At 66.6% G+C, this 57,671-nt stretch carries 42 protein-coding genes and 1 pseudogene (2 of these 43 running past the window's edge); 21 read left to right on the forward strand and 22 right to left on the reverse strand.

The features are described 5' to 3' along the window. Both leuD and leuB read left to right on the forward strand, forming a co-directional pair. Positions 1 to 503: the 3' portion of a 3-isopropylmalate dehydratase small subunit gene (gene leuD / locus QOL57_RS09060; protein ID WP_089236740.1), read on the forward strand. It extends 76 nt beyond the left edge of the window; 503 of the gene's 579 nt are visible here — the last part of the coding sequence; the start codon falls outside the window, past its left edge; it ends in the stop codon at positions 501 to 503. Then, positions 493 to 1,554, forward strand: a complete 1,062-nt coding sequence (leuB, locus tag QOL57_RS09065; RefSeq protein WP_089236742.1) for a 3-isopropylmalate dehydrogenase — start codon at positions 493 to 495, stop codon at positions 1,552 to 1,554. Before leuD ends, leuB begins: the two co-directional genes overlap by 11 nt. A gap of 60 nt (positions 1,555 to 1,614) precedes the next feature. Here leuB and QOL57_RS09070 read toward each other — a convergent pair whose 3' ends face one another. Both QOL57_RS09070 and QOL57_RS09075 read right to left on the reverse strand, forming a co-directional pair. Beyond that, the gene (locus QOL57_RS09070; protein ID WP_089236744.1) at positions 1,615 to 2,691 is read right to left on the reverse strand and encodes a hypothetical protein; all 1,077 of its coding nucleotides are present in this window, start codon (positions 2,689 to 2,691) and stop codon (positions 1,615 to 1,617) included. A gap of 126 nt (positions 2,692 to 2,817) precedes the next feature. After that, positions 2,818 to 3,591: an SDR family oxidoreductase gene (locus QOL57_RS09075; RefSeq protein ID WP_089236746.1), complete on the reverse strand. Its 774-nt coding sequence runs from the start codon at positions 3,589 to 3,591 to the stop codon at positions 2,818 to 2,820. Positions 3,592 to 3,707: 116 nt separating this feature from the next. Here QOL57_RS09075 and QOL57_RS09080 point away from each other — a divergent pair, with 116 nt between their 5' ends. After that, complete coding sequence (locus tag QOL57_RS09080) at positions 3,708 to 4,613, forward strand: LysR family transcriptional regulator (protein WP_089236748.1); 906 nt, start codon at positions 3,708 to 3,710, stop codon at positions 4,611 to 4,613. Positions 4,614 to 4,841: 228 nt separating this feature from the next. Here QOL57_RS09080 and QOL57_RS09085 read toward each other — a convergent pair whose 3' ends face one another. Next, positions 4,842 to 8,003: an efflux RND transporter permease subunit gene (locus QOL57_RS09085; RefSeq protein ID WP_089236750.1), complete on the reverse strand. Its 3,162-nt coding sequence runs from the start codon at positions 8,001 to 8,003 to the stop codon at positions 4,842 to 4,844. 3 nt (positions 8,004 to 8,006) lie between these two features. Continuing rightward, positions 8,007 to 9,143 carry an efflux RND transporter periplasmic adaptor subunit gene (locus QOL57_RS09090; RefSeq protein ID WP_089236752.1) on the reverse strand — a complete coding sequence of 379 codons (1,137 nt, stop codon included), beginning with the start codon at positions 9,141 to 9,143 and terminating at the stop codon, positions 8,007 to 8,009. A 123-nt stretch (positions 9,144 to 9,266) separates the two neighbouring features. On the opposite strand from QOL57_RS09090, the gene QOL57_RS09095 reads away from it, so the two are divergent. The 3 genes from QOL57_RS09095 to QOL57_RS09105 all read left to right on the forward strand — a co-directional run bounded on the left by QOL57_RS09095 (position 9,267) and on the right by QOL57_RS09105 (position 12,106). After that, positions 9,267 to 9,947 carry a TetR/AcrR family transcriptional regulator gene (locus tag QOL57_RS09095; protein ID WP_089236754.1) on the forward strand — a complete coding sequence of 227 codons (681 nt, stop codon included), beginning with the start codon at positions 9,267 to 9,269 and terminating at the stop codon, positions 9,945 to 9,947. 136 nt (positions 9,948 to 10,083) lie between these two features. Beyond that, complete coding sequence (locus QOL57_RS09100) at positions 10,084 to 10,731, forward strand: protein-L-isoaspartate O-methyltransferase (protein WP_032975442.1); 648 nt, start codon at positions 10,084 to 10,086, stop codon at positions 10,729 to 10,731. A 16-nt stretch (positions 10,732 to 10,747) separates the two neighbouring features. Then, positions 10,748 to 12,106, forward strand: coding sequence for a TolC family outer membrane protein (locus QOL57_RS09105; protein ID WP_089236756.1), 1,359 nt, complete (start codon positions 10,748 to 10,750; stop codon positions 12,104 to 12,106). A 72-nt stretch (positions 12,107 to 12,178) separates the two neighbouring features. On the opposite strand, the gene QOL57_RS09110 is transcribed toward QOL57_RS09105, so the two are convergent. Continuing rightward, the gene (locus QOL57_RS09110) at positions 12,179 to 13,501 is read right to left on the reverse strand and encodes an amino acid transporter (protein WP_244900663.1); all 1,323 of its coding nucleotides are present in this window, start codon (positions 13,499 to 13,501) and stop codon (positions 12,179 to 12,181) included. Positions 13,502 to 13,737: 236 nt separating this feature from the next. Next, on the reverse strand, positions 13,738 to 15,036 hold the full coding sequence (waaA, locus tag QOL57_RS09115) for a lipid IV(A) 3-deoxy-D-manno-octulosonic acid transferase (RefSeq protein ID WP_089236758.1): 1,299 nt from the start codon (positions 15,034 to 15,036) through the stop codon (positions 13,738 to 13,740). Positions 15,037 to 15,096: 60 nt separating this feature from the next. Between waaA and QOL57_RS09120 the strand changes: the two genes are divergently transcribed. Beyond that, positions 15,097 to 16,014 (forward strand): LpxL/LpxP family Kdo(2)-lipid IV(A) lauroyl/palmitoleoyl acyltransferase, encoded by a 918-nt coding sequence (locus QOL57_RS09120; protein WP_089236760.1) that lies wholly within the window; start codon positions 15,097 to 15,099, stop codon positions 16,012 to 16,014. A 164-nt stretch (positions 16,015 to 16,178) separates the two neighbouring features. Here QOL57_RS09120 and QOL57_RS09125 read toward each other — a convergent pair. From QOL57_RS09125 to QOL57_RS09140, 4 genes and pseudogenes are all read right to left on the reverse strand, one after another. Next, a pseudogene (locus QOL57_RS09125) lies at positions 16,179 to 16,628 on the reverse strand (transposase). Positions 16,629 to 16,893: 265 nt separating this feature from the next. After that, positions 16,894 to 18,225, reverse strand: a complete 1,332-nt coding sequence (locus QOL57_RS09130; RefSeq protein ID WP_089236762.1) for an O-antigen ligase family protein — start codon at positions 18,223 to 18,225, stop codon at positions 16,894 to 16,896. Next, entirely contained in the window at positions 18,206 to 19,321 is a 1,116-nt protein-coding gene (locus QOL57_RS09135) for a glycosyltransferase (RefSeq protein WP_089236764.1), read from the reverse strand. Before QOL57_RS09135 ends, QOL57_RS09130 begins: the two co-directional genes overlap by 20 nt. Positions 19,322 to 19,336: 15 nt before the next feature. Then, positions 19,337 to 19,534, reverse strand: coding sequence for a zinc-finger domain-containing protein (locus QOL57_RS09140; RefSeq protein ID WP_025874129.1), 198 nt, complete (start codon positions 19,532 to 19,534; stop codon positions 19,337 to 19,339). Between the two features lie 437 nt (positions 19,535 to 19,971). On the opposite strand from QOL57_RS09140, the gene QOL57_RS09145 reads away from it, so the two are divergent. Next, positions 19,972 to 23,316, forward strand: coding sequence for a GH92 family glycosyl hydrolase (locus tag QOL57_RS09145; protein ID WP_089236766.1), 3,345 nt, complete (start codon positions 19,972 to 19,974; stop codon positions 23,314 to 23,316). Further along, positions 23,313 to 24,068, forward strand: coding sequence for a basic secretory protein-like protein (locus QOL57_RS09150; RefSeq protein ID WP_089236768.1), 756 nt, complete (start codon positions 23,313 to 23,315; stop codon positions 24,066 to 24,068). The genes QOL57_RS09145 and QOL57_RS09150 overlap by 4 nt, the downstream gene beginning before the upstream one ends. 400 nt (positions 24,069 to 24,468) lie before the next feature. Here QOL57_RS09150 and QOL57_RS09155 read toward each other — a convergent pair whose 3' ends face one another. Both QOL57_RS09155 and QOL57_RS09160 read right to left on the reverse strand, forming a co-directional pair. Beyond that, the gene (locus QOL57_RS09155; protein WP_089236770.1) at positions 24,469 to 26,760 is read right to left on the reverse strand and encodes an NADP-dependent malic enzyme; all 2,292 of its coding nucleotides are present in this window, start codon (positions 26,758 to 26,760) and stop codon (positions 24,469 to 24,471) included. A 229-nt stretch (positions 26,761 to 26,989) separates the two neighbouring features. Beyond that, a complete protein-coding gene (locus QOL57_RS09160; protein ID WP_089236772.1) occupies positions 26,990 to 28,345 on the reverse strand; it encodes a dicarboxylate/amino acid:cation symporter in 1,356 nt (451 codons plus the stop codon). 329 nt (positions 28,346 to 28,674) lie between these two features. Between QOL57_RS09160 and QOL57_RS09165 the strand changes: the two genes are divergently transcribed. From QOL57_RS09165 to QOL57_RS09175, 3 genes are all read left to right on the forward strand, one after another. Continuing rightward, positions 28,675 to 29,844, forward strand: a complete 1,170-nt coding sequence (locus tag QOL57_RS09165) for a porin (protein WP_089236774.1) — start codon at positions 28,675 to 28,677, stop codon at positions 29,842 to 29,844. Positions 29,845 to 29,912: 68 nt separating this feature from the next. Next, complete coding sequence (locus QOL57_RS09170; RefSeq protein ID WP_089236776.1) at positions 29,913 to 32,564, forward strand: PAS-domain containing protein; 2,652 nt, start codon at positions 29,913 to 29,915, stop codon at positions 32,562 to 32,564. 123 nt (positions 32,565 to 32,687) lie between these two features. Next, entirely contained in the window at positions 32,688 to 33,419 is a 732-nt protein-coding gene (locus QOL57_RS09175) for a hypothetical protein (RefSeq protein WP_141134218.1), read from the forward strand. A gap of 64 nt (positions 33,420 to 33,483) precedes the next feature. Here QOL57_RS09175 and QOL57_RS09180 read toward each other — a convergent pair whose 3' ends face one another. The 4 genes from QOL57_RS09180 to QOL57_RS09195 are packed head-to-tail and all read right to left on the reverse strand — an operon-like array spanning position 33,484 to position 37,326. After that, positions 33,484 to 34,140 carry a response regulator transcription factor gene (locus QOL57_RS09180; RefSeq protein WP_089236778.1) on the reverse strand — a complete coding sequence of 219 codons (657 nt, stop codon included), beginning with the start codon at positions 34,138 to 34,140 and terminating at the stop codon, positions 33,484 to 33,486. Between the two features lie 60 nt (positions 34,141 to 34,200). Further along, complete coding sequence (locus QOL57_RS09185; protein WP_089236780.1) at positions 34,201 to 35,256, reverse strand: ABC transporter substrate-binding protein; 1,056 nt, start codon at positions 35,254 to 35,256, stop codon at positions 34,201 to 34,203. Beyond that, entirely contained in the window at positions 35,253 to 36,644 is a 1,392-nt protein-coding gene (locus QOL57_RS09190) for a sensor histidine kinase (protein ID WP_089238096.1), read from the reverse strand. The genes QOL57_RS09185 and QOL57_RS09190 overlap by 4 nt, the downstream gene beginning before the upstream one ends. Then, entirely contained in the window at positions 36,637 to 37,326 is a 690-nt protein-coding gene (locus QOL57_RS09195; protein ID WP_089236782.1) for a response regulator transcription factor, read from the reverse strand. Before QOL57_RS09195 ends, QOL57_RS09190 begins: the two co-directional genes overlap by 8 nt. Before the next feature lie 276 nt (positions 37,327 to 37,602). On the opposite strand from QOL57_RS09195, the gene QOL57_RS09200 reads away from it, so the two are divergent. From QOL57_RS09200 to QOL57_RS09215, 4 genes are all read left to right on the forward strand, one after another. Next, positions 37,603 to 38,739, forward strand: a complete 1,137-nt coding sequence (locus QOL57_RS09200; RefSeq protein ID WP_089236784.1) for a porin — start codon at positions 37,603 to 37,605, stop codon at positions 38,737 to 38,739. A gap of 78 nt (positions 38,740 to 38,817) precedes the next feature. Beyond that, complete coding sequence (locus QOL57_RS09205; RefSeq protein ID WP_089238097.1) at positions 38,818 to 40,146, forward strand: CitMHS family transporter; 1,329 nt, start codon at positions 38,818 to 38,820, stop codon at positions 40,144 to 40,146. A 25-nt stretch (positions 40,147 to 40,171) separates the two neighbouring features. Next, complete coding sequence (gene phbB / locus QOL57_RS09210) at positions 40,172 to 40,912, forward strand: acetoacetyl-CoA reductase (protein ID WP_025874115.1); 741 nt, start codon at positions 40,172 to 40,174, stop codon at positions 40,910 to 40,912. 176 nt (positions 40,913 to 41,088) lie between these two features. Next, on the forward strand, positions 41,089 to 43,377 hold the full coding sequence (locus tag QOL57_RS09215; RefSeq protein ID WP_089238098.1) for a TonB-dependent receptor: 2,289 nt from the start codon (positions 41,089 to 41,091) through the stop codon (positions 43,375 to 43,377). Positions 43,378 to 43,822: 445 nt separating this feature from the next. Here the strand turns inward: QOL57_RS09215 and QOL57_RS09220 are convergent, their stop codons facing one another. Together QOL57_RS09220 and rsgA are read right to left on the reverse strand one after the other, a co-directional pair. Further along, a complete protein-coding gene (locus QOL57_RS09220) occupies positions 43,823 to 45,076 on the reverse strand; it encodes a flavohemoglobin expression-modulating QEGLA motif protein (RefSeq protein WP_089236786.1) in 1,254 nt (417 codons plus the stop codon). 185 nt (positions 45,077 to 45,261) lie between these two features. Next, positions 45,262 to 46,362: a ribosome small subunit-dependent GTPase A gene (gene rsgA / locus QOL57_RS09225; protein WP_244900665.1), complete on the reverse strand. Its 1,101-nt coding sequence runs from the start codon at positions 46,360 to 46,362 to the stop codon at positions 45,262 to 45,264. A 121-nt stretch (positions 46,363 to 46,483) separates the two neighbouring features. Between rsgA and QOL57_RS09230 the strand changes: the two genes are divergently transcribed. The 3 genes from QOL57_RS09230 to QOL57_RS09240 are packed head-to-tail and all read left to right on the forward strand — an operon-like array spanning position 46,484 to position 49,115. Continuing rightward, on the forward strand, positions 46,484 to 47,758 hold the full coding sequence (locus QOL57_RS09230) for a pyridoxal phosphate-dependent aminotransferase (RefSeq protein ID WP_089236790.1): 1,275 nt from the start codon (positions 46,484 to 46,486) through the stop codon (positions 47,756 to 47,758). A 3-nt stretch (positions 47,759 to 47,761) separates the two neighbouring features. Beyond that, positions 47,762 to 48,379, forward strand: coding sequence for an SGNH/GDSL hydrolase family protein (locus QOL57_RS09235; RefSeq protein ID WP_089236792.1), 618 nt, complete (start codon positions 47,762 to 47,764; stop codon positions 48,377 to 48,379). A 4-nt stretch (positions 48,380 to 48,383) separates the two neighbouring features. Beyond that, the gene (locus QOL57_RS09240) at positions 48,384 to 49,115 is read left to right on the forward strand and encodes a class I SAM-dependent methyltransferase (RefSeq protein ID WP_089236794.1); all 732 of its coding nucleotides are present in this window, start codon (positions 48,384 to 48,386) and stop codon (positions 49,113 to 49,115) included. A gap of 255 nt (positions 49,116 to 49,370) precedes the next feature. On the opposite strand, the gene QOL57_RS09245 is transcribed toward QOL57_RS09240, so the two are convergent. After that, positions 49,371 to 50,150: a polysaccharide deacetylase family protein gene (locus tag QOL57_RS09245; protein ID WP_089236796.1), complete on the reverse strand. Its 780-nt coding sequence runs from the start codon at positions 50,148 to 50,150 to the stop codon at positions 49,371 to 49,373. 59 nt (positions 50,151 to 50,209) lie between these two features. On the opposite strand from QOL57_RS09245, the gene grxD reads away from it, so the two are divergent. Next, positions 50,210 to 51,136, forward strand: a complete 927-nt coding sequence (grxD, locus tag QOL57_RS09250; protein ID WP_089238100.1) for a Grx4 family monothiol glutaredoxin — start codon at positions 50,210 to 50,212, stop codon at positions 51,134 to 51,136. Between the two features lie 93 nt (positions 51,137 to 51,229). Here grxD and QOL57_RS09255 read toward each other — a convergent pair whose 3' ends face one another. From QOL57_RS09255 to QOL57_RS09265, 3 genes are all read right to left on the reverse strand, one after another. Further along, the gene (locus QOL57_RS09255; protein ID WP_089236798.1) at positions 51,230 to 51,769 is read right to left on the reverse strand and encodes a DUF924 family protein; all 540 of its coding nucleotides are present in this window, start codon (positions 51,767 to 51,769) and stop codon (positions 51,230 to 51,232) included. 43 nt (positions 51,770 to 51,812) lie between these two features. Further along, positions 51,813 to 52,589, reverse strand: coding sequence for an AMP nucleosidase (locus QOL57_RS09260; RefSeq protein ID WP_089236800.1), 777 nt, complete (start codon positions 52,587 to 52,589; stop codon positions 51,813 to 51,815). Positions 52,590 to 52,715: 126 nt separating this feature from the next. Further along, positions 52,716 to 56,345, reverse strand: a complete 3,630-nt coding sequence (locus QOL57_RS09265; RefSeq protein WP_089236802.1) for an autotransporter serine protease — start codon at positions 56,343 to 56,345, stop codon at positions 52,716 to 52,718. A gap of 255 nt (positions 56,346 to 56,600) precedes the next feature. Between QOL57_RS09265 and QOL57_RS09270 the strand changes: the two genes are divergently transcribed. Next, a protein-coding gene (locus QOL57_RS09270) for an amidohydrolase (RefSeq protein ID WP_089236804.1) crosses the window boundary here: on the forward strand, positions 56,601 to 57,671 show its 5' portion. Its footprint extends 339 nt past the window's final position; only the first 1,071 of its 1,410 coding nucleotides appear in the window; its start codon is at positions 56,601 to 56,603; its stop codon lies off the right edge, out of view.

Consider the following 57,671-nt stretch of genomic DNA (forward strand, 5'->3'; position numbering starts at 1 on the left):
CGGCGCGGTTCCTGTCCACCACCGAGCGCGCCGGCCTGGGCCGCAATGCGTTCAACGACTGGCGCTGGCAGGCGGATGGTTCGCCGGTGGCCGACTTCGCTTTCAACCAGCCGCACAACGCCGGCCGCAGCATCCTGCTGGCCGGGCGCAACTTCGGCTGCGGTTCGTCGCGCGAACATGCGCCCTGGGCGCTGACCGACCTCGGCCTGCGCGCCATCGTCAGCAGCGAGATCGCCGACATCTTCCGTGGCAACTCGCTGAAGAACGGCCTGTTGCCGATCGTGCTGGACGAAGCCGACGTGCAGGTGCTGATGCAGCGCCCGGACGACGAGCTGACCATCGACGTGGCCGCGCGCGAGCTGCGCACACCCGATGGCCGCGTCTACTTCTTCCCGTTGGACGGCTTCTCGCAGACCTGTCTGCTGGAAGGTGTGGATCAATTGGGTTATCTGTTGGGCCGTGCCCCTGAAATCGAACGTTACGAGAGTGAGCATGCACGCTGAAATTGTTGTCCTGCCCGGTGATGGCATCGGCCCGGAAGTGGCCGCCGCTGCGGTCGCCGTCCTGAACGCCGTCGCCGAACGCTTCAACCACACCTTCACCTTCAGCGAGCACGACATCGGTGGCATCGCCATCGACCGTCACGGCGAACCGCTGCCGGCCTCGACCCTCGCCGCCTGCCAGGCCGCCAACGCGGTGCTGCTGGGCGCAGTGGGCGGCCCGAAGTGGTCCGACCCGAACGCCAAGGTGCGCCCGGAGCAGGGCCTGCTGGCGATCCGCAAGGCGCTGGGCCTGTACGCCAACCTGCGTCCGGTACGCACCCACGAAGCCGCACTGCACGCCTCGCCGATCAAGGCCGAGCTGCTGCAGGGCGTGGACTTCGTGGTGGTGCGCGAACTGACCGGCGGCATCTACTTCGGCGACAAGACCCGCGATGCCGACAGCGCCAGCGACCTGTGCCGCTACACCATGGCCGAGATCGAACGCGTGCTGCGCAGTGCCTTCCGCCTGGCGCAGCAGCGTCGCAGCAAGGTCACCTCGGTGGACAAGGCCAACGTGCTGGAAACCTCACGCCTGTGGCGTGACGTGGCCGCGCGCATCGGTCGCGAAGAGTTCCCGGACGTCGCGCTGGAACACCAGCTGGTCGATTCGATGGCGATGCACCTGCTGGCCAAGCCGCGCGAGTACGACGTGATCGTGACCGAGAACATGTTCGGCGACATCCTCACCGACGAAGCCTCCATGCTGGCTGGTTCGCTGGGCCTGCTGCCCTCAGCATCGCTGGGCGAGCCGGGAGCGGTCGGCATCTACGAACCGATCCACGGTTCGGCACCGGACATCGCTGGCAAGGGCATCGCCAACCCGTACGCGACGATCTTCAGTGCGGCGATGCTGCTGCGCCATTCGCTGGGGCTGGAAGCCGAAGCTGCAGCGGTGGAAGCGGCGGTGCATGCGGTGCTGGACGATGGCGTGTTCACCGCGGATCTGGCCGCCAAGGGGCAAGCAGTGAGTACTGCGGCGGCCACCGACGCGGTGCTGGCCAAGCTGGGATGAGTCGTCAGGGTGCCGGGCTGCGCCCGGCCCCCTTTCTCTGCATATCCCGCCCTGCTTCACTCAGTGCGGGATGTTCGCGTTCTCAGGATCGCTCTCCGCCTTGTGCATCTGCGAACTGCTGCATCCGGTCAGTACACTGCCGTCGTCAGCTCTGGCCACTACGCGTTCGTTGATGCGGATGCTGCCCGACGCCAGTCCGCTGCGCGAAGCTTCGCGTTGCCAGACCTGCACGCCGGCCTGCTGGTCGGCAGCGTTCAGGCCAGCGTCGAGCAACACACTTGCTACGCTGACCCTGCCGAGGTCCGCAGCAAACAGGCCAGCAGGTGCGACGAGCAGCCTGTCGGTGTCCACACCCTGGATCTGCAACGGCGTCTGCATTTCGATCTGGAAGACAGGAAGCACCGTGCCCTTGATCGCATGCGTGGGGGCCGACACTGCGCGCACCTCTGCCGGCCATTCGCTCTGCGGCTGTTCCATCACCTGCTGCAGCAAGCGCCCGGCGCGGCGCAGGGCCGCATCGTCGGCACGGCACTCGATGGCTGCTGTGAGGTCATTGGCATCGGCACGCTGCTGGCGATCCGGTGACAGCGCGACTTGCATCCCGACATGTGGCGCGGTGCATCCCAATCGATATTCATCGCCATCACTTCGCACCATGATCGACGGGGTCGACACGCTGCCATCGACGGATTGTGCGGACCACACCTTGAACGGCTCACGCAGTGTGCTCGACCGCAGCTGCAGACCATGGCTGGCAACGATCCGATCGCGCGCCTCAGCATCGATGGCGATGGAGAATCCCTGGTCATCTGCGAAAACACGCCGGGTCTGCACGCCCTGCACGGTCAACAGCACCGGCATATCGATGACGGTCACCGCAGCATCGTCGGCATCCCCGGTGCGCTCGAGATGCCAGTCACGCAGATGCAACGGACGCCTGTCCGGGTCGCCGTAGCGTGCGGCACGCAGGGTGTTGGCGACGATCTGCCGGGTGTCTGCACTGGCACGGCATTCGAGAACTGCAAGCAGATCCCGCTGGAAGCGGGCGGCCTCAGGATCACCGCTCGCTGCATTCGCATTGACAGTGCCGGCCAGCGCCAGCAGCAGGAACGAGGTGCGAAGGGACGCGGGGAACATCGCAGGTACTCCAGCCCGGGAACAGCCGCATATTGTGCCTGCGCAACCTGTGCAACGCCGGTTTACTGAGTCGCCAGAGCAGGACGAGCCGGGCATGGACCCGGCTCCATCCCGCGCCACCCTGCATTACTTTGTGGTGTAACCACCATTGACCAGGATGGTCTGCCCGGTCATCCACCAGCCGTCGGTCACCAGGAAGCGGATCCACGGCACGATGTCGGCGATGTCGGTCAAGCCGGTACGGGTGAATGCCGACAGCGCCGCGGCGGTCTTGTGATACGCCTGCGCATCGGCACTCTCGGCCGGATAGAAGAACGGCGTATCCATCGGCCCGGGACCGATCGCAGTCACCGAAATCCCACGCTCGCCAAATTCCTTCGATGCTGCACGGGTGAAGTGTTCCACCGGCGCCTTGGTACCGGCGTAGCTGGAATAGAACGGCGTGAACGCGCCGAGCAGCGAAGTGACCAGCGTGCAGATGCGGCCGCCGTCGTTGACATGGCGTCCGGCTTCCTTGAGGAAGAAGAACGCCGTCTTCGCGTTGACCGCGCTCATCTGGTCGTACTCCGCTTCGCTGATCTCCAGCATCGGCTTCTTCAGCACTTTGCCGACGGTGTTGATGGCGATGTCAGGGCGACCGACGGCGGCAACTGCGTCGGCGAACAGGCGCTCCATCGCCGCAGCCGAGGTCAGATCGGCCTGCAACGCCACGGCCTTTGCACCTGCGGCCTGCACGGCTGCGACGGTCGCCTCGGCATCGGCCTGGGTGGCGGCGCTGTTGTAGTGGATGACGATGGCCTTGGCGCCCTGCTCGGCGAAGTCGCGGGCGATCAGCCCGCCGAGGTTCTTGGCGCCGCCGGCGATCAGCACGGTCTTGCCCTGGATACGGTGGTCGGTCATGGCATCGGTCCCGGAAAGGGGCTGCCGGGCTGGCAACCCTGTGCCGACGACGATATCGTGCAGAAATTGCGGATAAAGCCCGCAACATTGACTTAACTTTCCAGAGTGGGCGAACAATGGACCGGATCGAGCGTTTCCGCATCTTTGCCCGGGTGGTGGAGTGCACCAGCTTCACCCGCGCCGCCGACCAGCTCGGCCTGCCCCGTTCCACCGTGTCTGCGGCCGTGGCGGAGCTGGAGCAGCGTCTGGGCACGCGCCTGCTGCAGCGCTCCACCCGCAGGGTCTCCACCACCCACGATGGCGACACCTTCTACGTGCGCTGCCTGCGCCTGATCGCCGAAATGGAAGATGCCGAGTCGCTGTTCCGGCAGGAAGATGCGCAGCCGAGGGGCCTGTTGAAGATCGATGTACCCAGCCGGATCGGTCGCCGCATCATCGCCCCGGCCCTGCCCGACTTCTTTGCACGGCACCCCGAGGTCGAGCTGGACCTGGGCATGACCGATCGCGCGGTGAATCTGATCGAGGACGGCTGCGATGCGGTGCTGAGGGTGGGCCAGCTGGGTGACTCCAGCCTGGTGGCCCGCACGCTGGGCCAGCTGGACTTCGTCAACGTTGCCGCGCCTGCGTACCTGGACGAGCACGGCGTACCGCAGCATCCTGCCGACCTGCAGCAGCACCGCGCGGTGAACTATGCGTCGCCGACCACGGCGCGGGTGGAGCCGTGGGAATGGCAGGAAGGCGCGCAGCTGCGCACGCTGCCGATGACCGGCTGGGTGCGGGTGAACAACGCCGAGGCATCGATTGCCTGCTGCGTCGCGGGGCTGGGACTGCTGCAGATTCCGCGCTACGACGTGCAGGCCGAACTGCACTCCGGTGCACTGGTGGAAGTGATGCCGCAGTACGTGGCGCAGCCGTTGCCAGTGACCCTTTTGCTGCCGCACCGGCAGCATCGCGCGCAACGTGTGCAGGTGTTCCTGGATTGGCTGGAGCCCTTGTTGCGGGGCGGTTTGCAGCTGCAGTAGATCCACGCCGTGCGTGGATGGACGGGCCAGGACATCCGTAGCCACCCATGGGGTGGCTCTACTGGTAGATCCACGCCATGCGTGGATGCATGCATCCGTGCCAACCAAGGTTGACAACCACCAGGGCAGTGGCCAACCGCAGTAGATCCACGCCATGCGTGGATGCGCGCATCCGTGCCAACCGAGGTTGGCACCTACCAGGGGCGGCGGCCCGGGAAACCCGGGGCATCACGCCCCGGACTCGTCCGGCTTGACCCGGAACCACGCCGCATACAACGCCGGCAGGAACACCAGCGTCAGCACCGTGCCCACGATCAACCCACCCATGATCGAAATCGCCATCGAGCCGTAGAACGCACTGCGCGACAGCGGAATCATCGCCAGCACCGCCGCCAGCGCGGTCAGCACGATCGGGCGGAAACGCCGCACCGTCGCATCGATGATCGAATGCCAGCGGTCATGCCCGGCATCGATGTCCTGCTGGATCTGGTCGATCAGGATCACCGAGTTGCGCATGATCATGCCCGCCAGCGCGATGGTGCCCAGCAGCGCCACGAAGCCGAACGGCGCGCGGAACAACAGCAGGAACAGCGTCGCACCGATGATGCCCAGCGGCGCAGTCACCAGCACCATCGCCGCACGCGAGAAGCTGCGCAGCTGCAGCATCAGCAGCGTGGCCACCACGATCAGGAACAGCGGCATGCCGGCCTTGATCGAGTTTTGCCCGCGAGCCGAATCCTCCACCGAGCCGCCGGTTTCCAGCAGGTAGCCGCTGGGCAGCTCGGCGCGAATGCCATCCAGCGTCGGCACGATCTGCTGCACCACGTCCAGCGGCTGCATGCCATCGCTGATGTCGGCACGCACGGTCACCGTCGGCAGACGGTTGCGGTGCCAGATGATGCCGTCCTCGAAGGCGTATTCCAGCCGCGCGACCTGCGACAGCGTCACCGCGGTGCCACTGCTGGTCGGAATCGCCAGGCTGCCGAGCAGGTCCAGCTGCGCGCGCTCGTTGTCCGGGCCACGCAGCAGCATCTCGATCTGGCGATTGCCTTCGCGATAGGTGCTCACGCTCATGCCCGACAACGAACTGCTGAGGAACTGGCTGACCTGGGCACTGCTGACACCCAGCGCGCGTGCGCGGTCCTGGTCGATCACCAGCCGCACCACCTTGCTCGGCTCGCTCCAGTCCAGGTTCACGTTCATCACGTGCGGGTTCTCGCGCACCTTGGCCTCGACCTTGCGCGCAATCGCCTGCACCTGTGCGATGTGCTCGCCGGACACGCGCATCTGCACCGGATAGCCGACCGGCGGCCCATTCTCCAGGCGCGTCACGCGCATCTGCACATCGGGGAACTGCTTTATCACTTCCTTCAGCATCCAGTCGCGGGTCGATTCGCGGGCCTTGGCGTCTTCGGTGAGCACCACGAACTGGGCGAAGTTGGTCGCCGGCAGCTGCTGGTCCAGCGGCAGGTAGAAGCGCGGCGAACCGGTGCCGACGTAGGCCACGTAGTTGCTGATGCCTTCGCGGCCCTTCAACAGCTTCTCCAGCTTGTCGGCCTGTGCCTGGGTCGCGGCCAGCGACGCACCTTCGGCCAGCTCGATGTCCACCATCAGTTCCGGGCGGGTCGAATCGGGGAAGAACTGCTGCGGCACGAAACGGAACAGCATCAGCGAACCGATGAACAGTGCGATGGTCGCACCGATCACCCACCAGCGATGGCGCAGGCAGGTATCCAGGAACGACCGGAAGCGGGTGTAGAACGGCCGCTGGTACGGATCATGATCGTGCGCATGCTCCTTCGGAGCGATCCAGCGCGCGAGCGACGGATGCCGGTCAGCCCACTGCAGGCGTTTTGCGCGCCAACGGCCCGCCAGACTGTCCGGCTTGGGCAGCTGCGGATTGAACAGGTCCGGCAGCATCTTGTCGCCCAGGTACGGAATGAACAGCACTGCAGCAATCCACGACACCACCAGCGCGATGGTCACCACCTGGAACAGTGAGCGGGTGTATTCACCGGTGCTCGATGCGGCAGTGGCGATGGGCAGGAAGCCAGCAGCAGTGATCAGGGTACCGGTCAACATCGGGAATGCGGTGGATTCCCAGGCGAAACTGGCCGCACGCAGGCGGTCATAGCCCTGCTCCATCTTGGTGGCCATCATCTCCACCGCGATGATCGCATCGTCCACCAGCAGACCCAGTGCCAGCACCAGCGCACCCAGCGAAATCTTGTGCAGGCCGATGTCGAAGTAGTGCATGACGAAGAAGGTCATCGCCAGCACCAGCGGAATGGTCACGCCCACCACCAGGCCGGTACGCAGGCCCAGCGAGAAGAAGCTGACCAGCAGCACGATCACCACCGCTTCGGTGAGCACCTGCACGAACTCGCCCACCGACTCTTCCACCGCATGCGGCTGGTCGGACACCTTGCGCAGCTGCATGCCGGCCGGCAGGGCCTTCTGCAGGCGTTCGAACTCGGCATCCAGGGTGGCGCCGAGCTTGAGGATGTCACCGCCGTCCTTCATCGCCACCGCCAGGCCGATTGCATCCTGGCCCATGAAGCGCATCTTCGGCGAAGAGGGGTCGGCAAAGCCGCGCTTGACCTCGGCGATGTCGCCCAGGTGCAGCGTGCGTTCGCCCGCCTGGATCGGGAATCTGCGGATGTCCTCGATCGAATCGAACTGCCCGGTCACGCGCAGCTGCACGCGGTCAGTCGGGGTTTCGAAGAAGCTGGTGGCGCTGACCGCATTCTGGTCGGCCAATGCCTGCTGCACCTGCTGCAGCGATACGCCCAGCGTGGCCAGCTTGGTGTTGGACAGCTCGATCCACACCTTCTCGTCCTGCAGGCCGACCAGGTCGATCTTGCCGACGTCGGGCACGCGCTGCAGCTCCAGCTGGATGCGGTCGGCATAGTCGCGCATCACCGCGTAATCGAAGCCTTCGCCGGTCAACGCATAGATGTTGCCGAACGTGTCGCCGAACTCATCGTTGTAGAAGGGCCCGACGATTTCCCTCGGCAGCGTCGCGCGGATATCGCCCACGCGCTTGCGCACCTGGTACCACAGGTCCGGGATCTGCTTGGAGCGCAGGCTGTCGCGCGCCATGAAGATCACCTGCGATTCGCCCGGCCGCGAGTACGAGCGGATGAACTCGTACTCGCCGGTGTTCATCAGTGCTTTTTCGATCGGCTCGGTCACCTGCCGCGAGACCTGCTCGGCGGTGGCGCCCGGCCACATCGTGCGTACCACCATCGCCTTGAAGGTGAACGGCGGATCTTCGGACTGGCCCAGGTGCTTATACGACCAGGCACCGATGACGGCGAACGCCAGCATCGCGAACAACACCAGCGCACGGTTGCCCAGCGCCCATTCGGAGAGATTGAAGCGGCGCACGGGTCAGTGCTCCTTGCCTGCGGACGGCGCCGGCTTGGCGGCCGACGGTGCCAGCACCGGGCGGTTCTGGCGATCGACCGGCGTCACCACCTGGCCTTCGCGCAGCAGATGGCCGCCGGCAGCGACCACCCAGTCCGCCGCGCCCACACCGGATACGACCGGCACGGCCTGCGCGCCATAGGCACCGACCTGCACCGGGGTTGCCTTCAACGCACCACTGGACGGATTGACCACCCACACGCTGGCCTTGCCGTCACTGCCGCGCAGCACGGCCGCCAGCGGCAGCTGCAACGCGCCGCTGCGACCGGCAGTGGCGAACACCCGCGCACTCTGGCCCAGCTCCACTTCGCTCAGTGCTTCCGGCGCCAGGCTGACCCGCGTGGCATAGGTACGGGCCTGTGCATCGGCGGCCGGCGCGATCTCGCGCAGGGTACCGGGCAAAAGCTGGCCCGGGCGGTTCCACAGTTCCACCTGTACCGACTGGCCGACCTTGTAGTCACGGATGTTGCTTTCCGGCAGCGCGATCAGCACCTCGCGGCCACCATCGGCGGCCAGGGTGAACACCGTCTGCCCCGCGCTCACGACCTGCCCGGCTTCGGCCTGGCGGCTGGCGATCACGCCATCGGCGGGCGCGCGCAGCTGCGCGTACTCGGCCTGGTTGCGGGCCACGGCAAGGTTGGCCCGGGCGGCATTGGCCTGGCCCTGCGCGGCCTTGAACGCCGCCGTCTGCTGGTCCAGTGCCGAGCGGCTCACCAGCTGGTCTTCAGCCAGCTTGGCATAGCGCTTCTGGTCATCGCGGGCGCGCACCAGGTCTGCTTCCGCCGCCGCCAGCTGCGCCTGCGATGCCGCTGCCTGCGAGGCGTAGTCGGCCGCATCCAGCTCAGCCAGCAGCTGTCCCTTCTTCACCCGCTCGCCTGCGTCGACGTGACGCTTGACCAGATTGCCGCCAACACGGAACGACAGCGGGCTTTCCTGGCGGGCACGCACCTCGCCGGGGTAGGCGGCCGCGGCTTGTCCATCCTGCGTGGTGGGATGCACCACCAGCACCGGGATGGCCGCCACCGGCTCGGCGGCCTGCTTGCCGCACGCTGCCAACACCACGACCAGTACGCCTACGCCCAACCAACGCATGTTTTTCATGAGGTACAGGACCTGAAAAGAAATCCGGGGGGAACGCGCCGGCAACATACTGTTGCAACGCGGACATTAGTGAACCAGCCGGTATAGTATAAATATCGAACCGCTTGGTCTAGTATTAGCGGGATGAGTTCTCCCACTTCCCGAAAGCCGTCGGCCAAGCCTGCTGCCAAGGCTGCCGGTCCTGGGCGCCCCAAGGATCTGGGCAAGCGCGCGGCGATACTCGAGGCAGCCAAGACACTGTTCATCGAACAGGGCTACAGCGGCGTGAGCATGGACAGCATCGCGGCCCAGGCCGGTGTCTCGAAGCTGACCGTATACAGCCATTTCGGCGACAAAGAGACCCTGTTCTCCGAAGCTGTGCAGTCCAAGTGCATCGAGATGCTGCCCGACGCGCTGTTCGTGGCCGACGTGGAAGGCCCCCTGCGCGACCAGTTGCTGGGTATCGGCATGGCGTTCTTCGAGATGATCACCTCCGACGCGGCACTGTCGATCCAGCGGGTGATGATGGCCCCGGAGACCGACGAGCGCCTGCGCGAACTGTTCTGGCAGGCCGGGCCCCAACGCACCTGCGAGGCGCTGGCCGACTTCATGCGCTTGCGTGCCGAGCGCGGTGAACTGGACATCCCCGACTGCTACATCGCCGGCCAGCAGTTCCTGACCCTGGTGAAGGGCGAAGTGCACATGCATATGATGTGCGGCATGCCACTGTCACCCGTCGAGACCGATGCTGCGATCCACGTGGCCGCGAGTGTGGATTTCTTCCTGCGCGCCTACGCCCCGCGAGAGGCCGGAACCGCTGGATAACCAAAACTGAACGAACCGGAGGTCGCGATGACTTCCGGCACTGCGACCCCGGCCACCCCGCAGCTGATGCTCTGGGCGCGCCGCCGGCCTCCGGCACCGGTAAAATGGCCGGCCCACTGCGCTGGATTTGAACCTCATGACGATTGATTACGCCCACGCCCGCGAACTGATGGTGGAACAGCAGATCCGTCCCTGGGACGTGCTGGACATCAAGGTGCTCGACGTCCTGGCCCGCCTGCCGCGCGAGGCCTTCGTCGCCGACGCACACCGGGCGCTGGCCTATGCCGATGTCGAACTGCCGATCGGCAACGGCCAGAAGATGATGAAGCCGGTCATCGAGGGTCGTACCCTGCAGGCACTGGATCTGCAGCCGGGTGACGAAGTGCTGGAAATCGGCACCGGCAGCGGCTTCCTGTCGGCCTGCATCGGCGCGCTGGCGCGCGACGTGCTGAGCCTGGAAATCGATCCGGAACTGGCCGCCGCCGCGCGCGCCCGCCTGGATGCCACCGGCCTGGGCACCAACGTGCGCGTGGAAGTGGCCGATGGCCTGGCCTGGCAGACCGAACGCCGCTTCGACGTGATCTGTGTCACTGGCGCCGTTGACGTGGTGCCGTCACAGTTCGCTTCGTGGTTGCGTCCGGGTGGTCGTCTGTATGTCATCCAGGGCCGTTCGCCGGCCATGGAAGCGCTGTTGGTGAAGGCCGATGGCAGCACCGAGTCGCTGTTCGAGACCGATATCGATTACCTGCGTGGTGCCGCCCCGGCCCCCCAGTTCCACCTCTGAGTCCAAGGAAGCCGCAATGATCCGCCGATCCCTCGCTGTTGCGCTGGCCACTGCCCTGCTGCCGTTGTCCGCCCATGCCGCCGACCTGCTGCAGGTCTATGAAATGGCGCGCAATGGCGACCCGCAGCTGTCCGCCGCCGAATCCACCCGGCTGTACGACAAGGAAGGCGCCGTGCAGGCGCGTGCTGCCCTGCTGCCGCAGATCAATGGTCAGGCCCAGCTGAGCCGCACCCGTACCGAAGCCAATGCCGATGCCAACTCCGGTTCGGTCACCAGCAAGCGCCGCAACTACACGATCGACGGCTCGCAGACGCTGTTCAACTGGACGCAGATCAACAACCTGCGTTCGCAGCGCGAGCTGAGCAAGGCGGCGGATTTCACCCTCGACTCGGCCAACGACAATCTGATCGTGCGCACCTCGGCAGCCTACTTCAACGTGCTGGTGGCGATCGAATCGCTGAACGCCGCGCAGACCAACGAAGCGGCCGCGAAGAAGCAGTTCGACTTCGCCGACAAGCGCCTGGAAGTGGGCCTGGCGCCGATCACCGACGTGCACGAAGCACGCGCCCAGTACGACCAGGCACGTGCCAACGCGATCGTTGCGCAGAACACCCTGGCCGACAATTACCAGGCCCTGACCGAACTGACCGGCCAGCCGGTGATGAACCTGAAGGGCCTGCCAGCCGATTTCCGTCCGGAAGTGCCGGCCAACCGCGGCAACCTGGACCAGCTGGTGCAGCAGGCGACCACGCAGAACCCGGCGCTGAAGGCGCAGGAGCTGAAGGTCGGTGCCGCCGAAGCCGGCGTGCAGGCGGCCCGTGGTGGCCACTACCCGACCCTGTCGCTGGGCGGCAGCTGGGGCAAGACCGCGACCTGGGGCGACAGCACCGGCGCCGGTTCGCTCTCGCCCGATGCACGCACCAACAGCATCGGCCTCACCCTGAGCGTGCCGATCTTCTCTGGCGGCGCCACCCAGTCCGGCGTGCGCCAGGCCTTGGCCCAGCGTGACATCGCCCAGGATGGTTTCGAGCAGCAGAAGCGCGCGCTGGACCGCAACACGCGCAATGCCTACCAGACCCTGGTACAGGGCATCAGCGAAGTGGAGGCCCGCCGTCTGGCCGTGGTTTCCGCACAGAGCGCCTACGACGCTTCGCAGGTCGGCCTGGAAGTGGGTACCCGCACGGTGCTGGACGTGATCCAGAACCAGCGCATCCTGTTCTCCGCCCAGCTGGATTACGCGCAGGCCCGCTACAACTTCCTGCAGAACCGCCTGCTGCTGAGCCAGGCCGTGGGTGGCCTGGATGTCGCCGAACTGCAGGACCTCAACCGCCTGCTGACCCAGGACGCGGGCAACCCGTCCACGACGACGAACTGAGTCGGCGTCACCGGTCTGATCGAAAAGCCACCCTCGCGGGTGGCTTTTTTTTGGCTCGCCACGCCGGCAGGTCTACCTGGAACACCAGACATATCGGTGGACGAGCCTGCCGCCCAGCAACACAAGCAGGACCATCAGCACCGGTACGAAAGTGCGGGCCATGACGGCCGGCAACAAGCACAGTGCGGTCGCCACAGGTGCGAGCACCATCGGGAGGAGCCTGCGCTCGTCGGTCGCCGCCCTTGCCTGGCATTGGCTGCGGGCAACGCCGGCGCACATGGCGGCCAGTACCAGCAGGCCTGCAGGCCCCGGCAGCTGTGGAAGCCAGCTCTCCGGCAGCAACAACGCCAATACCGCGCCCAGCACGGTCAGTGCAAGCGTCAGCAACAAGCGCGCGTTGGCGCCCGCATTGCCGCACGCCGGCGGGCAGACCTCCAACCCCAACCGCGCGGCCAGCAACAGCAACACGATCTGCAGGGCCGCCAGCCCCGCGCCGCCCGCCAACGGCAACAGTGGCAGCAACCATTGCAGCTGCGGCACACCCTGCAATGCCACCGACAGCGGTCGCGTGCTGGCCAGCGCGGCAAACTCGACCAGGCCCGACTGCAACGCAGCCAGTACCATCAGCCACACCATCGCCAACAGCACCGCTGCGCCGGCGGCTCTGGAAATCTGCGAACGAGCGCGCGGGACCGTGCCGCAGAATCCCGCCAGCAGGCCTGCACCGAGCAGCACACCGAGCAATGCCACGCTCGCTGCAAGCACGCCGCCCAACCCAAAGCGATAAGGCGCGATGGCCGAGGGCAGCCACGGAATCCAATGGGCGTAGTGCACATGGCGAGCCGCCAGCAACAACAGCAGCAAGCCAACGCCCAGCTTCACCGTCAGCAATGCACAGGCCAGCAACAGCGCGCGCGGGATCCGCAGCAAAGCGGTGGCCGCCCCCAGCAGCAACAGCATGATCGACGCCGCCATCGGCAACGGCATCCACTGTGCGGGCACGGCATCGATGACCTCCGCGGCTGCGTACAGATGGCGTGCCATCGATTGCGCCAGGCCTGCGATGGTCACCGTCAGTTCCAGCAGCAGGGCAATCACCAGTACATCCGCAGACAGCTTGCCCCAGGCGGCACGCAGCAGACCATGAAGACCGGAAGCATCCGGCGAGCGCCGCATCGCCATGCGCAGGCAGTACAGCATCGGCAGCGCGCCCAGCGCCGCCAGCAACAGGCTGAGGACAATGGCGGGCCCCGCCTGCGCCGCCGTGTGCTGGCCGACCAGGGCAACAACGCTGCCACCCATCAGCAGGGTCAGCGCCACCACCAGCAGATGGTCGGTGCCCAGTCCTCCGGGCTTCGCACTGGCCTGCAGCGCGTTTCCGTTGTCGCCGATCATTCAAAGCTCCCTTGATGTCGCCCAAGCGTGGTCGACAACAGGCTGGCAGCCTGATGCGGCAGGCGGAATCGAAATCTGCGCCATACGAACAATGATGTGACAGCTTGCACGCCGCGGACGGCGGGAGCGGTCCGGCTACGACAGAATCAATGCCATCAAGCAGGCTTGATACAGGCGATCGCGACAGAGCCAAGGCCGGGTCGGCCTTGAGACGCCTGACGGCGACAGGCAGGGTCTCAGGCCAGCGGGGGCGGCAGGTGCGGAGCCACCAGCTGCAGGGTCCGCTGCAGCGCGCCGCGCCCATTGCTGACCAGCGTGCAACCGGCACGGGCCATGTCCTCGCGCGCCTGCGCGTCATCGAGCAGGTGCAGCAGCAGATCGCCCACCGCCTGCACGTCCTCTCCGATCAGCAGTGCGCCGGCCTCACGCATGCGCCGCGAGATCTCGGCGAAGTTGTGCAGGTGCGGGCCGGTCACCGCTGCGGTGCCCATTGCCGCAGGCTCCAGCAGGTTGTGGCCGCCGATGGCCTGCAGACTGCCACCGACGAAGGCGACCTGGGCACAGCCGTAGAACGGCATCAGTTCGCCCAGCGTGTCGATGACGAAGACATCGCTGCTGGCCCCTGGCCACTGCTGTGCGCGCCGCGTCGCCACGCTCCAGCCCTGCTCGCGGGCCAGCGCCTCCACCTTGGGAAAGCGCTCGGGATGCCGCGGCGCCCACAGCAGCAGCAGGTCCGGGTGCTGCTGGCGCAGACGGCGGTGCAGGTCGATCACCGCCTGCTCTTCGCCATCATGCGTGCTGGCCGCGATCCACACCGGGCGCGTGGCCGATACATGGGCATGGAACTGTTCGATGAAGGGCTGCACGTCCGGCGTGGCGATGTCGAACTTCAGGTTGCCCAGCGCCTGCACCTGTTCCGGCGCCGCACCCAGCTGCACGAAGCGTGCGGCGTCATCCTGCGATTGTGCGGCCACGCAGGTGACCGTGCGCAGCGCACGCCGGATCAACGCCGCCAGTACGCGGTAGCCGCGCAGCGACCGTGCCGACAGGCGCGCATTGAGGATGTAGACCGGAATGCGGCGGTCGCGGCAGCCGAACAGCATGTTCGGCCACAGCTCGGTTTCCAGGATCAGCGCCAGGCTGGGCTGGAAGTGACCGAGGAAGCGGTTGACGCTGCCCGGCACGTCGTACGGCAGGTACACGTGGTCCAGCGCATCGCCCCACAGCGCGCGCACCCGTTCCGAGCCGGTCGGGGTGATGGTGGTGATGACCCAGCGGATGTCCGGCCGCTGCTCGCGCAGCGCATTGACCAGTGGTGCAGCGGCGTTGACCTCGCCCACCGAGACCGCATGCAGCCAGACCCGCGGCTGGCCGCTCGGCTGCGGATAGGACGCATAGCGTTCATCCCAGCGCCGGAAGTATTCACGGACCCGGAAGCCGCGCCAGACCAGGTGGTACACGGTGATCGGCAGCAGGAGGTACAGCACGGCCGAGTACAGGCCACGCAGGATCCATTCGACAGGGTCTTTACGCATGCGGCAAGGATACGGGAGCCCCTCGGGAAAGACACGCGGCGGGGTTGGTAGAATGGCGGCATGTCCGATGCCACCACCGCCGTCCGTCCGTCGCTGCGTGATCCACGCAACTGGCCGATGTTTGCCGTCATGTTCACTGCCTTCGGGATCGCCCGGCTGCCGTGGATGCTGCAGCGCGCGCTCGGCCGTGGGGTCGGCTCGATCGCCTGGCGCCTGGCCGGCAGCCGCCGCCATGCCGCCGAGGTCAACCTCAAGCTGTGCTTCCCCGAGAAGGACGAGGCCTGGCGCAAGCGCCTGGTGCGCGACAGCTTTGACGCCTTGGGTGTGGGCATCTTCGAATGCGCGCGCTCCTGGTGGGGCAGCATCGACAGCATCCGCCCGCAGGTGCACATCGAAGGGCTGGAACACCTCAAGCAGATGCAGGCCGAGGGCCGCGGCGTGCTGCTGGTCTCGGGCCACTTCATGACCCTGGAGATGTGCGGCCGCCTGCTGTGCGACCACGTCGACCTGTCCGGCATGTACCGCAAGCACAAGAACCCGGTGTACGAGTGGGCGGTGAAATTCGGCCGCCTGCGCTATGCCAAGGCGATGTACGCCAACGAGGACATCCGCGCGACGGTGCGCCACCTGAAGAAGGGCGGCTTCCTCTGGTACGCGCCCGACCAGGACATGCGCGGCAAGGACACCGTGTTCGTGCCGTTCTTCGGCCACACCGCATCCACCATCACCGCGACCCACCAGCTGGCGCGGATGACCGGTTGTGCGGTCATCCCCTACTTCCATCGCCGCGAAGGCGGGAAGTACTTCCTGAAGATTGGTGCGCCGCTGGAGAACTTCCCCAGCGAAGATGTCGAAGCCGATACCGCGCGGGTCAACCAGGCCATCGAACAGATGGTGCGCGAGGCACCGGACCAGTACCTGTGGATCCATCGCCGTTTCAAACGCCAGCCCGGTGGGCGGAGCGATTTCTACAAATGAGATGACGGGCGGTCGGAAACGCCCCATCCACGCATGGCGTGGATCTACTGACGGATGGCGCCATCCACGCATGGCGTGGATCTACTGAGCAGACACGACCATCGTCCCGCGCACTCCAGTAGATCCACGCCATGCGTGGATGCTCTCCGTTCCGACGCCGGAATCTACAACGGCCAGCGGCACCAGGCGTGCGGGTATTCCCCCAGCTCGCCGGCCAGTCCGGCCCGCACCGGATTGGCCAGGATGTACATCGCCTTTTCATGAAGGGATTCATCGGTGCGCACCGCATGGTCGTGATAGCCGTGCTGCCAGAGTGGTCCTTTCCGTCCCAGTTGCCGGTTCAGCAGCCGACTGCTGCGTGATTTGAGCACGGCCATGCACTGGGCCAGGGTTCCCTTCTACAGTTCCATCAACCAGTGCAGGTGGTCGGGCATCACCACCCAGGCGAGGCTGTGACTGAAGGCATTGCGTTCGATGAAACGCAGGGTATCGACCAGGACCGCCACGTTGGCGGCATCGGCGAACAAGGGGGCACGGCCAACGGTCGCCGTGGTCAGGGAATAGATGTTGCCTGTGCGGGAGTAGCGACCGTAACGGAGTCTGGGGCTGGCCATGGGCACAGACTGCGGGTTGCGCGACCCTGCGTGCATTGGCGGACCACCTCGCGGCAGGTCGGGAAAAGCCGCGACGACGGCCAATGTTCATGGGAAAGCCCATCCACGCATGGCGTGGATCTACTGATCGGCATCTCCGGTAGATCCACGCCATGCGTGGATACGACCACCCGCCCCGCGCAATCCAGTAGATCCACGCCATGCGTGGATACGACCACCCACCCCGCGCAATCCAGTAGATCCACGCCATGCGTGGATGCGGACATTACGCGGCGCGCGGCAGATCGTCCGGTTCGCGCGCCAGCAACGTGCCGACGAACAGCGCGGCCAGCAGCACGGTCAGGCCGCCCCAGAACGCGGAATAGAACGCCAGGTGGGTATTGAGCGGGAACACGGTAACCGCCAATGCCAGCATCGCTGGCCGTGCACGCTCGCGCGCCGCTGCCGGCGCGAAGCGCCATGCCCGCCATGCCTGCGCCACCGCTGCCAGCCACAGCAACAGACCCAGCACACCGGTCTCGGCAAGAATCTCCAGCACGATCTGGTGGGCGTGCAGCGCCGGCATCGTGCCCCACACCGCCGGCCCTTCATCCGCAACGCAATGGGGATAGGCATCGCGGAAGCCACGTGCACCGACACCATTGATCGGATGCGCTTCGATCATGCAGGCCGCCGCGTTCCAGATGCGGGTACGACCGGACAGTGCCTGTTCGACCCCGTCCTCGCCACCGCCCCAGGCCATTGCCGTGCGCGCCACACGCTCCCGCAGCTGCGGCACGCTGGCGGTCAGTACGCCCGCCGAGAGAACACCCACCAGCGCGAGCAGGCCCAACCGCTTCCATCCCAGTTGGCGCACGCCACTGTAGACAACCACCAGGCTGAAGGTGATCCATGAGGCACGGGAGCCGGCCAGCAACAGCACCACGCCCACCGCAGCAGCGGCCAGAAACCAGCCCGCATTGCCGAAACGGCGCGCCACCGGCAACAACAGGAACGGCGAAAGACTGGCCAGCACCTGGCCGAATTTCAGGTTGCACGGCCCAAGCGCTCCGCTGAGACGATCAGCCAGCGCGGCTTCTGCAGCCGGGCACAACGCGTGGCCGCTGATGGCCAGCTTGATCTGCTGCAGCGACCAGAACCAGGGGCTGGTACCTGCCAGTGCCTGCACCAGCGCATCGAGCGTCCACAGGCCGGTGATCACCGCCAGTCCGCCCAGGGTCAAGCGCCGCCGCTGCGGGGTGGCCACGGCGATCGCCACCAGCCACATGAAAGGCAGATAGCGCAGCCCGGCCGCCGCTTTGATCCACGACGCCGACGGGTCGACGGCATCGAAGGCCGAGAACGCCTGTGGCAACCAGTAGCCAAGGAAAAGAATCGATGTCAGCGCCCACGCTGCCGGGCTCAGCAGATGCGGTCGATGCTGCACCCGGCGGATGACCATGCGTGCCGCCGCGTACAACGCTCCCAGGCCCAGCACGGTTTCGGCGATGCCTGGTAGTGGCCACAACGCGACGTAAGCCAGCACCCACCAGGGTGCCCAGCGGCCAGCGCGCTCGTCGCGCAGGGGCGGCGTGGCGTCAGCCAGCGAGGTCGGCATATAGGCGGAGGGTATCGCGCTGCATGGTCTGCAGGGTAAACGGGATACGGCCCGGCAGCGATGGCGGCTGTGCCAGCAGGGCCAGCGCACGTTCACCCAGCAGCTGCGCACTGCCCAGCGGTACCGCACCACTGGGCTGCAGCTGCTGCAGCAGCTCGCCCACGCCGCCGTGGTCCCAGCCCAGCACCGGCCTGCCGACCGAAAGCGCTTCGACCACGGTGCGACCGAAGGCCTCCGGCTTGTCCGACAGCTGCAGCACCAGATCGCTGGCGGCGTACGCCTGGGCGATGCGCGCGGTCGGCGTGCTGATGTGCACGGCACCGGTCACGCCAAGCGCGTCTGCCTGCTTGCGCAGCTCTGCCACATAGGCCTCGCGGCCAGGCTCGTCGGTGCCCAGCATCCACAGCTGTGCCGGCACGCCTGCTGCACGGACATCGGCCAGCAACTGCAGCGCGTGGGTGTGGCCTTTCAGCCGGGTGCCACGACCGGGCAGCAGCAACAGCGGTCCATCGACCTGGGCCAGCCATGGATAGTCCGCCGCCAGCGCCAGCCGGGGCCGCCGATCGGCGCGCGCCACACGAGGGAACTGGCTGACATCCACGCCGCGCGGGATCACCTGCAGCCTGTCGTGGGCCACCGTCGGGTAATGCGTATGTACGTAGTCGCGCACGCTGTTGGATACACAGATCACGCGTTCGCCGCTGGTCATCACCGCGCTGTAGCGACCGGGCGAGTTCAGCCCATGCACGGTGGTTACCCAATGCGGGCGCTGCGCTGGCTGCATCGCACGGATCGCATACAGCCCCAGCCAGGCGGGCAGGCGCGAACGGGCGTGGACAATGTCGGCGCCCACTTCGGTGAACAAGCGGCGCAGGGTCGGCAGATGGCGCAGCGTCAGCAGCGACTTGCGGCCGATATCCAGGGTCAGGTGCTCGGCACCGCTGTCGAGCAGCGGCTGCACCAGGCGGCCACCGGCCGACACCACCAGCGCGCGATGGCCGGCAGCGACCAGGGCCGCGGCGATTTCAAGGGTCGAGCGCTCGACACCACCGGAGTGCAGCGCCGGCAGCAACTGCACCACGGTCAATCGGCGCATCGAGGGGGCGGCCGCTTAGTCGGCCAGCACGAACACGGCGCCGCAGTAAGCACACTGCGCTTGCCCGTTGGGTTCGTCTTCGATCGGCAGGTACACCCGCGGATGCGAGTTCCACAGCGCCATTTCCGGAGTCGGGCAGCTCAGCGGCAGGTCGCTGCGGTGCACGGTGTAGCGCTTTTCGGCGTTGGCGGGCGCGGTGGCGGTATGGCTCATGGCGGATGTCGATGAACGGATTGCGAGGCCTGCGATTCTAGCATCTGGGCCCGGCAAACACCGTGCGCTGCGTGGCCGCTGCGCGCGTTGGCCTGCTTCAGGCCAATGCCCTGGCCTCGCCATGCAACCGCCCTGCCCGCTCCCCGGCGGCGGCGCCGAGCCACGGCGGCAGGAAATCCCCATGCGCACCAGCCAGTTCCGTGCAGAACCGGTCTTCGTTCGAATTTCCCGCATTTGGATCGAACTAAATGGCACTTGTCAGGGCGCTGCCAGCTGTTGCAGCATCGGGTCCGATCCATTCCTGACCCGATCGCATGGCCCGCCCCCCACCGGACCTGCATCGCCTCCCGACTGCCCCGTGGCGGGCGGGGCGATGCTGTCCGTGGTGTTCGCCGATGCGGGTTCTGCCTGCCGCCTGCCCTACCGGGAGACCCTGCATGACCCTGTCCGATCCACGCCGCGCCCTGCTTCCGCTCGCCCTGGCCCTGGCCTGTGCGACCACTGCGACACCGGTGCTGGCGCAAGGGCTGCAGACCTCCTTCGAGCCGGGCGAGCCGGCACCGGCCAGATCCGCTGGCGCGCTGTCCGTCGACGTCGGCAGCGGCCCTGGCGCGCCGTACGCGGCCAAGCGCAACGTCGGCTACAGCGGCCTGCATGCGTTGCACTACAGCGCCAATGGCGGCCAGGCGCGCCGCGAACTGTTCAAGACCGATCTGCCCATCGACGCCGACACCACGCTGTCCTGGCTGGTACTGCCGGAGATCGTCGGCAAGGACACCGTGGCCTCCACCTATGTCTCGCTGGACCTGCTGCTGGACGATGGCAGCCGCGTATCCGCTAGCGGCGCGCGCGACCAGCACGGCGTGGCGCTTGGCGCACAGACGCAGGGCGACTCGAAAACGCTGTATCCGCAGCAGTGGGCGCGCAAGGCGGTACGCCTGGGCGATGTGCCCGCGTTGAAGGGCCGCCGCGTGATCGCCATCGAGCTCGAGGTGGCCAGCGCCGATGGCGCCCCCGTGTCGGGCTGGATCGACGACGTGCGCCTGGACGCGCAGCCACGGCAGACACCGCAGCGTGTCTCCGACTGGGTGCTGACCACGCGCGGCACCCAGGCCAACGGCACCTTCTCGCGCGGCAACAACTTCCCGGCCACCGCTGTACCGCACGGCTTCAACTTCTGGACGCCGGTGACCGATGCCGGCGCACTGAACTGGCTGTACCGCTGGAACGAGCAGAACGATGCGAAGAACCGGCCGCAGCTGCAGGCGCTCGCCCTGAGCCACCAGCCCAGCCCGTGGATGGGCGACCGCCAGACCTTCCAGGTGATGCCCTCCGCCACGCGCGGTGTGCCTGAAGCTGATCGCAGCAAGCGGGCACTGTCCTTCGACCGCGCACAGGAAAGCGCGCGCCCGTATCGCTACGACGTGCGCTTCGACAACGGCATCGCCGCATCCATCGCCCCCACCGACCATGCCGCGCTGTTCCGCTTCGATTTCCCCGCAGGTGGCGACGCCAACCTGCTGTTCGACAACGTCGATGCGCGCGGTGGGCTGACCCTCGACGCCGCCACGCAGACGTTGTCTGGCTACACCGATACCCGCAGCGGCCTGTCCAACGGCGCCACCCGCATGTATGTGGTGGCCAGCTTCGACAAGCCGTGGCGCAGCAGCGGCCGGATCGGCACCGGCCGCCCGACCGGCTACATCAAGTTCGACGCAGGCAGCGAGCGGCGGGTGACGATGCGCATCGCCACCTCGTTGATCTCCGTCGAGCAGGCGCGCCACAACCTGGCGCTGGAAATCGCCGCAGCCGATACGCTGGAAAGCGTGGCCGGGCGTGCACAGGATGCGTGGGATGCGCGCCTGGCCCGCTTCGACATCGGCAACGCCAGCGACGACCAGAAGACCACGCTGTACTCCAGCCTGTACCGGCTGTACCTGTACCCCAATTCCGGCCACGAAAATGCGGGCACCGCCGCCGCTCCCGAATGGCGCTATGCCAGCCAGGCCAGCGCCGCCGATGACAACACCGACGGCAGCGCGACGCGCAGCTTCGCGCCGGTGCGCGACGGCAAGGTCTTCGTCAACAACGGCTTCTGGGACACGTTCCGCACCACCTGGCCGGCGTATGCGTTGTTCACCCCGGATGATGCCGGGCAGCTGGTACAGGGTTTCATCGAGCAGTACCGCGCCGGTGGCTGGATCGCACGCTGGTCCTCGCCCGGCTACGCGGACCTGATGGTCGGTACCAGTTCGGATGTTGCCTTCGCCGATGCATGGCTGAAGGGCATCGGCGGCTTCGATCCCGAAGAGGCCTATGCCGCAGCGCTGAAGAACGCCACGGTGGTGCCGCCGGACCGCCACGTCGGCCGCAAGGGCATGGAGCGTTCGACGTTCCGCGGCTATGCCAGCGCCGATGTGCACGAGGGCATGTCGTGGACGATGGAAGGTGCGCTCAATGATTTCGGCATTGCCAACATGGCCGATGCGCTGGCCAAGCGCGCGACGACACCGTCCGTGCGCGAACGCTACGCCACCGAAGCCGACTACTTCCGCTACCGCGCCGCCAGCTACGCGACGCTGTTCGATCCGGCCGCCGGCTTCTTCCAGGGCCGCAAGCCCGATGGCAGCTGGCGCCTGGATGCCAAGGATTACGACCCGCGCGTGTGGGGCCACGACTACACCGAATCCAATGGCTGGACGTTCGCCTTCACCGCCGCGCACGACGGCGAAGGCCTGGCCGCGCTGTACGGTGGCCGCGACAAGCTGGCCGCCAAGCTCGACACCTTCTTCGCCACGCATGAAACCGCCGACGCCGCGTTCGCCGGCTCCTACGGCGGCACCATCCACGAAATGACCGAAGCGCGCGATGTGCGCATGGGCATGTACGCGCACAGCAACCAGCCGGCACACCACATCCCGTGGATGTACCTGTATGCAGGACAGCCATGGAAGACCCAGCAGAATGTGCGCGAGATCCTGTCGCGGCTGTATGTCGGCAGCGAGATCGGCCAGGGTTATCCGGGCGACGAGGACAACGGCGAGACCTCGGCGTGGTACGTGCTGGCCTCGCTGGGCCTGTATCCGCTGCGCATGGGGGCGCCGGAGTACGCGATTGGTTCGCCGGCGTTCCAGCATGCGCGCGTCGAGCTGCAGGGCGGCGCGGTGCTGACCGTCAATGCAGCACAGAATTCGCGTGAGAACGTGTACGTGCAGTCGTTGAAGATCAACGGCAAGCCGTGGACGAAGACCTGGGTGCCGCACGAGGTGATCGCCAAGGGTGCGACCCTGGACTTCGTGATGGGCCCGCAGCCGTCACGCTGGGGCAGCGGCATGGATGATGTGCCGCGCTCGCTGACCGCGCGTGGCCAGCGAGCGCAATTGCTGCACGATCTTCTGGGTGGCGGCGCGCAGGCAACGCTGGCCGACGGTCGCGCCCTGCCCGCGCTGGTGGACGACGATGCCACGACGGCGGTGCCGCTGGGTGGTGGCGCGACCATCGCGCTGAGCCACGTGGGCGATGGCGTACCGACGATGTACACGCTGACCAGCGGTGATGGCGCTATCCGCGGCGGCGAGTGGACGCTGGAAGCACGTGCCGGCAACGGGCGTTGGGTAACACTGGACCAGCGCCGCGGAGAAGATTTCACCTCGGCCCGGCAGACCCGTCCGTTCCGTATCGCTTCGCCCTCACGCTACGCCGAGTACCGTCTGCGCCTGGCTGCGCCGGGGCGCCTGCAGCTGGCCGAGATCGAACTGTTGGCGCCCTCCCCCCTACAATGACGTCCATGCGCCTACGTTTCCTCCCCCTCGCTCTTGCCGCCCTTGTATTTCCAAGCCTCAGCCACGCACAGCCGCAGACCCAGGCCTTCGATGGCCAGGTCAGCCGTGAAGGGGTGACCCTGTACTACCAGGATGCTGCCGGTGCGCTGGCCGCGCCGGTACGCAAGCGCATCATCGATACGTTCTACTTCGCTTACCTGCGCGAGCGTGCGGACTTCCGCCCGGCCGCACCGAACGAAGTGCGCATCGTGATCGATCCGGCGTACAACGGCGTCGCCTTCGTCGGTGACAAGGACAAGGCCAGCACCATCACCATCAATCCGGGCTGGCTGGCCCAGCACCCGGATGACATCGATCTGGTGACCCACGAAGCAATGCACATCGTGCAGGGCTACCCCAGCTACGGCGACAAGCGCGTGCCGGGCTGGCTGGTGGAGGGCATCGCCGACTACGCGCGCGATCGCTACGGCATGAACAACGCCGCTGCGGGCTGGGCGTTGCCGGACAAGCTGAGCCAGGGCCAGACGGTGGAAAGTGGCTATCGAGTAACCGCTGCATTCCTGAAGTGGGCCGAAGCGGCGCACCCGGGACTGGTGCTGGCACTGGACAAGGATCTGCGCGACGGGCGCTATGCACCCGCGCTGTGGCAGAAGCATACCGGCAAGACCCTGCCGGCGCTGTGGACGGAGTACGCCAAGCCGCGCTCCCCGGCCCCTGCGCCGCCGCCCGCGCGACGCGCGAAGCGGCGGTAAGTTCGACGCTGCCGGGGCGATGCCCCGGCGGCCTTCAACGCGATTGCACGAAGCCGGCGTACAGCGCGAACAACTGCTGGAAATACCGCTTGCTCACTCGACTGCGCATGACACTGCTCCGCCCATGGAAAGTTGGTCGGGCCCAGGGTGGGAAGGCCGGTCCGGTCCCTTCCCACGGCCAGGCCGCGTGGGCGTATTGGGCCGCAATGGCATTGCAGGGAAATGACCGCCGGGCTGCAATTCATCGGGTAGCGCCGGGCCATGCCCGGCGGCATGCGAGAAGCGCCGCGCTGCGCGCTCGCCGGGCATGGCCCGGCGCTACCCGATCCGGTTTCCGCTGGGCGGAAACAGAAACGCGCCCCGAAGGGCGCGTTTCTGCAGATCGCAGCGGAACGAAGGCTTACGCCTTCTTTTCCGCCTCGATCTGTTTGCGGATCTGTGCATCGACCGCGGCAATCGCGGTCATGTTCAGGATCCGGCGCGAGGTCGCGCTGGTGGTCAGGATGTGCACCGGCTTGTTGACGCCCATCAGGATCGGGCCGATCGCCACGCCATCGGTGAACACGCGCACCAGGTTGTAGGCGATGTTGGCCGCTTCCAGGTTCGGCAGCACAAACAGGTTGGCACGGCCCTGCAGGGTCGAGCCCGGCAGCAGCTTCTGGCGCAGGGCTTCATCCCATGCGGTGTCGCCCTGCATTTCGCCGTCCACGTTCAGACGCGGGTTGCGCTTGAGCAGCAGCTCGCGCACCTGGCGCATCTTCAGCGCATCCTTCGAGTCGTGGCTGCCGAAGTTGGAGTGCGACAGCAGTGCCACCTTCGGCTCGACACCGAACAGCTTCATGCGGTACGCCGCCTGCAGGGTCGCTTCGCACAGCTGCTCTGCGGTCGGGTCTTCCTGCACGTGGGTGTCAACGAAGAAGAACACGCCCTGCTGGTTGATCACGCCGGTCATCGCCGAGGTCGAGGTGACCTTCGATTCCAGCGGCAGCACGCTGCGCACGTAACCCAGCTTCTTGTGGAAGCGGCCGACGATGCCGGTCAGCATCGCATCGGCTTCGCCACGGGCCACCATCACGGCGGCGATCAGGGTCGGGCGCGAACGCATCAGGTTCTTGGCGGCGGCCACGGTGACGCCACGACGGCCAGTCAGGCCGTGGTAGTACTGCCAGTATTCGTTGAAGCGCGGGTCGTCATTGATGTTGGTGACTTCAATGTTCTCGCCGATCTTCAGGCGCAGGCCGAGGCGTTCGATGCGCGATTCGATCACTTCCGGGCGGCCGATCAGGATCGGATGTGCCAGGCCGTCATCGACCACGTTCTGCACCGCCTGCAGCACCACTTCCTCTTCGCCTTCGGCATACACCACGCGCTGCTTGTCGCTGCGCGCGCGGTCGTAGACCGGCTTCATCATCAGGCTGGTGCGGTAGACGAACTGCGACAGCTTCTGCCGGTAGGCTTCCATGTCGGCGATCGGACGGGCGGCCACGCCCGAATCCATCGCGGCCTGGGCCACGGCGGCCGACAGCTCCACCAGCAGGCGGCGGTCGAACGGACGCGGGATCAGGTACTCGCGGCCGAAGCTCGGGGTTTCACCGCCATAGGCCGAGCCCATGTCGGTGGCAGCACGACGGGCCAGCGCGGCGATCGCGCGCACGCAGGCGATCTTCATTTCCTCGTTGATCGCGGTCGCACCGACGTCCAGCGCACCGCGGAACAGGTACGGGAAGCACAGCACGTTGTTGACCTGGTTCGGGTAGTCCGAACGACCGGTACCGATGATCGCGTCCGGACGCGCAGCGCGCACCAGTTCCGGCATGATTTCCGGGGTCGGGTTGGCCAGCGCGAAGATCACCGGGTCCGGCGCCATCGTCGTGACCATCTCGGCGGTCAGGATGCCCGGTGCCGACAGGCCCAGGAAGATGTCCGCGCCGTCGACGATCTCGGCCAGGGTGCGCTTGTCGGTGTCGCGCGCATAGCGCTGCTTTTCCGGGTCCAGGTCGGTGCGACCGGTATGGATCACACCCTCGCGGTCGAAGGCCAGGATGTTCTCCGGCTTCAGGCCCAGCTGCACCAGCATGTTCACGCAGGAAATGCCGGCCGCGCCCATGCCCGTGGTCGCCAGCTTCACTTCTTCGATCTTCTTGCCGGTGATCGCCATGGCGTTCAGCACTGCCGCACCGACGATGATCGCCGTGCCGTGCTGGTCGTCATGGAACACCGGGATCTTCATGCGCTCGCGCAGCTTGCGCTCGACGATGAAGCACTCCGGTGCCTTGATGTCTTCCAGGTTGATGCCGCCAAAGGTCGGCTCCAGCGAGGCGATGATGTCGACCAGCTTGTCCGGGTCGTTCTCGTCCACTTCGATGTCGAACACATCGATGCCGGCGAACTTCTGGAACAGCACGCCCTTGCCTTCCATCACCGGCTTGCCGGCCAGTGCGCCGATGTTGCCCAGGCCCAGCACCGCGGTGCCGTTGGAGATCACCGCCACCAGGTTGCCGCGGGCAGTCAGCTCGCTGGCCTGCTGCGGATCGGCCTTGATCGCTTCACAGGCGTACGCCACGCCCGGCGAATACGCCAGCGACAGGTCGCGCTGGGTCAGCATGGGCTTGGTAGCGGAAACCTTGATCTTGCCGGGCGGAGACATCCGGTGGTAATCGAGGGCGGCCTGTTTGAAATCTTCGTTGGACATCGATGTGGGTTACATGAATGGGCAGAAGGGACAGGGGATCATACCCCCGTTGGAGCGGTCGGACCTGTCGCTATGCTGTCGCAGTGATGCTGCGACCGCACAATTCCATGGCGTATGCGACGTTATCAGAGCACAGCTTCGGCGCTGGCGATGACAGCCGTGGGACGCCTTGAAACGCTGCGGGGCCGTGCCACTGTCGTGACCGGCCCCGCAGTACCACACACCCGGGTCAGCCCTTGGCGGGCAGCGCCTCGGCCATCGCCAGCGGCACGGCATCGACCGGCGGCGGCAGTTCGCTTTCGCGACCATCCAGCGCCAGCTTCAGGCGGTCGCGGTCCAGCGCACCTTCCCAGCGCGAGACCACCACCGTGGCCACCGCGTTGCCGATGAAGTTGGTCAGCGAACGGCATTCGCTCATGAAGCGATCCACGCCCAGAATCAGCGCCATGCCGGCCACCGGCACTTCCGGCACCACCGCCAGGGTGGCGGCCAGGGTGATGAAGCCGGCACCGGTGACGCCGGCCGCGCCCTTGGAGCTGAGCATCGCCACCAGCAGCAGCGCGATCTGGTGGCCCAGGGTCAGTTCGGTGTTGGTGGCCTGGGCGATGAACAGCGCGGCCAGGGTCATGTAGATGTTGGTGCCGTCCAGGTTGAACGAGTAGCCGGTGGGGACCACCAGGCCGACCACCGACTTGCTGCAGCCGGCACGCTCCATCTTCTCCATCAGCGACGGCAGCGCCGACTCCGACGACGAGGTGCCCAGCACCAGCAGCAGCTCGGCCTTCAGGTAACGGGCCAGCTTGAACACCGAGAAGCCGCACAGGCGGCAGACCACGCCCAGGATCACCGCAACGAACAGGAAGGCGGTGAGGTAGAACGAGCCGACCAGCCAGGCCAGGTTGACCAGCGAGCCGACGCCGTACTTGCCGATGGTGAAGGCGATGGCACCGAAGGCACCGATCGGCGCGGCCTTCATCAGGATGTGCACCAGCTTGAACACCGGCGCGACCAGCGCTTCCAGGAAGTTCTGGATCGGCTTGCCCTTCTCGCCCACCGAGGCCAGCGCGATGCCGAACAGCACCGCCACGAACAGCACCTGCAGGATGTTGCCGTCAACGAAGGCACTGAGCAGCGTCTTCGGAATGATGTCCATCAGGAAGCCGACCAAGGTCAGGTCGTGCGACTTCTCGACATAGCTGTGCACCGCGGTCTGGTCCAGCTCGGCCGGGTTGATGTTCATGCCGGCGCCGGGCTGCACCACGTGCGCCACGATCATGCCGACGATCAGCGCCAGCGTGGAGAAGAACAGGAAGTACGCCATCGCCTTGGCGAACACCCGGCCCACCGTGCGCAGATGGGTCATGCCAGCGATGCCGGTGACGATGGTCAGGAAGATCACCGGCGCGATGATCATCTTCACCAGGTTGATGAAGGCATCGCCGAGCGGCTTCATCTTCTCGCCGATCAGCGGCTCGTAGTGGCCGAGGACAGCGCCCAGGACGATCGCCACGATCACCTGGAAATACAGCTGGCGGTAGAGCGGCAACGGCTTGCTGGGCACCGGTGCAGCGGTCGGGATGTGCATGGCGGACTCCGGAAGGGGCGTTTTCAGGCACGTACGGCCCCGGAAATGCACGGGAACCGTTACCGTGGAAACTGATCGCATGCCCTGGATTGCGGGATCAGGGGTGCGACCAATGGACGCCTTTGTACGCGCCACGCACCGCCACGCAGATAACCTATTGGTACTAGCCCCCCGGTTCAGGTGGCTGCGCTGCCTACACTGGCGCCGCACCGCTGATCGCGGGGATGCCGGTGGCCCGACCTGAACGGCCGGGCGCGTCATTGCGAAAGTTCCGGCCATTGCGGCCGTTGTTGTCCTGTCCACACGCAATCTGAGAGAGCCGCACCATCATGCGCCCGATTCCCACCTTGCTCGCCCTTTCCCTGGCGGCGCTTCCCGCCTTCGCTTCGGCTGCCGATTTCGACAACTGGCCGACCAAGTACACCTTCGGCGACGGCACCGAACTGGCCGCTACCGCCAACATCGCCTACGACTACAACGACTTCTCGTCCGCCAGCGGCATCGAGGATGACGACGCGGTGCGCCGCAAGGAATTCGGCGCGACCCTGAAAAAGAAGGGCGTGTACGACGCGATGGTCTACTACGACTTCCAGGCCGATACCTGGCTGGACGTGTTCGTGCGCTTCGAGAGCAAGGCGTTCTTCGGCCGCGATGTCGGCCGCTTCCGCTTCGGCTACATGAAGACCCCGGTCGGCCTGGATGCCAACACCTCTTCGCGCGCCGGCAGCTTGCTGGAAACCGCGCTGCCCGTGCAGGCGTTCTACGCAGGCCGCCGTACCGGCGTGGAATGGGTGCTGGAGCGTCCGCAGTACCTGCTGCAGGCCGGCGCCTATGGCGGCAAGGACCTGCAGGGCGACAACCCCGGCACCACCCAGGCGGTGCGTGCGGTGTGGACACCGGTGAAGGCACCGGGCGATGTGATCCACCTGGGCCTGGCCTATTCGCAGGAAAACCCGCGCGGTTACCACGATGGCCGCGACGTGCATCATGAAGCCAGCGCGCGACTGCGCGCCCGTCCGGAAGCCGGCCTGACCGACATCCGCCTGGTCGATTCGGGCGCCCTGGTCACCGCCGACCAGATCCGTCGCACCGGCCTGGAAGGTATCTGGATCCGCGGTCCGTTCTCGCTGCAGGCCGAAGCGCTGCAGGCCACCGTCACCCGCAATGATGGCAAGCCCGACTACACCGGCCACGGCCAGTACGCGATGGCCAGCTGGGTGCTGACCGGCGAATCGCGCCCGTACAACGCCGGCGCCGTTGCCAACATCAAGCCGGCGCACGACTACGGTGCAGTGGAACTGGTGGCCCGCTACAGCCGCCTGGACCTGGACGACGGCAGCATCCTCGGCGGCCGCCAGCACGACCTGACCCTGGGCGCGAACTGGTACCTGACCAGCCACTTCAAGTTCCAGGCCAACTACGTGAAGGTCGACGCCAGCCGTCGCGGTGTGCACAGCACCCCGGAGATCTTCGAACTTCGCGCGCAGATGCATTTCTGATCCCTTCCACGTGTCAGATCCCGGCGGGCGTGTACACCGCGCCCGCCGGCCCTGCGTAGACTGCCGCCATGTATTGGCTCAGCCGCCACCGCCTGCAGTTGCTGACCGTTCTGGTGATGGTGGCCGGCACCGTGCTGTGCGCGGTCGCCGCCGGCCACTACGCCTGGCGTCGCGCCCTGGGCACGGAAAGCGCACAGGTGCAGCGCCAGCTGCAGCTGTATGGCCAGGGGCTGCAACAGCGCATCGACCGGTTCGGCACCCTGCCGCAGGTGATGGCGCTGGATCCGGACCTGCAGCACGCACTGCGGGTACCGCCCTCGCCCGCCGAGCGGCAACGCCTGAACCTGAAACTGCAGCGCGCCAACCAGGTCACCCGCACCTCGACGCTGACCCTGGTCGGCCGCGATGGCGTGGCCGTAGCCGCCAGCAACTGGGACCAGCCGACCAGCAACGTCGGCGAGGATTACAGCTACCGCCCGTACTACCAGCAGGCGCTGGCCCATGGCCGTGGCCGTTTCTACGGCATCGGCATGACCACCGGCGTGCCCGGCTACTTCATGTCCGAGGCCATTCTGGATGCCGACAGCCAGCGCATCGGCGTGATCGTGATCAAGATCGAGCTGTCCGCGCTGGAACAGGAATGGTTGAACAGCCCGGACGTGGTGCTGACCAGCGACAACCACGACGTGGTGTTCCTGGCCAACCGCGATGCTTGGCGCTACCGCCTGCTGCGCCCGCTCGGCGCGGAGGAACGCAACGAGATGCGTGCGGCGCGGCAGTATGCCGATCGCTCGCTGCAACCGCTGCGCGTGCGCACCGAAGATGTGCTGGCCGATGGCGGCCGCATGGTCCGCCTGCTCGACCCGCCACTGCCGCAGGCAATGCTGTGGCAGACCCTGGCGCTGCCCGACGAAGACTGGAGCCTGCATCTGCTGCATGACGCGGGCGCGGCCACCAGCGCTGGCCGGGGCGCGGCCGTGGCCGGCGCCGCCGCATGGCTGGCGCTGGGATTCCTGGTGTTGTTCGTGCAGCAACGGCGTCGCCTGTCCAAGCATCGCCAGCGCAGCCGGCGCGAACTGGAAACCCTGCTCAAACAGCACGCCCAGGAGCTGCGCACCGCCCAGGACGGCCTGCTGGAAGCTGCCACCGACGCCGACGTTGGCTTGAGCCGCAGCCTCGAACATCTGCCCCAGGGCGTGGTGGTGATCGACAAGGAGCAGCGCCTGGTGGCGTGGAATTCTCGCTATCTGGAGCTGTTCCGCTTCCCGGCGGGGCTGGTGCGGGTGGGCCGCCCGATCGAAGAACTGTTCCGTTTCAACGCACGTCGTGGCCTGTTGGGCCCCGGTCCGATCGACGAAGCCATCGAACGCCGCCTGACCCACCTGCGCAGCGGTCGCCCGCACATGCGCGAGAGCGAGAAGGACGACGGCACGGTGCTGGAGATCCGCGGCAACCCGCTGCCCGATGGTGGCTTCGTCACCAGCTATGCCGACATCACCAGTTACAAGAACGCTGCGCGCGAACTGCGCTCGCTGGCCGATGCGCTGGAACACCGCGTGGCCGAGCGCACCCAGGATCTGGACGAAGCCCGCCGCGAGGCCGAACAGGCCAACCGCTACAAGACCCGCTTCGTCGCCTCGGCGGTGCACGACCTGCTGCAGCCGCTGAATGCCGCGCGCATGTTCGTGTCGGTGCTTCGCGGGAAACTCAGTGACCCAGCGCAGCAGCAGACCAGCGACCATATCGACGCCGCGCTGGCGGCGCAGGATGCGATCCTCAACAGTCTGTTGGATATCTCGCGACTGGAATCGGGATCGTTGCAGGTCCGCGTGCGCGCTTTTGCGCTTTCGCCTTTACTGGAAACCCTGGCGCGCGAGTTCGGCATCGCCGCACAGAGCCGTGGCCTGCAGCTTGACTGGGTTGACACTCACGCGGTTGTGGTCAGCGACGAAGCGCTGCTGCGGCGGATCCTGCAGAACTTCCTGTCCAATGCGCTGCGCTACACGCCACGTGGACGCGTGCTGATCGGCTGCCGGCGCGCAGGTGACCAGCTGCGCATCGAGGTGCATGACCAGGGCCCGGGCATTCCGGAAAGCCTGCAGGGCGAGATCTTCGAAGAATTCCGCCGCCTGAACGACGGCGTGGAGCAGGAACGTGGCGCCGGCCTGGGCCTGGCCATCGTCGAGCGCATCGGCCGCCTGCTCGGCCACCGCATCAGCCTGCGTTCCACGCTGGGCAAGGGCAGCGTATTCGCCGTCAGCGTGGCACTCGGGCGCGCCGACGAGGTGATTGCACCGCCGGCGGCGCCGGTCATCGCGACCGAGCCGTCTGATGACAGCCCACTGCGCCAATGTCGGGTATGGAGCATCGATGATGACCCGCATGTCTGTGCGGCGACCCGTGCCCTGCTGGAACGCTGGGGCTGCAATGTGGAACTTGCCGACGGCCCGCAGGGCGCGGTGGAAATCGCCAGCGCGTTGAACGTGCCGCAGCTGTTGCTGCTGGACGTGCGCATGGGGCAGTGGCACGGACCGGACCTGTATGAAGCGCTGTGCACGCTATGGCAAGCGCGGCCGCCGGTTATCCTGGTGACCGCCGAGCGCGATGATGCGCTGAAGGCGCATGCTGCCGAGAACGGTTGGGGCTTCCTGCTCAAGCCCGTGCGGCCACCGGCGCTGCGTGCATTGATGACGCAGTTGCTGTTGCGGCATCGGGGGTAAAGTTGTCGCACCACGCGCGGACCATCGGCCGCTCTTTGAGAGGAGGCTGAAAAGCGACCCACCCATGGATAGAGGATGGGCATAGTCTGAACAGCAGACGAGCCATTGCCCTACTTACCACCGTTGCTGAAGATCAGAAAATTGCATGACCGGGCCAATCGGCCAGCCAGACCAGAGGCATTGATCGTGCCCGTTTCTCCCGCACCTCCTGCATCTGCAAGATATTTCAGCCCGATCGTGGCGACGCTCCTCGGCCTTTGCTGCAGCGGATGCATCGATGGCAAACCACCGAAAGCAGACGGGAATCAACAGGGAATTACAGAAGAAAGCAGCATCGGCCAGCGTCATCCAGACACGCCCGACTCAGCCAACCCGCGTGGCCGCACATTGTCGAATCAGGGCATTTCGGCGTCGAGCGGGAATCGTACGGAACGCACATCCGAGTACCTTCAGGTCGAGTCTGGATTCATAGCAAACAGAGGCATCTCAAGCCAGACGGCTGACGACCTTCTGCGATCCAGCCGTAGTACCCATGATGCAATCGACCGCATGACCATCGACGCAGCATCCAGCCCTGATGCGCAGGACCTGACCAGGCACTATCGATCATCTTTAATCCGCGCAATGGGTCAGAACGCGGTTCTTGAGCGCCTCGCGTGCGGCCTGAGCATATGCGTTGGCATCGCTCGAGCCAGAAGCAATGCCGATCACCAGGCATGGGGCCAGAGGCTGGCGTCAGACCGATCGTCTCCCACATACGGCTACGTCGAAACATCCGAGGGTCTGGGCGCGGAATACGAGAACAGATTCATGTTCTCTACCGATCCGGAACTGAATTCGATCAGCGGAAACTGATCGAGGAAGCGGAACAGAATCAACAACGACCTGGTACACGAGTCAATTCAATGACCTGCCGCGATCAGCCATCCATCCCAGCGCGCGCATCACCTTCTGGCTCCAGCGCCTTCACCAACACTGCCGCCTGCGTGCGGCTGTGGCATTCGAGCTTCTTCAGGATCGCGGTGACATGTACCTTCACCGTGTTCTCGGCCAACCCCAGCTCATAGGCAATCTGCTTGTTGAGCAGCCCGTCGGCCAGGCACAGCAGCACCCGGAACTGCTGCGGCGTGAGCTGCGCCAGGCGGCTGGCCAGCAGCGCGTCGGCCTCGGAACGCTCGGCGGCCATCGCCGGGAACCACAGGCCACCATCGAGTACTGCCGCCACGGCTTCACCGATGGTTTCTGCAGGCGCGGACTTGGGAATGAAACCGGCTGCGCCGAACTGCTGCGCGCGGCGGATCACCCGCGGATGATCGTTGGAAGACAGGATCACCACCGGGATGTCCGGGTGCGAACCGCGCACGTGCAGCAACGCGGAAAACCCATGTGCGCCGGGCATGGTCAGGTCCAGCAGCACCAGATCCACATCGGGCTGTGCGTCCAGCGCCGCGGCCAGTGCTTCGGCGCTGGCGACCTCGCGCACCTGCGCCAGCGGCAGGCTCTGCCGCAATGACTGCACCACCGCCGAACGCAGCAGCGGGTGGTCATCGGCGATCAGGATGGTGTATTCGCTCATGCGGCCATTGTACGGGCAGCAAACGGCCTCCGCCGGGCATGGCCCGGCGCTGCCAGGGCATCAGCGCCCCGCAGGCTCCACGCTGCTGCGCCAGGCATCCAGGAACTGGCGGCGCTTGAGCACATCCAGGTAGACCAGCAGGCCGGGGCCGAGCTGGATCGGGCGGCGGCTGCGGCCGGGCGCATCGTCGCCGCGTGCATCGCCGCGCACGATCGGCATCAGCCGGGCCTCGCGCGCGAGCACCTGCTGGCCGCGTGGCGACAGCAGGTAGTCGAGAAAGCGTCGCGCTTCCTGCGGGTGCGCTCCAGTGCGCGGAATCACCGCGGTGCGCAGTACCACCAGCGTGTAGTCCTCCGGCTCGACGATGGCCAGCGGTGCGCCCGCATCGATGCGCGCCTGCGCATACGAGCCCAGCACGTTGTAGACCAACGACAACTGACCGCTGGCCACCTGGTCCAGCAACACGCCGGTGCGCTCCTCGCGCACCACCGCGTTGTCCCCCAGCGCACCAAGCAGGGCGCCGGCGATGCTGCCGCGCTGGGCATCCTGGGTCGCCAGCAGGTATCCCACGCTGCTGCGTTCGATATCGTAGGTGCCGACCTTGCCGCGCAATGGCGCGCCTTCCGCGCGCAGCAGGTCCAGCAGTTGTCGACGCGTGTGCGGCACCTTCGCGGCCGGCAGCCTGCGCGTGTTGTAGACCATCACCACCGGCTCGTAACTGATGCCGAACGCCTCGCCACGCCACTGCGCCCACGCAGGCAGCGCCTGGGTCTGCACCGAGCGGTGCGGCAACGCATGACCGTCGTTGACCAGCTTGGTCTGCAGGTCCATGCCGCTGGAGATCAGCAGATCTGGCGACGCAGGTCCGGCGCGGTCACGCAGGTAACGCGCGTACAGGTCCTGGGTGATGATGTCTTCGTACACCACCTCGCTGCCCGGATGCAGCCGCTGGTAGTCGGCAATGACCTCGGCGAAGACTTCGATATCGGTGGTGCCGTGGATGCGCAGCTGAGCAGTGGCGGTGCCCTGTGCGGGAAAGCGGCGTACATCGCCGGGCGCAGCGAGGGCCGGCACGGCCAACAGCAGTGCAACAGTGGCGGCGAACAGGCGGATCATGTGCTGCTCCGGGGCAGGCGGATGGTGGCGACCAGGCCGCCCTGCGGTCGATTGCTGAGATCGATCTGGCCACCATGGCTGTCGACCACCCGCTTGACGATGGCCAGGCCGAGGCCGGCACCGCCGGAGGGCGCGCCCTCGCCCCGTGCGAAACGCTCGAACACGCGTTCGGCATCCGCAGCGGCGATGCCCGTACCGTGGTCAGCGATGGTCAGCACGGCCTGCGCGCCCTCAGCGGTCAGCGCGATCTGCAACGGACCATCGCCGCCGTACTTCAGCGCGTTGTCGACCAGATTCTTGATGGCCTCACGCAGCAGCAGCGCGTCACCGCGCACCTGCACCGGCTCGGCCGTCATCGCCAGTTGCACGCGCGGGGCGGGCCCGGCCTGCGGCAGCGCTTCGTGCAGCGCCTGGTGCGCGGTCTCGGCCAGGTCCACGGTGGCGAAGCGCTGCAGATGTGATCGATGGATCACGCTGGCATCGCTGAGCAGCTGGTTGAGCAGGCGGCTCATGTGAGTGGCGTTGCGCTCGATCGCCAGCAGGCTGCGCCGCATGTCCTGCGGGTCGTCGTCATCCAGCGCCAGCTGCGCCTGCGCGCGCAGCGCTGCCAGCGGCGTGCGCATCTGGTGCGCGGCCTCGGCCATGAACGCACGCAGGGTTTCATTGCTGCTGGACAAGCGCTCCATGAAGCGGTTCAACGCTGCCACCATCTGGTCCATCTCGCGTGGCACGCGCGCGTCCAGCGGTTTCAGGTCGGACGGCTCGCGGCGTGACAGTTCGCGCTCGACCCGGACCAGTGGCCGGAACGCGCGGTGCACGCCGAAGGCCACCAGTGCCAGCAGCAACCCCGACAACACGCCGATCGCCAGCAGCGCGCGGTTGACCAGTTCCTGCGCCACCGCTTCGCGCGCACGCCGGGTCTGCCCCACCTGCACCTGCACCTCGCCCTGCGCGGAGGCGGCGGCAAAGCTGCGCCCGACCACGACGAAACGCACGGTCTCGCCACTGTAGGCTGCATCGAACAACTGCGGTTGCGTGCCCGGCCGACGCGGCGACGCTGGCAGGTCGCCGTAGCCGGTGATCAGGTTGCCACGGCTGTCGGTGACCCGGTAGAACACGCGGTCTTCCGGCGCCATCGCCAGCAGGTCCAGCGCCGCATACGGAAGGTCCACCTGCCACTGGCCGTCCACCAATGCCACCGAATCGGCGATGGACAGCGCCGAGGACACCAGCAGGTGATCGTACGAGCGGTTGGCGGCGCGCTGGCCGTAGTCGCGCGCGGCGAACAGCAGCGCTACCGCGAACACCGCCAGCAACGCGCCCAGGTACAGCAGCAGGGTGCGCCGCAGAGATCCCGGCGCGGCAGGCGCAGCGCGCGCATCAGCCATCGGTGTCGGTGCTGCCATCGCTGGCTTCCAGCAGGTAGCCGACACCCCGCACCGTGGTGATGCGCAGCGGTGCGCATGCCAGCTTCCTGCGCAGGCGGCCGATATACAGCTCGATGGCATTCGGCCCCGCTTCGTCATCGAAGCCGAACAGGCCATTGCCGATCTCATCCTTGCCCACAACCTGGCCGATGCGCCCGACCAGGATCTCCAGCAGGCGATATTCGCGGTTGGGCAGCTCGATCGGCTCGCCATCCAGGGTCACCCGGTGCGCAGCGTTGTCGAACTGGAAGCCGCCGATCTGCACCACTTCGCTGGCCTGCCCGCGTGCACGTCGCAGCAGCACACGGCAGCGCGCTTCGAATTCACGGAAGTCGAATGGCTTGCCCAGATAGTCGTCAGCGCCGACATCGAGTGCCTGCACGCGATCTTCGATGCCATCGCGTGCGGTCAGCATCAGCACCGGGGTGCTGTCGCCGCGCTCACGCATGCCGGCCAGCACCCGCAGCCCATCCAGCTTGGGCAGGCCGATATCCAGCACCACCAGATCGAAACTCTGGTAACGCAGCACGCTGGCGGCGGCCAGGCCGTCGGCCTGCCAGTCCACCGCGTGACCACTGCGGCGCATGCGACGGATGATCGCATCGGCCAGGTCCGGGTTGTCTTCGACCAGCAGCAGGCGCATGGGCGGGGGCGTGAGGGGGGAAACGAATGCTACCGCATGGCGCAGGGTGCGCCCGCCGGTCATGGACCGGCGCTACCGGGGTACACCGCATGGGTAGCGCCGGGCCATGCCCGGCGGTCTTTTACGCTGCACCGCACAAACCGCTGACAGGACGATGACAGCTTGCGCGACACAGACTGCGGCCGCGCACCGTCCGGTGCCCACGATTGCCGCGCGCCTGGCGTGCACCTGGGAGGGTTTGTGGAATTGAGCATTGCCTGGCGGCGTCCTGCCGCCATGATGGCCCTGGCTGCGCTGGCCGCGCCGGCCTTCGCGGAGGACGAGCGTCCGGTGACCGCCACGGTCGGCGGCCGCCTGCACCTGGACTTCGCTACCTTCGACAACGACAACCGGGGCACGCCGAACAAGGACGACACCGAGATCCGCCGCGCCTGGGTTGACGTTTCCGGCAAGTTCTTCGTGGTCGACTACAAGCTGGAAGCCGATTTCTCCGGCGACCGCGTCGAGGCCAAAGACGTCTACCTGAGCCGCAGCTTCGGCGATGCCGGCCGGCTCACCGTGGGCCAGTTCAAGCAGTATTTCTCGCTGGATGACCGCACCGGCTCCAACTACGGCAGCTTCCTGGAGCGCGGCAACGCCGGCACCACGCTGGCACCGCTGTACCGGCTGGGCGCGTCCTGGCAGGCCAATCCGGGCGATTTCACCTGGGCAGCCAGCGTGTACAGCCTGGAAAGCATCGATGCCTGGCAGGTGAAGGGCCGCGCCGCCGGTGGCCGCGTCACCTGGGCACCGGCCCCCAGCGACGGCGACGTGCTGCACCTGGGCCTGTCGCTGGCCCGCGAGGCCTACGACAACCCGGGCGGCAACGGCACGCCAGGCCTGAAGATCCGGCCGCGTCCGGCCGGCCATCTGTCCGACGAGAGCCGCCTGACCCTGGTCGACTTCTCCGCCGGCCGCGATACCGACGTCAACAAGTGGTCGCTGGAATACGCGCAGGTGCGCGGCCCGCTGTCATGGCAGGGCGAGTTCAGCGGCGCCACCTTCGATGACGGGGCCCAGCGCGGTGATGTGATGGCCGCCTACGGCATGCTCAGCTGGTTCGTCACCGGCGAGAGCCGCGCCTACGACCGCAAGACCGGCCGCTTCGCCCGGGTCAAGAACATCCGCCACAAGGCCGGTGCCTTCGAAGTGGCCCTGCGCTACGACCAGATGTGGGGCGCACAGCACCTCGATGGCCAACCCGATCTGCGTCGAGGCAGCACCGAAGGCTGGACGCTGGGCGGCAACTGGTACCTGCGCGACAACCTGCGCTTCATGCTCAACGTGATCGAAAGCCGCAACCGCGATCGCCTGGCCGGCACCACGCTGGACCGCACGCGTGCGGTCACCGGGCGCCTGCAGTTCGACTTCTAAACGCGTTTTTCCCGGGCGCGCACGCTCCCGGGCCCCTTCCACGTCCCACGTCCTGTTTCCTCTAGGAGTCCGCAGATGATGCTGAGCATCCTCGGCTTTGGCATGGTCATTACGTTCATGTACTTGATCATGAGCAAACGACTGTCGCCACTCGTTGCCCTGATCACCATTCCCATCATCTTCGCCCTGATCGGTGGCTTCGCCGCCGGCATCGACGAAATGATGCTGGAAGGCATCAAGAAGATCGCGCCGACCGGCGTGATGCTGATGTTCGCCATCCTGTACTTCGGCGTGATGATCGATGCGGGCCTGTTCGATCCGCTGGTGCGGATCATCCTGCGCTTCGTCAAGGGCGACCCGATGAAGATCGTGCTTGGCACCGCCGTGCTGGCGATGCTGATCTCGCTCGACGGCGATGGTTCGACCACCTACATGATCACCGTCTCGGCGATGCTGCCGCTGTACCAGCGGTTGGGCATGAACGCGCTGAACATGACCTGCGTGACCATCCTCGCCGGTGGTGTGATGAACCTGACGCCGTGGGGTGGGCCGACCGCACGCGCGGCCACCGCACTGCACGTGGATCCGGCCGATGTGTTCGTGCCGCTGATCCCGTCGATGGTGATCGCCTGCGCCGGCGTGCTGCTGCTGGCCTGGTACCTGGGCCTGAAGGAGCGCCGCCGCTTGGGCGTGGTGACCCTGCCCAAGGGTGGCAGCTGGATGGACAACAGCGTGTCCGACGACGGCAATACGCTGCCGACCGTGGAAGATGCCGAAGACACCAAGCGCCCCAGGCTGCTGTGGGTGAACCTGGCGCTGACCGTGGCCCTGATGAGCGCACTCATCATCGGTGTGCTGCCGATGCCGGTGCTGTTCATGATCGGCTTCGCCATCGCGCTGGTGATCAACTATCCGAACCTGGCCGAGCAGCGCCGCCGCGTGGTCAGCCATGCCGGCAGCGTGCTGTCGGTGGTGGCGCTGATCTTCGCCGCGGGCATCTTCACCGGCATCCTCAACAACACCGGCATGGTCGAAGCGATGTCGCACAGCTTCCTGGCGATCATCCCCGACAGCTGGGGCCCCTACCTGGCAGTGATCACCGCTGTAGCGTCGATGCCGTTCACCTTCTTCATGTCCAACGACGCGTTCTACTTCGGCGTGCTGCCGATCCTGTCCGAAGCGGCCGGCAACTACGGCATCACGCCGGTGGAAATGGCCCGCGCCTCGCTGGCCGGGCAACCGGTGCACCTGCTCAGCCCGCTGGTGCCCTCCACCTATCTGCTGGTGGGGCTGGCCAAGGTCGAATTCGCCGACCACCAGAAGTTCACCCTGAAGTGGGCGATCGCCATTTCGTTGTTGCTGATGATCGGCGGCCTGTTGTTCGGGCTCTACCCCTTCACGACCTGATTCCCTTGCCAAGGAGCGTTCTGCAATGACTCTTCGCATCGCCTACGTCACCAGCGGGATGGGCAGTGTCGGCACTGCCATCTGCCAGAGCCTGGCCCGTTCCGGCCATACCGTGGTCGCCGGCTGCGCACCCAACTCGCCGCGCAAGGCCAACTGGCTGCGCGAGCAGCGCGAACAGGGCTTTGATTTCATCGCCTCCGAAGGCAACGCGACCGATTGGGCGTCGACCACGGCGGCCTTCGCCAAGGTGCGTGCCGAAGTCGGCGAGGTGGACGTGCTGGTCAACAACTCCGGCGGCAGCCGCGACCTGCTGTTCCGGCAGATGACGGTGGAGGACTGGAATGCGGTGATCGCCTCCAACCTCAACTCGCTGTTCAACCTGACCAAGCAGGTGGTCGATGGCATGGCCACGCGTGGCTGGGGCCGCATCATCAACATCGGTTCGGTCAGCGCCCACAAGGGCCAGATCGGCCAGGTGAACTACGCCACGGCAAAAGCCGCGATGCATGGTTTCAGCCGTGCGCTGGCGGCTGAAGTCGCCTCGCGCGGGGTCACCGTGAATACCCTGTCGCCAGGCTATATCGCCAGCCAGGCGATCAGCAGCTTCCCGCCGGACGTGCTGGATCGACTGGCCGCGTCGGTGCCGGTGCGACGTCTGGGTCGCCCGGAAGAAGTGGCCGGCCTGTGTGCCTGGCTGGCCTCGGATGAGGCCTCCTACGTGACCGGTGCGGACTATCCGGTCAACGGTGGCCTGTACATGGGCTAGCTCTTTCCACGCAGGGCGTGGGTCTACTCCCCTCCCCCGGTAGATTCACGCCCTGCGCGGCTTCCCCCACGACGCCATTCGTTGGTTTTTCGTAAACAAGGTTTCATGTTCCGTTCGCATAGTGGCCATGCGCCGCGCCCCCGGGCCGGTGACCATCCCCCATGCAATGGACCATCATGCAGACCCGATACCTGACGATCGCTGTGGCGATCGCGCTTTCCGCCGCCAGCGCCCACGCCGCTGAAGCCACCGACGCCACCGCCGATACCGCGCTGAGCGCGCAGACGCTGGATACCGTCTCGGTCATCGGCCAGGGCGAGACCCGCCAGGTGCAGCGCATCACCACCGTCGACAAGCAGGTGTTGCCGCCAGGTACCAGCGGCCAGAAGATCCTCGACCGCCTGCCCGGCGTGTCGGTGCAGTCCAACGACGCGTTCGGTGCGAATGAAGAATCGCAGACCATCAGCCTGCGCGGCTTCGACAAGAGCCGCCTGGGCTATACGCTGGACGGCATTCCGCTGGGCGACAACAGCTACGGCAACTACAACGGCCTGAGCATCGCCCGTGCACTGATCGCCGAAAACCTGGCAGGCGCCGAGCTGTCGCAGGGCATCGGTTCGCTGGGCGTGGCCTCGACCAGCAACCTGGGCGGCACCATCCAGTACTTCTCGATGGATCCGTCCACCGAGTTCGGCGGCCGCGCCAGCATCACCGCGGGTGATGACAACCAGCGCCGCGGCTACCTGCGCGTGGACACCGGCGACATCAACGGTTTCTCGGCCTATGTCTCCGGCGTGCACCAGGACCAGGACATGTGGGCCGCGCCGTACCAGAACCAGACCACCCGCCAGTTCAACGCCAAGGCGGTGTGGAACGTGGGCGACAACCGCTTCGGCGCCTTCGTCGCCACCTCGCGTGCCAGCCAGGCCAACTACGCCTACCTGTCCAAGGACATGCTGGCGCGCGGCCTGGGTTACGACTGGAACATCTATGCACCGGACTGGGATCGCGCCGTCGCGGCTGCGTACTGTGCACCGGGCACCTACAACAAGGCGCGCTGCGCGTTCAGCGGCGGCGTCAACAGCATCGACGATGCGTACTACCAGAGCCGTGCGCTGCGCGACGACAACCTGTACTCGATCGACGCCGACATCCGCCTGGGTGAGCAGGGCCGCCTGAAGCTGCTGGGCTACCACCATGAGAACCGTGGCCAGGGCCACTGGTGGGCACCGGGCCAACCGTCCTACCCGGGCACCGACAAGATGCTGCCGATCTCGATCCGCAGCACCAACTACACCATCAACCGCGACGGCGTGACCGCCGCGCTGTCGTGGACGGTGGGCATCCATGAGCTGGAAGCCGGTGTGTGGTACGAACAGAACGACCATAACGTCTCGCGCAATTTCTACTACATCAGCGGCCCGTTCCTGGACGACCTGTACCTGCAGAACCCGGACCGCCGCCTGTTCAACCAGGACTTCGACATCCGTACCCGCCAGTTCTACGTGCAGGACAGGATGCGCTTCCTCGACCAGCGCCTGACCGTGGACGTCGGCATCAAGAGCCCCAACACGCGCATGACCGCCAAGGCCCAGCCGGGCGTGGAAACCAGCATTGCCTCGGGCACGCTGACCGCCAAGGAATCGGTGCTGCCGCAGCTGGGCGTGGGCTTCAAGCTCAACGCCAACAACGAAGTATTCGCCTCGTACGCCGAGAACATTGCTGCCTTCGTCGGCGGCGGCAGCGGTGGCCCGCTGCAGGTGTCGCCGGAATCGTTCGCGGCCAGCGCCGGCCTGGAGCCGGAGAAGTCCAAGAGCCTGGAAGCGGGTTTCCGTACCTTCGGCGAGAAATACCAGGCCTCGATCGCGGCTTACAACGTGAAGTTCGACAACCGCCTGCTGTCGCTGAACCCGTGCTCGAGCATCGAAGTCGGCACGCGTCCGGAGTGCGTGACGCGCTTCATCAACGTCGGTTCGGTGAAGAGCCACGGTGCCGAGCTGACCTTCATCCTCAAGCCGGTCGATGGCCTGCAGTGGTACAACGCGTTGTCCTGGAACAAGACCACCTACGAGGATGACTACACCTCGGGCGGTGCGATCGTGCCGGTGGCCGGCAAGATCACCGTGGATACGCCGCAGCGCATGGCGTCCAGCGAGATCAGCTGGAACCGCGACGGCTTCTTCGCCAGCCTGCGCGCCAAGTACACCGGCAAGCGCTACTACACCTACACCAACGACCAGTCGGTGCCGGGCGTGACCACCTTCGATGCGGGTGCCGGTTACGACTTCGGCCCGGGCATGGGCCTGCGCAACGTGCGGGTGTCGTTGAACGCGACCAACCTGACCAACAAGCGCTATGCGGGCCAGCTGAGTTCGTTCGCACCGACCGATCCGAAGGGCACGCGGTATGCGATCCATGCGAGTGCACCGCGGCAGGTGTTCATGACGGTGGCGGCGGAGTTCTAAGTCGAAAGCGGGCGCTGCGGCGCGGGGATGCCGCAGCGGGGCGAGGTGGGACGGGCCGAGGCAGGACACGCCGCAAGTACGTCCCTGTAGGCTCGGTCGGCGCATCCATGCGCCTCACGGTCCTGCCTCGGCCCGTCCCACCTCGCTCGACAGTTTCCCGCCCCGGCGCGGAGGCAATGGAAAGCAAAAGCAAAAGCAAAAGCAAAGAGCCGGGCAGTGCCCGGCTCTTTGCTTTTCAAGCGCAATCCCTTCGGCGCGGTGATGTGCTGCCGCCCGCGCGGGAAACTGTCTGGCGGCGGTGGGGCACCCTGGCCAGGACCGTGAGGCGCATGGATGCGCCGATCGAGCCCCCATGGATGGGTTTACGGCGTGTCCTGGCCAGGGTGCCCCACCGCCGCCAACCGATATCAATCAAGGCGCCAGCGCATCATCCCGCCAACGCATTTCATTCCGGCGCCAGCTGGTCCATCCGGATGCGGTTGGCGAACAGCGAGAACGCCAGCATGCCGGCCAGGCCATTCGCCCGGCTCATCCAATGCGGCAGCCAACGCGGTGGCTTCAGCACGCCCGATTCGAACAGCGGCGCGAACGCGATCGCATCGGTCAGGCTCATCTTGCCGGCAAACAACCAGCGACAGACCTGCAGGCGATCCTCGGCCAACATGTGGCGGAAGAACGTGTGCACCGACACCAGCCCGCGCAGGTACACCGTGTCCTTGGTGAAGGCCAGGCCACCAGTCGGCGGCACACCGCGGAAGACCCGCTGCGCCGAGGCGAAGCTCTCTTCCGGGTTCTGCCCGGCATCGCAGAAGTAGCGGAATACCTCGATGAAGTCCGCACCTTCGCGCGCCATCGCGATCGCCTCGGTACGCAGGCTGATGCGCTTCAGACGCTCGATGTCGATGCTGCCGGTGATCTGCTCGGCGAATGTCGCCAGCCCTTCCTGTGTGGCCGTCACCCGTGGCGAGGACAGCGCCAGGCTCGGCAGCACCGGCTGCGCGCGACCGTTCAACGCTGTCAGCGAATGTACCAGCGCTTCGTGGTGGAACAGCTGCGCGCGGTCGTAGGCGCTGAAACGCGCGCTGGTGCGCAGGCGGATGCGGGTCGCTCCGGCCGCCGCCTTGGAGACCAGATCCGGGTCCAGCTGCACCTGGATGATGCGTGATTCAAAGAACGCATCGAGGTCATTCTGCAGCTGCAACTGCAACGCGATCGCCGAAACCGGCACCTGTTCTTCCGGTGCCAGCAGTTCGTGATCCAGTTCGGCGGCGATCTGGATGAAGTGGCGTGCTGCATCGCGCGTGCTCGGTCCGTTGCCCGGCAATGGTTGCTCGGGTGAACCGAACAACTGCACCGAGCAGGCATCCACGGCCGCGGTACCGAGGCCTTCCAGCAGCTGCGCAGCCAGATCCCAACTCTGCGCGGACTGCCGCACGTAATGGCCCAGCGGATGGCTTTCATCGCATTCGGCAGCAAGCGCCGCCAGCGCGCGACGCTCGTCGCTGAAGTCCAGCTTCGGGTAGTCGACCACCGGCAGCTTCGGCTGGCCGCGGGCCACGCTGTCCAGGAAGGGTGCTTGCAGGGTTGCCGGCCAACTGGTCAGGCCCAGCAGGCGGATGCCTCCTACGGCCTCGACCAGGCGCGCATCGAGCGCTGCATGGTGGGCCACGTCACGGTCAAGCGTCGCGGTCGGTTCCATGGGCGGACTATAGCGCCCTGCCCTTGCTTTGGTAGGTGCCAAACTTGGTTGGCAGCCGCCGACGGCGGGCTTCGGACGCGTTCGTGCCAACCAAGGTTGGCACGTACCAGAAGCAGGCAGTAGCGGGATCATTGCCGGGGTCAGAGCCCATTGCGGCGCAATGGGATCCGACCCCGCGATCCGGGTCAGCGCCTACGCGGCTTGCCCGCGGGGCGGAACTGCTGGCCCTTGCCCTTCCTGCCGCCACGCTCCTGCGCGGTCTCGGCCTGGCGCACGGCCAGCTTCGCGGCGGCGGCGGCCACTTCTTCCTTCAACTTGAAGTAGTTCTGCAGCCGGCTCTCTTCAATCTCACCGGCGTCGATCGCCGCACGCACGGCACAGCCGGGTTCCTGCTGGTGCATGCAGTCGCGGAAGCGGCACTGCGCGGCCAGCGCTTCGATATCGGCGAAACCGCCCTCGGCCAACGTCTCTTCGCCGGTCGGCTTCAGTTCGCGCATGCCGGGAGTGTCGATGAGGCACGCGCCCATCGGAAGCGGCATCAGCGCGCGGTGGGTGGTGGTATGGCGGCCGCGCGAATCGTTGGCGCGCACCGTGTTGGTCTTCATCCGCTGCTCGCCCAGCAGCGTGTTGGTCAGCGTCGACTTGCCCGCACCGGAAGACCCCACCAGCACCACCGTGTGGCCGGGGCCCAGCCACGGCTCCAGCACTGCAACACTGTCCGCATCCAGGCCGTTGATCGCGTGCAGGGCAATGCCCTGCATCTCCAGCTCTTCCAGTACCGCCAGCGCGTCTTCGCTGTACTCGGTCTGGTCGGCCTTGGTCAGCACCACCACCGGTTCGGCACCGCCACCGCCCACCAGCAGCAGGTAGCGTTCAATACGGCGCGGATTGAAGTCCGCATCCAGCCCACAGACGATGAAGACGGTATCGATGTTGGCCGCGATCACCTGCTGATGGTAATGCTCACCGGCGGCACCACGCTTGATCGCGGTACGTCGCGGCAACAGGGCGACGATGCGGATGCCGTCCAGCAGCACCCAGTCGCCAACCGCTGGCCGTTCGTGGCTGGGGAAACGCGGGCGCTGCCATTCCGGCAACGATTCGGCCTTGATCGACGCCTCCGGGCCATCCGCCACCACGTAGTGGGTGCGGTGCTGTTCGATCACCCGCGCCGGGCGGGCCTGCGGGTGCGCAGCCATCACAGCCTGCCAGTCGGCCTGCTGCGGCGGGCCCGGCCAGGGCCAGCCGATGGTCTGCAGGGCGGTGAAATCGGGGGTCTGGGTCATCGCCGCCATTCTACCTGTGCGATGCCGCCCAGCCCAATGTTGGCGGGCCCTGCAGCCCTTGCCATGCGCTGCAGCAATTCCGCTACCATGGAACCCCCATGCCTTCTGCGGCCCACCGCCCATGTCAACTCCCTCGCCCAAACCCCTGGTCATCCGCGAGCGCCTTTCCGAAGTGCGCTACGAAATCCGCGGAGAACTGGCGCGGCGAGCCCGGGAGCTGGAAGCGCAGGGCCACAAGCTGATCAAGCTCAACATCGGCAATCCCGGCGCTTTCGGCTTCCGTGCACCGGAACACCTGCAGCGCGCCATCGCCGATGACATGGGCCGCACCGATCCCTACACCCACCAGCAGGGCCTGCCGGTCGCCCGCGAAGCCATCGCCGCCGCGTATGCGCGCCGTGCTGCACCAGATGCCCACCCCGACCGGGTGTTCGTCGGCAACGGCGTCAGCGAGCTGATCGACCTGTCGCTGCGTGCGCTGCTCAACCCGGGCGACGAAGTGCTGGTGCCCTCGCCGGACTACCCGCTGTGGTCGGCCTCGACCATCCTCAACGACGGCCGCCCGGTGTACTACCGCTGCGCCGCCGAGAACGGCTTCCAGCCGGACCCGAGCGAGATCGAGACGCTGGTGTCCTCGCGCACCCGCGCCATCGTGCTGATCAATCCGAACAACCCCAGCGGCGCCAGCTACCCGCGCGAACTGCTGGAGCGCGTGGTCGAGATCGCGCGACGCCACAACCTGCTGCTGCTGGTCGATGAGATCTACGACCAGATCCTGTACGACGACGCGGTGTTCCAGCCGGTCGCACCGCTGGCCGGTGACCATCCCTGCCTGACCTTCAGCGGCCTGAGCAAGGTGCACCGTGCCTGCGGCTGGCGCGTGGGCTGGGCCCACCTCAGCGGCGACGACGCGCGCCTGGGCGACTTCCGCGCCGCGCTGGATCTGCTGGGCGCACTGCGCCTGTGCGCCAACGTGCCGGGCCAGTACGCCATCGACGCGGCAGTGAATGGGCCGGACACCATTTCCGAGCTGTGCGCACCGGGCGGCCGTCTGTATGAAACCCGCCGTGCGGTGATCGAAGCCTGCGAGGCCAGCGAGCACCTGTCGCTGGTCGCCCCCGCCGGTGCGCTGTACGCGTTCCCGGCCGTGGTCGGTGCCGCCGCCAAGGGCTTCGACGACCACAATTTCGCGCTGGACCTGATGAACAACGATGGCGTGCTGGTGGTGCCGGGCTCGAGCTTCAACGTGCCTTACCGCCATCACTTCCGCGTGACCCTGCTGCCGGAGGCGTCGGTGATGCGCGACGTGTTCGCCCGTATCGACCGTGCCCTCGCCCGCCGTGCCGAAGACGCCACCAAGGTGGTGCCGCTGAAGCCCCGCCGGTCGGTGGCTTGATCGATGGGATTGTCGTATCTGGCCTTGGGCGATTCCTACACCATCGGTGAAGCGGTCGCGGCCGAAGGCCGCTGGCCGCATCAGCTCGCCGCCGCCCTGCGCGCGCAGGGCATCGATCTGACCGACCCGCAGACCATCGCCACCACCGGTTGGACCACCGACGAGCTCGACGCCGGCATCGACGAGGTGGCGCCGCAAGGACCGTTCGACTTCGTCAGCCTGTTGATCGGCGTCAATAACCAGTACCGCGGGCGCCCGCTGGACGAGTACCAGGTGCAGTTCCAGGCCTTGCTGCAACGTGCGATCGGTTTTGCGGGTGGCCACGCGGACCACGTGCTGGTGCTGTCCTTCCCGGACTGGGGCACCACGCCGTACGGCGCAGGCAGCGGTCGCGATCTGGCCCGCGTCGAACTGGAGACCGACGAGTTCAACGCGGCCGCCGAGGTGATCAGCACCCAGCAGGGTGTGGCCTTCGTCGACATCACCGATATCAGCCGCGACAACGGCGCAGACCCGGCGATGATCGCCGAGGATGGCCTGCACCCGTCCGCACGGATGTATGCGCTGTGGAGCGCGCGTGCGCTGCCGGTGGCAGCGCACCTGCTGGGCAGAACGGACTGACACGATGGACGGCACGCCACGGAACGGCACGCCCCTGCCCTGTTCGCCGCTTGATGCCGGACAGGCACGCCTGATCGCCGAGTCCTTCCGGCCGATGCATGCCTGGGGCAGCCGCCGCGATTACTACTACACCCGCGGCAAGCTGGGCAGCGACCCGCTGTATGACGGCGTACTGCAGCACCTTCCCGACGACGGCCAGCCGGTGCTCGACCTGGGCTGCGGACTGGGGCTGTTCGCGCACGTGCTGCGCCAGCGCGGCCGCCAGCAGGTGTACCTCGGGGTCGACGTGGACAGCGACAAGATCGCGCGTGCGCAGCGCGCCGGCACCGACCTGGCCGATGCACGTTTCGACTGTCTGGATGTGCAGGCACCCTTGCCAGCGCATGCAGGGCATGTGCTGCTGCTGGATGTGCTGCAGTACCTGGACGAAGCGCCGCAGCTGGAGCTGCTGCGCGTGGTGAGCGCGCGGATCGCGCCCGGTGGCCGCCTGCTGCTGCGTACGCCGTTGGCGACCGGCGACCGCCGCGACCGCACCACGCGGGTGGCCGATCGCCTGGCGTGGCTGGTCGGCTGGATGGGCACGCGACCGCGTCACTACCCGGATCCGCAGCGGCTGCAGGCCACGCTGGCCGAGGCGGGGCTGCAGGTGGCTCCGTTGCGTCCCCTGCATGGGCGCACACCGTTCAACAGCTGGCTGTTGGTTGCCGAGCGTCCGGGAACTGCGGCCAACGGCTGAGCTCCTCGTGGTGGGCAGCGGTCTACGAGGGCTGCCCGGGCGGGATGGGCTGCGCGGGGACGCCGTGAACCCATCCTTGGGGGCTTAGCCGCGCCATCCATGGCGCGGATACCCCGCACAGCCCATCCCACCCGGCCACGGACAGTTTACGGGGGCGTCCACCACGGAAGACAAGGGAGAAAAGCGAAGAGCAAAAGCGGGTCGCTTCGCTCTTGCTGCGCCTGGCGCTCGCCGGGCGTGGCCCGGCGCTACCGGTCAGCCGGCCGGCAGTTCGGCCTTCAGGCCGCGCTCGTCCAGCGCCTGCAGCACGCGTTCGATGATGGCCAGGTTGTGGCCGTGGGCGGCACCTTCATGCAACAGCACGATCGCGCCCGGGCGCAGGTCGGGCAGCAGACGCGCCAGCACGCCGTCCGGTGTGCAGCCGACGCCATCGTAGCCCCGGGCGCTCCAGCCCACGCGCACCAGGCCCAGCTTGCGCAGTACCGGTGCCACGAACGGGTTGGTCATGCCCACCACCGAGCGGTACCAGCGTACCGGTCGCCCGCTGACCGTCTGCAGCGCATGCTGGCAACCCTCGATCTCCGCCGCCATCGTGCCCGGACCCAGCCGCCAGAAGCGCGCCTGCGGGTGGCTGTGGCTGTGGTTGCCGAGGTCGTGTCCGCGACGCAGGATCTCCTCCACCAGGGCCGGATGCGCCAATGCGCGCTCGCCGACCAGGAAGAAGGTCGCCCTTGCCTGGTGCCGGTCCAGCAGATCCAGCACTGCAGGGGTCTGCTCACTGGGGCCGTCGTCGATGGTCAGCCAGACACGGTTGCCGGCATCGGGCAACCGGCTCAGCACCGGCGCGTAGAAGCGGCTGTTGGGCAGGAACACCGGCACCATGAACAACGCGTGGCTTGCCACCATCATCGCAAGGCCCCAGTGCCAGCCAGCCAGCACCCAGGCCAGGATCACAGCCAACTGCGACAGCACCAGCCAGGGCACCCAGCGCCAGGGCCGGGTCGGGATGCGATGCAATGTTCCTGCGCTGGTCATTCCCCATGATGCCATGGGGGGTAGAATTGATGATTCGAATTTTCGGACCCATGACTGCCATGTCCCTCGATCCCGCCCTGCGTTCGCGCATCGAAACCATCCTCAACGACGACCGCGTCGTGCTGTTCATGAAGGGCCAGCCTTCGATGCCGCAGTGCGGTTTCTCGGCCAAGGCCGTGGGTGCCCTGCAGGACCTGGGCGTGGAGTTCGCCCACGTCAACGTGCTGGCCGACGCGGAGATCCGCGAAGGCATCAAGGCCTATGGCGACTGGCCGACCATCCCGCAGCTGTACATCGACGGCGAACTGGTCGGCGGCAGCGACATCGTGCTGCAGATGGCCGCCAGCGGTGAGCTGAGCAGCGTGCTGGGCCTGGCCGCACCGGACCGCACCCCGCCGCGCATCACCGTCACCCCGGCCGCAGTGGAAATGCTGAAGGGCGCGCTGGCCGATTCGCCGGGTGCGTCGCTGCAGCTGGGCATCGATGCGCGCTTCCAGCCGAACTTCCAGCTGGCTCCGTACGACGAAGGCGCGATCGCCGCCGAGTCCAACGGTCTGCGCGTGCAGTTCGACCTGGCCAGTGCCCGCCGCGCCGACGGCATCACCATCGACTGGGTCGACGACATCCGTGGCAAGGGCCTGGCGATCGACAACCCGAACGCGCCCAAGCCGGTGCAGGAAATCAGCGTGCGCGATGCCGACGACCTGGTGCGTGCCGGCAACGTGATGCTGGTGGACGTGCGCCCGGCCGAAGAACGTGCCATCGCTGCGGTCGGCGTGCCGTTCAAGAGCTTCGATGGCAACGGCCGCGCCGAGCTGGAAGCCCTGCCGAAGGACACCGCCCTGGCCTTCCTGTGCCACCACGGTGGCCGCAGCGCGCAGGCAGCAGAGCAGTTCCGTGCGCTGGGCTTCAGCAAGGTGTTCAACGTCACCGGCGGCATCGACGCCTGGTCGGACGAAGTGGACAACGGCGTGCCGAAGTACTGATCGGCCGCAGTTGATACACAGGAAAAACGCCGGCGAAAGCCGGCGTTTTTTGTTGAGCCCATCCACGCATGGCGTGGATCTACTCCTTCCGGGTTACCCGGCAAACCCGCCTTCGGCCAGGTAGTCCAGTTCTTCCGGCGACGGCATGCGGCCGAGCACCGCATTGCGGTGCGGGAACCGGCCGAAGCGGCGGATGATGTCGCGGTGCAGTTCGGCGTACTGCAGGTATTCCTTGTCACCCAGCACGTCGAACATCGCGACCGAGCGATCCTGGTCCAGCGGATCTTCGGAATGCTCGAACGGCAGGTAGATGAAGGCGCGCAGCTTGGGTACCAGCTGCAGGTCCAGCCCCTCTTCGATCGCGCGCATGGCGTAGTGCCGGGCCAGGCCGTCGGTGGCATAGGAATGGGCCGTGCCGCGGAAGCAGTTGCGCGGGAACTGGTCCAGCAGCAGCATCAGCGCCAGCGCACCCTCGGCGCTGCCCAGCCAGTGCTCGCGCGCGCGCGATGCGGCGGCATGGTGTTCGTCCGCGAACAGCGTGCGGAACCGTGCATCGAACGCATCATCGCGGGCGAACCACTTTTCAGGGCCCGCGTCTTTCCAGAATTCCACCACTTGCGCGGCAACGTCCATCACCTACTCCCCAGGGCCGGCGCACCGCGCCAGGCCATCATCATCATTCGTCGAAGCGCAGGTGGCGGACCGACTTGCCGTTGCGCCGGATAAGCTTAAGCGCCTCGATGCCGATCTGGATATGGTTTTCCACGAACTGCGAGCTGACCTTGGCGTCGGACGCCTCGGTCTTCACCCCGTCCGGGATCATCGGCTGGTCTGAAACCAGCAGCAGGGCGCCACTGGGAATGTGGTTGGCGAAGCCGGCGGCGAAGATCGTAGCGGTTTCCATGTCGATGGCCATGCAGCGCATCGCCCGCAGCCGCTCCTTGAAGGCCTCGTCGTGCTCCCAGACCCGGCGGTTGGTGGTGTAGACGGTGCCGGTCCAGTAGTCGTGGCCAAGGTCGCGGATCATGGTCGAGACCGCACGCTGCAGGGCAAAGGCGGGCAAGGCCGGCACTTCCGGCGGCAGGTAGTCGCCCGAGGTGCCTTCACCGCGGATGGCCGCGATCGGCAGCACCAGGTCACCCAGCTCGTTCTTGCGCTTCAGCCCCCCGCACTTGCCCAGGAACAGCACGGCCTTGGGCATCACGGCCGACAGCAGATCCATGATGATCGCGGCATTGGGGCTGCCCATGCCGAAGTTGATCATGGTGATGCCGTCGACGGTGGCACTGGCCATGGGCCGGTCCAGACCGATCACCGGCGCACCGGTCAGCGCGGAGAACGTATGCAGGTAGCCTCCGAAGTTGGTCAGCAGGATGTGCTGGCCGAACTGGTCCAGGGGCACGCCGGTATAGCGCGGCAGCCAGTTGTCGACGATGTCCTGCTTGCTCTTCATGGGCGGTCCGGTGCGGCGTGGGGCCGATATTGTAGGCCCCCGCCTGCCCCACCACACCCGCTGCGACAACGAAGAAGGGCGACCCTGCGGCCGCCCTCCTGGGGGTTCCCTTGGGAACCGGATGGCTTAGAAGCGCACCGACCAACGCAGGTTGGCGCCATGGTCGCGGCTTTCATCGCCAAACTGGCCGGTGTAGCCCAGTTCCAGCTGCTGGTTGGCCGTCAACCAGGCCGACAGGCCCAGCTCCGCCACCACCGCGCTGTCGGCGATAGGAGCGCCGCTGACTGCGAAGGTATCGCCGCCGCTGGCAAAGCCCAGCCTGGCCACCGGGTTGCGGTCGCCCGATGCGTGGCGGTAACCCACTCCGCCGCGCACGTGCAGCCAGCTGTCCTGCTGGAACGAAGCCTTCAGGCCCTTGTCGAAGCGCACACCGGCAGTCGCCAGGGTGGTGCGGGTATCGTCGACGTTGCCCTGCAGGGCCGCCGCACCACCGCGCTCATTGATCGACTTCATGTCCACTTCAACACGTGCCACCTGCAGGTACGGCTCCAGGCCTGCCTCGCGGCCGCCGAAGCGGTAGCCCGCCTCGATGAAGGCCTGGCGGGTACGCCCGTCGTAGCGCGCGCTCAGCGTATCGCTGTAGCCGGCAAACGCCAGCTCACGGGTGCTGTCGACCTCGTGCTCGCTCCACGCCAGGCCGCCACGCAGGCCGAAACCGCCCCAGTTGTGGCTGGCGTATGCACCGAAGTGGGTGTTGTCGATCTTCGACTTCGCCCGACGGCCATCCTGCTGCTTGACGTCGGTACGGCCGGTGCCGGCCAGCAGGCCCACCTGCCAGCCGCCGAACTGACGGTCCACGCCCACCAGCAGGCCGTTGCTGTTGGCCTCGGTACGGGCAGTGTTGGTATTGCCATCCAGCGTGCCGTTGCCACCGATTGCCTGTACCCACACACCGGTCGCGGCGGCTTCGTCACCGCCCGGCGAGATCGCGCCTACGCGGCGCGACAGTGCCGCATCGCGCACATGGCGGCTGCTCTCGACCAATGCGATCGACGCAGCTGCATGCAGTTCGCCGCTGAGGCTGTCCAACGCTGCGCCCACCTGCTGCGGGAACAGCGTGGTCAACGGCTTGGGCAGGCCCTGGTTGATCGCCAGGGTATCGGCCACGGCAGCGACCGCGCGCTGGTTGTCGGTGGTGGCCGAGCTGGCCAGCGAGTTGCCGCGGGTCACTTCGATGCGTGCGCCACTGGCACCATAGGCCAGGCTGAACTGCATGAAGGGCGAGAATGCGCTGAAGTCGGTCGTGGCGAACTGCCCGTTCACGCCGCCATCGGCGCGGATGAAGTTGAACTGCTCACCCAGGTAGTAAATGCCCGGTTCCGGCAGTGCCACCAGGGTGCCGCCGAGGGTGGCGGTACCGGTGACATGCAGCTGGTCACTTCGGCTGCCTGGTGCCACCTCGGCCTGGTACACGCCGGTCTCGGTCTGCACGTAGTCACCGTTGATGGTCAGCGTGCCGATCGAATTGCCCGGTGCGATGGTGCCCTTGACGATCGTGTAGCCGAGCGTGCCGGTGCCCTTCAACGTGGCGCCTGCTTCCACCGCGGTCATACCACCGACCTGGGTACCGTTGAACGACACCACACCGCCGACGATATCCAGGATGGTGTGGTCCAGTACGCCCGTGGTGCCCACCCGGGCAGTGCCGCCATACATGTAGAAGATGGTGCTGCTCAGCGTGCCGTCCACCTGCAGCGTGCCGGCGCGCATATCGATGTTGTCCATGCGCACCTTGCCGGTCTCGGTGATGCTGGCGGTGCCATCGGTCATGTGGAACAGGCGACCATCGACGGTACCGGCAACCACCAGCTTGCCGCCGGCGAGATCGATATCCGTGCTGCTTGCCACCGATCCGACGTTGAGCCAGGCCTCGCCACCTGCAACACCCAGAGAGGTCGATACCAGCGAACCGTTCAGCACGAAGCGGCCGCCCGGCACCCACACGCTGCCCAGCGTATTGGCGCCATCAAGCTCCAGCACGCCCTCGCGCACCACCGCGCCGTTGAAGCTGTTGTCGCCGCTCAGGCGCAGCCAGCCGATGCCGCTCTTGGTCAGCTTGCCCGGGCCGCCGATGTCATTGGTCCAGTCGTCCCACGCGTCGCCTTCCCACACCTTCAGGCCGCCGGCCTTCTGGTTCATCACCACGTTGGTGTCCACGCGCAGCGAGCCGTAACCTTCAATGGCCTTGGCCAGGTTCATCATGCCCCAGCCGTAGACGTCGTCAACGCCGGCCGCACCGAGATCGGTGGCGGTGGTCAGCAGCACGTCACGCACCTGCGCGTTGTCCAGATACGGGAAGCGTTCGAACAGCAGGCCCAGCGCGCCGGTGACGTGCGGTGCCGCCATCGAGGTACCGGTCATGTCCTCGTAGGCATAGGTCGGCATGCGCTGCTGGATGTCCAGACCGATATCGTTGCCGGTCTGGAACGGCGTACCGATGATCTGCGAATCGGCACCGTAGGCCGTGGAGGTGATGTCGCTACCCGGCGCAGCCAGGCACCAGTTGGCGCTCAGGCCACAACGCATGGAGCTTTCTGCCAGCACCAGGTTGCGGTCGACGTTGACCACGCTCAGCCAGTACGGCTCCAGGTCCGCCTGGACGCGCGGCAGCGTAGCGTGCACGCCCGCAATCGGTGCGTTTTCCGGCGAGGTGTTGTACGGATAGGTATTGCCGGCTGCCCACACCTGGATCATGCCGTTGGCGCGCGAACCATCACCGATGATCTGGAAGTAGTCGTCGTAGGCCGGATTGTTGAAGAACTGCGCAGCCTGCTGGTCAGCGGTGGTCGGCTCGTTGGTGAAGCCCCAGCTGTGATTGACCGCCCGCACCTGCTGCGCGTTCAACTGCTCGTACAGGTCGGCAAACACCTCATCGGACGCACCAATGCCAACCGAGCCATTGCGGTACTGGTTGGTCGACGGATCGACGTCCCATACGGTGAGGCTGTTGAAGAACAGGCGTGCCACGGAAAGATCGGCACCAAAGGCAACGCCGTGGGTACCGGAGCCATCGCGGTTCGCAGCGATGGTACCCGACACGTGCGTGCCATGGGTGTTGTAGGCCAGACCCTCGAACAAGCCCTGGCGATTGACGTTGTCGATGTTCGCCTGGTCCATGTCGAGCAGGGTCATGTCGATCGCCACGTCATTGCCATCGCTGCTGAAGCAGGCATCCGGCCCGCTCAGCATGGTGGTGTTGGTGCACGATGATCCGTCAGCCAGGCGATCAGCGAGGTGGATGCTGCGGTGGTTCTTGCCGGCGAATTCGGAGTGATCCAGCCCGGTGCCGCTGTCGAACACACCCAGGCGGATACCTGCACCGGTCAACCCACGCGCGTACGCGGCGTCAGCATTGACGGCCTGCAGGCCCCAGTCGCGGTTGAACTCACTGGTACGCCAACTGGCGCGATCAGCGGGGGTGCCCATCACCGGCTGCGGCTCGCCACTGGCCATCGGCGCGATGCTGATCGATGCCGGCAGCGATGCAGAGGCAGGCGCTGCGGTCAGAACCGGACGCGCGAATGCAGCCTGCAGGCTGCGCTGGTACTGGTAACGGGACAGATCGTCGGTATTGCCCTGGGCCAGTGCCGGCAGGGTGGCTGCCATCAGCAGCGAGCCAACGATGGCCGATGCGAGCGGGGAAGGCAGGATCGAACGACGGAGAGAGGTGGAGCGATACGACGTTGCAACAGTCATCGGGGATTACGTCCTTGATTCCATGGATTGTTTCAGGTGCTGCTCCCTCATGGAGCACGGTGGGAACACCTTCGCGGCGAGTCAGCGCGCGCTCACCCGCATGTCGCTATCGACCGGGTGCCATGCAACTTAATATATTTTTCACATGCGCACTGTCGGGAAAATCCCTACTTCGCCCCTGCCCAAGGTCACTTGGCAAGCAGGCCAGTCTGCAGCTAGCGTCGATGGGTTGAACACGCTGCCAAGGGGATCTGCATGACATCGACGTTGTTGCGCGCCGGGTTGGGTCTGGCGCTGCTATCACTGAGCACGGCGCCGGCCGTGGGCGCTTCGCGCTTCGTGGCCGATCCCTACCCGAGCACCTACCAGGCGCATCCCGATGGGCCGTTGCTGATCCAGAACGCCACCGTGCTGACCGGCACCGGCCAGCGCCTGGACAACGCCGATGTGTTGCTGCGCGATGGTCGCATCGTCGCCGTCGGCGATGCGCTGCAGGTCGATGCCAGCGTCACCCGCATCAATGCCGACGGCAAATGGGTGACCCCGGGCCTGATCGACGTGCATTCGCACCTGGGCGTCTATCCCAGCCCCGGCGTAAGTGCGCACAGCGATGGCAACGAGATGACCGCGCCGGTCACCGCCAATGTCTGGGCCGAGCATTCGGTATGGCCGCAGGACCCCGGTTTCCAGGCGGCACTGGCCGGCGGGGTGACCAGCATGCAGGTGCTGCCCGGCTCAGCCAACCTGGTCGGTGGCCGCGGTGTAACGCTGAAGAACGTGCCTGCCACCACCTACCAGGCGATGAAGTTCCCCGGCGCGCCGTGGGGCCTGAAGATGGCCTGCGGCGAGAATCCCAAGCGCGTCTACGGTGGCGGCAAGGGCGTGGCACCCGCCACGCGGATGGGCAACGTCGCCGGTTACCGCGCAGCCTTCATCGACGCGGCCGACTACATCGCCAAGAGCACGCCGAAGCCGGCCAAGCGCAAGGGCTGGTTCGGCAGCGACAAGGGCGACAGCGCCGGTGACGCCGGCGGCAAGCGCGACCTCAAGCTGGATACGCTGGCCGGTGCGATCCAGGGCGACATCCGCGTGCACATCCACTGCTACCGCGCCGATGAAATGGCCACCATGCTCGACCTGTCCAAGGAATTCGGCTTCAAGGTGGCCGCCTTCCACCACGGCGTGGAGGCCTACAAGCTGGCCGACCGGTTGGCTGCCGAAGGCGTCTGCGGTGCACTGTGGGCCGACTGGTGGGGCTTCAAGATGGAGGCCTTCGACGGCATCGCCGAGAACATCGCGCTGGTCGACCGGCCGAAGAACAGCTGC

The sequence above is a fragment of the Stenotrophomonas sp. yr243 genome, from assembly GCF_900184195.1.
Classification (GTDB): Bacteria; Pseudomonadota; Gammaproteobacteria; order Xanthomonadales; family Xanthomonadaceae; genus Stenotrophomonas; species Stenotrophomonas lactitubi.

Excerpts from the sequence above, each read along its gene's own strand:
- QOL57_RS09100 (WP_032975442.1), top strand. The coding sequence starts at position 10,084 with ATGACGATTGATTACGCCCACGCCCGCGAACTGATGGTGGAACAGCAG.
- QOL57_RS09220 (WP_089236786.1), bottom strand. The coding sequence starts at position 45,076 with ATGGAACCGACCGCGACGCTTGACCGTGACGTGGCCCACCATGCAGCG.
- QOL57_RS09075 (WP_089236746.1), bottom strand. The coding sequence starts at position 3,591 with ATGACCGACCACCGTATCCAGGGCAAGACCGTGCTGATCGCCGGCGGC.
- QOL57_RS09195 (WP_089236782.1), bottom strand. The coding sequence starts at position 37,326 with ATGCGCCTGCTGCTGGTCGAAGACAACCCGGACCTGGCCGATGCGATC.
- QOL57_RS09130 (WP_089236762.1), bottom strand. The coding sequence starts at position 18,225 with ATGCCGACCTCGCTGGCTGACGCCACGCCGCCCCTGCGCGACGAGCGC.
- leuB (WP_089236742.1), top strand. The coding sequence starts at position 493 with ATGCACGCTGAAATTGTTGTCCTGCCCGGTGATGGCATCGGCCCGGAA.
- QOL57_RS09260 (WP_089236800.1), bottom strand. The coding sequence starts at position 52,589 with ATGAAGAGCAAGCAGGACATCGTCGACAACTGGCTGCCGCGCTATACC.
- QOL57_RS09070 (WP_089236744.1), bottom strand. The coding sequence starts at position 2,691 with ATGTTCCCCGCGTCCCTTCGCACCTCGTTCCTGCTGCTGGCGCTGGCC.
- QOL57_RS09230 (WP_089236790.1), top strand. The coding sequence starts at position 46,484 with ATGTCAACTCCCTCGCCCAAACCCCTGGTCATCCGCGAGCGCCTTTCC.
- QOL57_RS09110 (WP_244900663.1), bottom strand. The coding sequence starts at position 13,501 with ATGATCGGCGACAACGGAAACGCGCTGCAGGCCAGTGCGAAGCCCGGA.
- QOL57_RS09080 (WP_089236748.1), top strand. The coding sequence starts at position 3,708 with ATGGACCGGATCGAGCGTTTCCGCATCTTTGCCCGGGTGGTGGAGTGC.
- QOL57_RS09095 (WP_089236754.1), top strand. The coding sequence starts at position 9,267 with ATGAGTTCTCCCACTTCCCGAAAGCCGTCGGCCAAGCCTGCTGCCAAG.
- QOL57_RS09255 (WP_089236798.1), bottom strand. The coding sequence starts at position 51,769 with ATGGACGTTGCCGCGCAAGTGGTGGAATTCTGGAAAGACGCGGGCCCT.
- QOL57_RS09090 (WP_089236752.1), bottom strand. The coding sequence starts at position 9,143 with ATGAAAAACATGCGTTGGTTGGGCGTAGGCGTACTGGTCGTGGTGTTG.
- QOL57_RS09240 (WP_089236794.1), top strand. The coding sequence starts at position 48,384 with ATGGACGGCACGCCACGGAACGGCACGCCCCTGCCCTGTTCGCCGCTT.
- QOL57_RS09120 (WP_089236760.1), top strand. The coding sequence starts at position 15,097 with ATGTCCGATGCCACCACCGCCGTCCGTCCGTCGCTGCGTGATCCACGC.
- QOL57_RS09140 (WP_025874129.1), bottom strand. The coding sequence starts at position 19,534 with ATGAGCCATACCGCCACCGCGCCCGCCAACGCCGAAAAGCGCTACACC.
- QOL57_RS09200 (WP_089236784.1), top strand. The coding sequence starts at position 37,603 with ATGATGGCCCTGGCTGCGCTGGCCGCGCCGGCCTTCGCGGAGGACGAG.
- QOL57_RS09180 (WP_089236778.1), bottom strand. The coding sequence starts at position 34,140 with ATGAGCGAATACACCATCCTGATCGCCGATGACCACCCGCTGCTGCGT.
- grxD (WP_089238100.1), top strand. The coding sequence starts at position 50,210 with ATGTCCCTCGATCCCGCCCTGCGTTCGCGCATCGAAACCATCCTCAAC.
- rsgA (WP_244900665.1), bottom strand. The coding sequence starts at position 46,362 with ATGACCCAGACCCCCGATTTCACCGCCCTGCAGACCATCGGCTGGCCC.
- QOL57_RS09150 (WP_089236768.1), top strand. The coding sequence starts at position 23,313 with ATGACGTCCATGCGCCTACGTTTCCTCCCCCTCGCTCTTGCCGCCCTT.
- QOL57_RS09155 (WP_089236770.1), bottom strand. The coding sequence starts at position 26,760 with ATGTCCAACGAAGATTTCAAACAGGCCGCCCTCGATTACCACCGGATG.
- QOL57_RS09105 (WP_089236756.1), top strand. The coding sequence starts at position 10,748 with ATGATCCGCCGATCCCTCGCTGTTGCGCTGGCCACTGCCCTGCTGCCG.
- QOL57_RS09145 (WP_089236766.1), top strand. The coding sequence starts at position 19,972 with ATGACCCTGTCCGATCCACGCCGCGCCCTGCTTCCGCTCGCCCTGGCC.
- QOL57_RS09265 (WP_089236802.1), bottom strand. The coding sequence starts at position 56,345 with ATGACTGTTGCAACGTCGTATCGCTCCACCTCTCTCCGTCGTTCGATC.
- QOL57_RS09215 (WP_089238098.1), top strand. The coding sequence starts at position 41,089 with ATGCAGACCCGATACCTGACGATCGCTGTGGCGATCGCGCTTTCCGCC.
- waaA (WP_089236758.1), bottom strand. The coding sequence starts at position 15,036 with ATGCGTAAAGACCCTGTCGAATGGATCCTGCGTGGCCTGTACTCGGCC.
- QOL57_RS09205 (WP_089238097.1), top strand. The coding sequence starts at position 38,818 with ATGCTGAGCATCCTCGGCTTTGGCATGGTCATTACGTTCATGTACTTG.
- QOL57_RS09170 (WP_089236776.1), top strand. The coding sequence starts at position 29,913 with ATGTATTGGCTCAGCCGCCACCGCCTGCAGTTGCTGACCGTTCTGGTG.
- QOL57_RS09235 (WP_089236792.1), top strand. The coding sequence starts at position 47,762 with ATGGGATTGTCGTATCTGGCCTTGGGCGATTCCTACACCATCGGTGAA.
- QOL57_RS09135 (WP_089236764.1), bottom strand. The coding sequence starts at position 19,321 with ATGCGCCGATTGACCGTGGTGCAGTTGCTGCCGGCGCTGCACTCCGGT.
- QOL57_RS09245 (WP_089236796.1), bottom strand. The coding sequence starts at position 50,150 with ATGACCAGCGCAGGAACATTGCATCGCATCCCGACCCGGCCCTGGCGC.
- QOL57_RS09165 (WP_089236774.1), top strand. The coding sequence starts at position 28,675 with ATGCGCCCGATTCCCACCTTGCTCGCCCTTTCCCTGGCGGCGCTTCCC.
- phbB (WP_025874115.1), top strand. The coding sequence starts at position 40,172 with ATGACTCTTCGCATCGCCTACGTCACCAGCGGGATGGGCAGTGTCGGC.
- QOL57_RS09190 (WP_089238096.1), bottom strand. The coding sequence starts at position 36,644 with ATGGCTGATGCGCGCGCTGCGCCTGCCGCGCCGGGATCTCTGCGGCGC.
- QOL57_RS09185 (WP_089236780.1), bottom strand. The coding sequence starts at position 35,256 with ATGATCCGCCTGTTCGCCGCCACTGTTGCACTGCTGTTGGCCGTGCCG.
- QOL57_RS09160 (WP_089236772.1), bottom strand. The coding sequence starts at position 28,345 with ATGCACATCCCGACCGCTGCACCGGTGCCCAGCAAGCCGTTGCCGCTC.